Source organism: Dehalococcoides mccartyi, assembly GCF_001889305.1.
Lineage (GTDB): Bacteria > Chloroflexota > Dehalococcoidia > Dehalococcoidales > Dehalococcoidaceae > Dehalococcoides > Dehalococcoides mccartyi_A.
On the sequence record NZ_CP013074.1, the window covers coordinates 848,959 to 906,200 of the forward strand.

The window sequence follows — 57,242 nt, forward strand, 5'->3', positions numbered from 1 at the left end:
AAATGCAAAAACAATCCTGGTTAGTGATATTCTGGGCCTTATCCAGAAACTTTATACTGAAGCACTGGTAGTACCGCAGGGATTGCTGGAAACAGAAATTACCATGCCCCAGTTACGAGTACTATTACTATTGCGTTTGAATGGGCCGCTTTCTATGGGTGTCATATCCAGAAAACTTTGCATTGGTTTGGCTACCCTTACGGGTATTGTAGATCGTCTGGTCAGGCAAGGCTTTGTAGAACGCGAAACCCCACCGGATAACCGCCGTGTAGTTATCTGCCATTTGACCGAAAAGGGGATCTCTCATTATGAGAGTCTGTGGCAGTTTACTACAGACAAAATAGCTGAACTGTTGGATGGGGTAGACAACGAAGGTTTGTCTGTAATACGCAACGGTTTCTGCATACTGGAAAAATCAGCTGCCAGCAAATCAGCGGCTATCGAAAATACTAATAGGATTTAATCATATGTTCAAAATCATCGCCGGGTGGGTCATAAAGTTTAAATATTTAGTAGTCAGTTTCTGGGTGATCCTAGCTGCTGTAATGGCATTTGCCGCCCCATCCTTACAGGAAGTAAGCAAACTGGACCAGTCCGGTTTTATGCCCACAGATTCAGATTCAACAAAAGCCAGTGCTCTGCTAAAGCAATACTTCCCAGATGAAATGGCCTCGGTTTCCGGTATGTACCTGATTATGTTTAACAAATCTACTCTCAGCCAGACCGATATGGATTATGCGAATCTTATTAGTCAATGGCTGTCTTCGGAGGATGCACCTTATGGCATTGGTGAGATAGATTCGGTATTCAGTAACCCTCAACTATCCAGCCGCCTTATCAGCCCGGATAATACTACCATGCTAATCAATATCAGCTTGATGCAGTCCGCTCAAGACAAGCAATCTGAAATAATTATCAATGCTATTCACTCCCGGCTTACAGATATACCTATAGGACTTGAGATATATGTATCAGGTGAGGCGGGTATGTTAAATGACCTGTATGCAGCTTTGGCAGACAGTATAGACCTGACTACGATAGTTACTATTATACTGGTTTCGGTTTTGCTGCTTATTATCTACCGCTCACCGGTAGCTTCACTTGTACCTCTGTTAACGATAGGCATTGCCTATCTGGTAAGCCGTGGTGTGCTTGGTTATATGGCCGAATCAGGGATAAATATCTGGTCACAGCTGGATATATTTATAGTGGTGCTGATTTTTGGTGTAGGTACAGATTACTGTTTATTTTTGATATCACGTTTCCGTGAAGAACTTCATAATGATCAAAACCGCTGGGATGCGCTGAAAACAGCTTTGGGACGTATTGGAGCAGTTGTTTCTGCCAGTGCCATAGCTCTTATAGTAGGCTTAATGGGTATGGCGATTGCCCGCTATCAGATGATTCAAACTATGGGGCCTTCGCTTAGTGTAACTATTGCCATTACACTGCTGTGTGCTATTACAATTACTCCCGCACTGGCATCTATATTTGGCGGCAAAATATTCTGGCCAAGCAAATTTGATGCCAACCAGAAAGAGAAGCATGCTGCCTTATCCCCTACCAACAAATTTCGTTTCTGGAGTTGGGTGGGCACTATAACAACCAAGCACCCTTTGCCCATAGCTCTGGCGATAATCGGCTTGCTTTTTGTACCCTATACCCAGCTATCGCAACAACGGCTTTCATTTGATACTATCAGTGAACTCCCACAGGATGCGGAGTCTGTTATAGGTTTTAATAAACTTGTGGAACATTTTAATATAGGTGAGATGATGCCCACCACGCTGGTACTGGCGGACAGAAACGGAAGAAGCTTGAGTACGGCTGATATTCTTGATGAACTGTCAGATTTGACTGCAAGTCTGGAAAGCCTAAAAGGTGTAGATGGTGTACAATCAGTGCTTCAGCCGGATGGTACTGCCGTCTCAGGTGCAGCACTTTTAGCTGCAAACCAGATACTTAATTTAATACCTGACCGGTCTTCAGAAAATACAACTCCCGCTGAGCTGGTTTCCGACCAGACTTTGGCAGGTTTTTGGTTTATAAAAACCTATCTCACGGAGCTTAATCAAAGTTTCCCTTGGGTGGCAGAAGAAACCGCCTATCAAAGTTCTATGGCATCGCTTGATAAGATAACAAATATGCTTTTGGATATCCGTTATTCCGCTCAGATAGATACCCAGCTTAATGTACTTACTGAACAAATTCGCCAAACTGCAGATGCTTTACGAGTTGGGTATCCTGCCAAAATTGAAATGATTTTTGCCGTTAAAGCTTATTTGGCTGAAAGTGCCCAGTCATATGGCTTTATTGCCGGTTTATATGACTATCAACAAGCTATGCAAAAAATTGATAATATTGCGGCGCTGATTGCGCAAGCTAATAACGATGGCAGTATTGTTTCCGGACTGTATGGTCTGGCTTATTCCACCGAACATCTGGCGTTTGTAATAGGCAGTCAGGGGGTCTATCACCTATTTCCACAGTCATTGCCCGCAGATAGCTCATTATCCGGTACATCTAAAATACTGCTGGGTGAAATCGAATTATTCAGACAGAATATGCACTCTTTAAGTAGTATACTTTTTGCTCACGGCAACCCGTATTTTATATCCCAAACACTTATAAAGGCCTCACCGGAGCTAAATAGTCTGGTTAATATGTTTTATTCGGAAGATCAGTCAGGCGTACGCATATTTTTAACTCTTTCTGATTCTCCCTATAGCAACGCGGCAATGGATACTATTTCTGAGATAAAAGCATTACTTCAACCAAATAATTCGGATGGGCAACTTTCAAGTTTGGAGTATGGTGTTCAAGGTACTAGCGCCACTAGCCAAGACGTCAGAGAAATGATTGAACAAGATTACACCAATATCCAAATGATAATCCTGGGAGGGGTTTTTCTGGTCTTGCTGATTCTTTTGCGAAGCATAGTCGCCCCTGTATATCTGCTCCTTACAGTCATGCTTAGCTACGGGTCAACCATGGGCATTATAACCTGGCTTTTTCAAGATTTGCTGGGGCATGCCGGTATAAGCTTCATGCTGCCGATTATACTATTTACTTTGATTGTGGCACTTGGCTCAGATTACAATATTTTCCTGGTATCGCGTATCCGCGAGGAATCCGAGAATAAACCCATCAAAGAAGCTGTAAAAAATGCCATTTCTTCAACCGGCGGAGTCATTGTTGCCTGTGGCCTGATACTGGGAGGAACATTTGCGGCTATGCTCACCTCACCCATACTTACCATGTATCAGCTGGGGGCTGCTGTTGCTATCGGTATTATAATGGATACGGTCATTGTCCGGGGCATTTTAGTGCCATCGCTGGCAACCATAGTTGGTCGCTGGAATTGGTGGCCATTTCACAAATTGAATAAATAAAAGATGTAAACCATAGTTAACAGCAGGCGTTTTTAAAATACTTTGCATTTATAGCTTAAAAGTATTCTGCCCAAAACCTTTATCTTAGTTAAAGGCAAATGCTGACTGGTACCATTGCCATTTGAAAGTCGCAGTCCCTTTTCAGTGGAATAAAGGCTGTACCCGTAAACGCCTTGATCTATCTGGCAGGCGTATAAATTTCCATCTTCAATAGCATGTTCCGCTTGAATTACCACCATTTCACCCTGATAAATCCCAAAATGTTCAAGATGATTATCTTCGACCTGAAGGGCATAAATATTCTTTCGGTCTTCAACTATGCTGCGAGGGATAAGGAAACTCTTGTATGCCAAATCTCGTTGAGTCTTGCGTTCAGGCATGCATCCATGTACACAGATTTCCACTGTCTCAAGTCTTTTAAAAACAGTTTGGACTTCTGCCAATATATCTTCAATCTGTCTTGGGGATACCGGTTCATTTTCAGAAATAAGCTTGGCAGGTTCAATACCAAAAGCATTTGAAAGCTTATTTACAGTTGCTAGAGTAATACTCTGCCTCTCACCTTTTTCCAGCTTTCTTATATATTGTCCTGAAAGCCCTGAACGGGTGCCTAGATATTCAGGCGTCCAACCCCGGGCCTTCCGAAACTCTCGTATTTTTTCGCCTATACTCATCATTGTAATTATATAGACATTATGCACTTAAATTATGTAATTGACAATATGTATTTTTCGGTTTTTTATCCGCATAAATGCATGAATATGCCGGGATAAATGGAACAATAAAACGTATATCACCGAAATATAAACAATAATGCAGTAAATATAGAGAAAATATGCTTAGTTAGCAAAAATAGGCATTGTAGTAATATGGTGGCTGAATATTTGACGAAAAACGGTTAGCAAAACACGAGGGAGTAAGTGGTAGGCCGTACAGGTCTCGAACCTGTGACCCTCTGATTAAAAGTCAGATGCTCTACCAACTGAGCTAACGGCCCACAAACAGACGTTATTTTAGCATCGATGGGTAGGTTTTGACAAACTTTAAGCGGCTATTTTGGGGTTATTTTTGAAATATTTGTCACTATTAGCCAAATCTCACCTATTTTGTTGTGGTTTCAGCTGGGATAGATTTAATTTCGAGGTTAGATTTCCTTTTGCGGCGTTTCCAGCCTAATCCCTCCAGAAAATCACCTATAATTATTTCCTGATATGATTCATGGCGGAGAGATAAATCAGGGTTAATGCGGTATTTTATGCCACGTCCCTCTTTTTTCTTGGCTATGTAACCTTCAGTTTCAAGATCGGCAATTATTTTTCTTACAGCCCGCTCGGTAATATGTATATTTTCAGCAATTTCGCGTGCGGTAATACGTGAATGTCTGGCTAAAAAACTTAGCACCAGTGCGTGGTTTGTAAGAAAAGTCCAGCTCGCCATTCATAACTCCCCTAAAATTTATGTCCAATTTTACCATTTGACAAGTGCTTTGATTAGTGATAAATTATTCATGTTTTAGATATCATAACTAGTTATGCATGAATAACAGAACATCCTGATTGTAAACTATTTTATTCATGCATGCAATATCTAAAACTGACAACGTAAGTGTTGCCACATCGGGTACATTAGAGTGCACGAAAGGGGGTGACTACAATGGTTGACAAAAAACCCATGGCTCCTGCTGCCAAGCCCGGCGCTCCCGCTGCCAAGCCCGTTAAGAAGTAACTGGTAATTCACTGATGGTAAAGGGCAGGAGAATCTCTCTCGCATCAAGGGTGATTCTCCTGCATTATTTTTGAATATGCTCTGGTTGCCTGTGTTAATATTCGTGGCCACTATTTTGCTGGTGGTTTTTAAACCTCGGCCTTTTAACGAAGCCGGGGCTATTTGTTTGGGTGTCTTTCTTATGCTTTTTACGGGGATTATTCCCCTTTCTAATATCAGCCAGATATTTTCGGCAAACCTCAATATTCTATTATTTTTCTTTGGTCTTATGCTGGTAAGTTATTTCGCAGAGTTATCCGGTTTTTTTAGTTCGGCGGCCAATCTAGCTTTAAAACTTTCCAAGGGTAATTCTTGGCGTTTGTTGGGCTTAGTTTTTGCTCTGGGTATTATCATCACTATGTTTATGTCAAATGATGCCACTGCCCTGCTCCTTACCCCGGTAGTTTTCATGCTTGTCAGCCGGTATGGGCTAAAACCTTTACCATACGTATTTGCTTGTGCCTTCGTGGCAAATACAGCCTCAATGATTTTCCCATTTTCCAATCCGGTAAATTTATTGGCTGTAGACAAGTTTAATCTTAGTCTTAGTGAATATTTGACGTTTATGCTAATTCCTAGCCTACTTGCCATTACAATCACAATAGCTATATTTTATTTTGTTTTCCGGCGTGATCTTACACCAAGGTTTTCAATAATGGAGAACAAACCTGTTGCCTTAAATAATTATTCACGCTCGGTCCGATTTACATTAATTTTTCTGGCAGCAGGTTGTCTTTTAACTTCCTTTATGGGGTGGCCGCTTGCAATTCCGCTTATGGTGACTGCTTTTATACTGTTAGGTATAACCTTAGTTTATAAAAAAATGGATTTCAATCATCTCAGACATTCTGTTTCATGGTCCATACTGCCATTTGTTCTGGGGTTAGCTTTCATGGTAAATGGGTTGGAAAATGCCGGGTTGACTACGACGCTTGGTAACTGGCTTTCCGGAACTATGGCTAGTGGTGGCCAACTGGAAACCGGGTTGATTACGTCTTTCGGCACAGCTATCGGTTCCAATTTTATAAATAACTGGCCGATGATGATGGTTTCAGTATCCAGTTTATCCGTCATAACTGATATCAGTGGCGGCAATGCATGGCTGGTCTATCAGGCTATTTTGGGCGCAGATTTGGGGCCTAATCTGCTTATAATGGGCTCATTATCTACTATGCTTTGGCTTATTCTCTTACGTAAACGGGGGCTGACAATAAAGCCCATGGAATACACAAAACTGGGGTTGCTCATCACTCCTCCGGTGCTTCTGATATCAACTTTGGCCATATTTCAGTTGGGGAAATTGAGTAATTAGTATGAAAACAATCACTCGCAAGAGTTTGGATAATAGCATAAAAGACGGAGCGGCATATTCAGCAATGCTGGGGCTTACCCAGGACTACGTAACTCCTTTCGCTCTGGCACTAAAAGCTTCCGTACCTCAAATTGGTATACTGTCGGCTTTACCGAACTTATCAGTTGCTTTCTCACAGCTCTTTGCCCCATTTCTTTCTGAAAGGGCTCAGAGCCGCAAGAGTTTCGTGTTCAAAGCAGTATTATTGCAAGCTGTATGCTTTTTACCTGCTTTTATTATGCCTGTGCTTTTCCGTGATTTCGGAGTTTGGTGGCTAATACTCTGGTACACACTGGGTACTATGTTTGGTTCACTTGGTAATCCTGCCTGGTCAAGTCTGATGGCTGATTTGGTGCCGGGCTCTATTCGGGGGCGTTTCTTCGGTTATCGCGGCATGATAGCCGGCATAATGACTCTGGCATTTTCGCTGGCCAGCGGCTTACTTTTGCAGATAAGTACGGATACCTTGTTTTTAGGTTTCGGGCTTATATTTTTCGGTGCCAGTTTAGCTCGTTTTATTTCAAGTTTCTTTTTAAATAAAATGGAAGACCCTCAAGCCAAAGCCCCTGTGAAAGATGGCGTAAGCATGAAAGCTTTGGTAATGGATCTGAATAAAACCCCCATGGGGAAATTTATATCTTATTCAGCGCTTATAAATTTCAGTACTTATATTGCCGCCCCATTTTTTGCTGTTTATATGCTGCGTGAACTTGGCTTTGATTATCTGACTTATATAATAGTAATTTCCTCAGCTTCAGTTGCCAACTTCGTATTTATGAAGGTTTGGGGAAGGGTTTGTGATATATGTGGTAACGTAAAAATACTTAAATTATGCAGTATTTTTGTGCCTGTTGTGCCTTTGCTCTGGATATTCAGCCATAACATATATTATCTGATAGGTGTTCAGGCGCTTTCAGGAATAATATGGGCAGGTTTTCTGCTATCCGGTACCAACTACATTTTTGAAAGTTCAAACCGCCGTAACCGCATGCGGGGTTTTGCACTTTACACAGGCGGAAACAGTCTGGGGATTGCTTTAGGGGCACTTACGGGAGGTTTCTTAGTCAGTATTTTGCCCCAGCTGAACGGCTATCACATGCTAAGTCTTTTTCTTGTTTCGGTAATAGCCAGAGCAATAGTAGTGAGCCTGTTTATAAATGGTATTAAAGAAATGAAACTCAAAGAAAATCCTATACCGCAGGCATTTATTTCTGCCTATAAACTGGATTTATTGGCTCTAAAAATCAAAATTATATCTCAGTCTATATTTCAGCTGCCGCGCATTTTCCGCCAGCCGCTCCGTTCTGGAATAGTGATAAGGATATTCCAGCTGATTATCCGTTTCTAGTTTGTAAAAATTTACCTCGGCCTGTTACAAAAATACGTTTGCGTATATATATATTTATGTAAATGCCCTGCCGTACCAGTTGGATTTGCCAATCTCCGGTACTATAATAAACCGTAATATATCTTAAGTGAGGCTTGCCATGGTTGACCCGCGTACTGAAAAACTGGCCGATTTACTTGTTAACTACTCTATCGAGGTAAAACCCGGCGATAAGGTTGCCGTTAACTATTTTAGCGGTGCATTGCCTCTGGCAGCAGAAGTATACAAGAAAATACTAGCTGCCGGCGGTCATCCATTAATGCAAGTTTCTAAAAATGAGTTTCTGGAATATCTGCTGAGATATGGTTCTGATGAACAGATAAGCTATGTTCATTTCCCACAGAGATATATTACGGAACATTATGATGCCACTATCCACCTGCTGGCTGAAGAAAATACCAAGGCCATGACCAGTGTTGATCCCCGAAAAATGGTGGCCTTTGAAAAAGCCCGCACCGACCTTATGGAAACCAGTATGAGACGAACAGCAGAGGGGAATTTCCGCTGGGTTTTAGCTATTTATCCCACTAACGGATATGCTCAGGATGCAGGGATGAGTTTGGAAGAATATACTGATTTTGTTTACAATGCCTGCCTGCCGGATATGAATGACCCTGTAGCCTTTTGGAAAAATCTGAATAAGCGTCAGCAAAAAGTAGTAGATTGGCTTAAAGGTAAAAAACAGGTACATATCAAAGCCAAAGATACTGATTTGCACCTGAGCATTGAGGGACGCAAGTTCATAAGTTGTGATGGAAAGCTTAATATGCCTGATGGGGAAGTATTTACCGGCCCTGTAGAAGATAGTGCCGAAGGGCATGTATATTTCTCATATCCGGCCATAGAAGCCGGACGTGAAGTTACCGGGATACGTCTTTGGTTCAAAAAAGGCAAAGTAGTGAAAGCAACTGCCGAAACCAATGAAGAATTTCTGCTTAAAACATTGGATACTGACTCCGGCGCTAGATATTTGGGTGAATTTGCTATAGGTACAAGTGAAGGAATCCAAAAATTTACCAAGCAAATACTCTTTGATGAAAAAATAGGGGGAAGTTTTCATCTGGCCTGCGGCGCAGGTTATCCTGAAACCGGCAGTGTAAATAAATCTGCTATCCACTGGGATATGGTATGCGACCTGCGGGACGGCGGCGAGATATGGGTAGACGGTGAGCTATTGTATAAAAATGGTAAATTTATTATCGAATACTAATTTTATATAGTCAAAATAATTATGGCGGGGTGGCGGGATATGCTTAAAATCGTATCACAAGACCATTCGTCTTTTACGGACAGGTACGAAGCCGGTGCTTTTTTAGCTATTGAACTTGGTAATCTGAAGGGCAAACAGGCAGTTGTACTAGGTATACCCCGCGGCGGGGTGGTTATTGCTTCCCAAATAGCTGACCGCCTTAGAGATGCCAGACTGGATATAGTCCTTTCCCGCAAACTCCGTGCCCCATCCAACCCGGAACTAGCCATAGGTTCAATATCTGAAAATGGCCAGGCATATTTAAACCACCACCTGATCCATCAACTGGAGATTCCCCTTGAATATGTGCATAAAGAGACTGAATTTCAGCTTGACGAGCTTAAACGGCAGGCACGTGTTTACAGGGAAGTTATCCCCCGTATCCCCCTAAATAATCACCTGGTTATAATAACCGATGACGGCATAGCTACCGGTTCTACCTTTGAAGCAGCTTTAACATCAGTACGGCAGGAATGCCCTGCCTATCTTATAGCAGCCATCCCGGTAGGCCCGGAAAGTACTCTTAGGCGGCTGGAACATCTAGCGGATGAGGTTATCTGCTTAAAGTGCCCTAAGAAATTTGAATCAGTCGGACAGTATTATTACTATTTTACCCAAGTAGATGACGATAATGTGCTTAATATATTAAAGCGTTTTCGCCATATATTATAGAAACCAGAACCAAATAGATTTACTCTGCCGGAGGTTATATTTTATATACATCTGGCGGTTTTAAACTCATATTTTTTACGCCGGGATTATTTTGCGGGCCTTTGAGCTAATAAACATGTTATAAATATATAACGTGTTTATTAAATTGATTACCCTGGAAAGGATTTGCCTGTTATAATAGGTTTTGTAGCAAAACAATATTTGATATAGCTGACACAAATATCCCCCGGAGAAGGAAAGGATTTTGCCGAATGAGTGAAGAACTAAAAGAGTTGATTGAAGCGGCGATATACAAAGAAGTTGCCTCTCAGTCACTTTACCAGTTTGCCATGCAAAAAACCGACGATACATCGGTTATACAGCTTTTAGAAACACTGATACAGAACGAAGAAGGTCATCTAAAAATACTTAAAGATTTGCTGGTCAAAGGCAAATTTAAACCGAAGGCTATCACTCCCCGTTTGCAAACTCTTAAGCTGGATACCTATATTAAGGGCGGTACACAACTGGAAGGATCAGGTCTGCAGGACATACTTCTTTATGCTATTAAGGAAGAGCAATCAGCTGCAGAGTTCTATTCCCATCTTATGTCCACCTTTATAAGTCAGGAAGCCAAAGATATGTGCCGTTTTCTGGCTGCCGAAGAATTGGAACACAAACTAAAACTGGAACTGATTTATGATGACCTGTTTTTCATAGAAAATTAGGTTCGTAGACAGAATTTTGCTGTTAAAATACATGAATACCCAACAATCAGGAGGTTAAAATGTCTGAAGATATCGCTAAAATACAAAAACCCGAAAGCAATAAATATGCGGATAAAAAGAAACTTTACGTTGTGCCGCTGGTGCTCGGCTGGAAGGAAGCTCCACCAGAATATGAAGCTATGCTTAGCCGTTACTGGAAAGAAGTTGGGGTGCAGCTTGCCCATCTGGAAAGCCGCATCGGTAGTGTCAATTATGTATTTCACGAATCTGTAGACCAAAACGGGATTGAAGGGCTGGATGTATTGACCAATTTTAGCCCTGTAAGCAAAGAAATGGCTCTCCGTTTTATAGAAAAGGGCGCAACTGTAGAGCTGACTGAAGATAATGAACTGGTGAGGGAATGTCTGGACTGGGAACGATTTATGCTTATAGGTTTTACCAGCCAAAATGTATCAAAACTGGTATCCGAAAAATTCATTCAGGCGGTAAAGAGCAGATATGAGTTTATCCGCAACCGGATAAGTGAAATAATAAAAGAAAATCAGGCCGGTGTACTTTTTATCCGCGAAGGCAATTTAATGCAATTTCCCACGGATATTGAAGTCTTCAGCGTAGCTCCACCGGTTCTGGATGAAATTCACCGCTGGCTTAGAGAACGCCGTGATAAAATACCGGCTCAGTCAGAAGGTGATGATATTGATTCATGTATTGCCGAAGATCCGGGAAACACACCTCAGGCTAATGGCACTAAATAATTAAATTAACAGTTATCAAAAAGGCGGCTTATCTGGTCACTCAGCTGGTTACGGACAACGCTATCCAGACTAAGCCCGCCTTCCAACATACTTAATCCGTTTTCCACCTGCGCATTGGTTTGCCTTAGATTTTGTATCTGGTCAGATTGATATTGCGCCCTCTGACTTATCTCGTCCAAATCTATCTCCAGTTCAAATCTATCACGCAGAAATTCAAGAAGAAGTAACTCAGCTGCAGCATCACCGCTTGTTTGCAGATAGAATGGTAAAACCTGCCACAGGCTCATGGCATTTATTCCGCATTTACCGGCCTGCCAAATCACAAATGAGTTTATATCTACCTTTTGGTTGGGCGGGGTGTCAAAATTCATATTGCACTCAACCCCGGTATTTTCTAAACTGTATTTATGGATATCTGAATTTACTACCGCCATAAGGCGATGAGGTGCTGTGTGTGAAATCATGGCACCTACACTGCCCAAACAGATAATTTCATTTGCCTGATAGTCCGCGGCGGCTTTTATAAGTTTACTTATGTAATCATACTGGTTAAATTCCGGAATACTCCCCTTGAATATAAGCAACTGCCTGCCGGACAGGTATTTCAGTGTACCTGCAGGGAAGTTTGCCAGATCTTCTCTTACAGCTATGCCGCTGAGTGAGAAATATTTCTCTATCTCCAGTTCAAATACAACAGAGGCGGTATCCTGTTTTTCCATCTCCGCCAGTACTCTTTCGCTCAGTAAACCGAATTCACCTTGCCAGGCAATAATCAGACATTTTGCCTGCAATTTCTTAACTTCCATGTTCATTCTGGTTATGGTCTTTCTTGAAAAATTCATTTATATTTTCTTTGAGCCACTTTTCATCATCATCGGAAATCCCTTGGTTTTCGCTTTGATGATAACGGTTATCCAGCTTCTGACGCACCAATTCCGGAAAACGGGAGTACATATCTGCAATCATCTCATCAATTTCTCTAACCGATTCATCCATCCGGAATAAATCTACGCTGATACGTATCACATATCTTAAGGCTTCAAGAGAAGAACGGGAAGCATGCGGATAAACCAACGGTAAGTGGGAAAGGTAATCAGGTATTTCGCCCATGAGACACGCAGCAGATATCTTTCGTTTTTGGGCTACGCCCAGTAAAAGCCCGTTGAGGCCGGAAATATTGGTTACAAAATTCTTGCCTGCCAGATTACTCTTGAGTTCCTCAGGCAAACGTTCCTGTATCATACCGAGAAAGTTTTTATTGTTGGCAACAGTCCAAACCTTGGGTTTGATTTTATGGTGAGTCATGGTGACTGCTGCGCCAAAGGTGATAATACGCTGACAGCCCAATTCTTCGGCTACGTCCAATACACGGTTTGCCATGCGGTGTGCCCGGCTTCCCTGCGCATAAGTGTTCTGCCCATCAGCAGGCTGTTCGTCTCCCATGAATATTATGACATCCTGACCACACCACTGCTGATAATAAAAACGGCTTAAAGGAAAACGCAGTTCCTGTTGAACACCATTTTTAATACTTACTCCGGCAGGGTAAAAAAACTCTTCAGGTTCTATATCTGCCAGAACTCCTGCCCCAAGATGATCACGCAAAGTGGCCAGGGTCACGATACCCACGTTGCCAATACCCGGCCAAGCCGCCAGCATTATTGGGGATTTCATTTCCGGCTTATTATGGTAAATTATTCCCATACCTTTGCTTATACCCCTTACAATAATATATTAAAATTAATTTAAACGGCAATTCAGCCCGCCGTTATTTAGTATGCTAAATAGTACATGTTTGAGGGTTTCATAATAAACAGCTACACCCTTTTCAAGACATAATACTGCTTAAAGAATCTGCTGGATTTTTACTGATGTAAAAGAAACATGACAATATTGTATATTGGTATGTTTAAAGGGTTAATTTCAGTTTTCGAATAACCCCAGCAATTTTCCGAATAAAAAGAATCCACTGATACTTATTAACAAAATAAGAACAAAGGTCAAAATAACCCGCGGAGAAAAGAAAGCTTTTATTATGGCACCGCGTACTAACTTGGCATGCTGCTGTTTTACCAGATTTTCCGCTGCTCTCCCAGCTAAATATTCATCTTGCAAGTCAGGCATGGCAAAAACCCTCTTAGACCAGCCAATCAGCCCAGATATATCTCAAGCGCATCTTCGGCTACAGTTATCAAACGTCGGGTGGTATCCAGTTTTATAGAGTACATATAGCTGGTTATGGGTGGTTTTTCATTTTTGGGATCCATATAACGTACAAAATAATCTTCGATAATTATGCCGGTTTCAGAAACATATTTATCAATTTCAGGGTATTTGGAGGTCATGTTGGCTAAACGGACTGAAAGTATTTTTACTCTTTGGCCTTTTAGAAAACGTGGTGCCATCCCCATTCCTCCATTGATGTTATTTTACTTTATCCAGCTTTATCAACCGGGTATTATTTTGAAAGATAGGAGAAGACACTCGTGCAATAATACGCTGCCCCCATCCAAGTATATACCGACATACTTTACCATATCTTTAGTTATTAGGATACTTCCCCATCGCCATTAGGCTTAAAAGGGCAAAGTTTTATATCACCCCAAATCCCTATTTTGTCATCTTTGATAAGTACCAGACCGTGTACTCCCTCTATTTTCTGCCCATATTCCAATGCTGACGGAATATCCTCACAGGTTTTCACCAGATTGGCTACCGCAGTGGCAGCAGCATCTGCCAAAATGGCCGAGGTTGATACAACCATGGCCGCATCAGCCTTGCCGAAACTAAAACTATGCCCTACCGTACCGGATGATGTGCAAATCCCTAAGGGCCTATTTTCGGGACTTATTTCCAATGCCAATGTACCGCTTAAAGGAGATTTGCCGGCAAATATGCCAATCCGTCTGGCGGAAAGAGTATGTACAAATATATCTCCGCCGTTTTCAACCAGAATCTCCGGACTATATGCTAAAAGCTCTTTGCCAACATATTGGGCTACTGCCCCGGCAACAGCTGCCATAGGCCCTACATCTGCTTTAGCTGCAGCTTCAGCCATATCGCGTATAATGGGGCTGGAATCAGGATGAATTTTGACAGGTTTGAGACTGGAAGCAAAGACAGGATGACGCTTGATATAATCCGTGATTTCCTTACGGTACTTCCTGACAAAAAAATATGCTACTTCTTTAAGTTCTGTTGCAGCCAGTATTAATAAATCCGATTCCTCTTCAACCACTTGAAAGGAGTGCAGGCGTCCGGCATTTACCCAGTTTCGGTATGTACGGGGTTCATACATATTATCCCGCTAAAAGTGCAATTCCATAGCCCGCGGAGGGCATGATTGAATACATATGCCGCAAACTATGCATTTTTTGGCATCAAACTTAATCTCTCTGCTCTCACTATCTATGCTGAAAGCATCTACCGGACACATAGTCACACACGCTCCGCAGTGCGTACAACGATTTTCGTTGCGGGTTACTTCACGGCTTAAAGAATCTATCTTGACGCCGGCTTCATTCAGATAGGCAATACCCTTGTCATACGCCTCACGTTCACCGGTAATCTCCAGCACCATCAGGCCCTCTTTATCTGGGGTTATTGATGCTTTGAGAATATTAAAAGCCAAATCAAAATCCCGTATAAGGTGGTAAACAATAGGCCGGTCTACCAGTCTTTGAGGAAAGCGTAAAACTATTCTTTTAGATGTCTTCATGTTACCACCTACAGGAGATGATGATTATCGTCACTCAGCGGGCGTTCTTTAAACGGCCGTATTTTAAGACCGGAGTCTATTCCCGGCAGAGGTGCAACCGGACTGGTAATTTCAAATCTGCCCTGCTCAATCCAGTCTTTTAGTTTACCGGCAATTTCCCTGGCACGCGAATAGCTGCAAAGTGAAGCAGTAGGTATATTTTTACCGTTTATACTTACACTGCCACTGCGCAGCTGGGCATAAGTAACTTCGGCAACCGCACCGGAACGCAGATTCGGATAAGCAGACGAATAATCGATAACTGTACCGATAATATCATTATCTGTAACAAGCGTAGACTCAAGTATCTCTTCGGAGAGTATAGGTATAGGTACACCGATACCTACAGATAAAGTTACTCCATATCCCAACATACTGGTACCAACAAGATACCGGGAGTCCATTTGTTTCAGGTCACCTATAACGGTCAGCGTACCTGCCCCGCCTTTGGGTACACCGCTATCGGTTCGGGGAACACCGGGGTTATGCTGGGTACCTTGCCATGCGATATAACCGACACCTCCGCCTAAAAATATGCGGCTGCCAATGCCTATCGTACGGTAATAAGGGTCATTAAGGAGAGGCGACAGCATACCGGCAGTGCAATAATTTATGTTGCCCATATTAGGTTTTAAAACACCCATATAGGTATAGATGGTTTTGTCAGAAAGATTAACAGCTACATTATAGTTCTGGTAGGCATTACGCATATTAAACAGCACAGCTTCGTTAAGGTCTTTTATATTTATATAGCTGGAAAGTCTCCGGCGGGGATAGCAGTCTGTTCCATAAGCGCTGGCTTCAAGACGTATATCTTTGCCGGCCACCAATTCTTCTATCACGTGCCCGCCGCCGTAATTGAACTCACCCGGGTGAATGCGGTTTCGGGGATCATCATCCGGTAAAGCGTTAGCACCGATAAACAAATCTGCCGCCGCAAAAGCTGCATAGGCTGGCACATCATTTAAATACGCCCGGCCTCCGCCTAGTTTCATACGGGGATTGGTATGGCCTATATTAAAATAAACCCCAGAGGAGCACATAGGACCAAAAGTGCCGGTGGTAACCACATCAACCTCTTTGAAGGTAGTTTTCAGCCCTTTTTCTTTGGCATAACCTACAATTTCTTCGGCCGTAAGGACAACAGCTTTGCCTTCTTTAACTCTCTGGTTTATTTCCTCCAGCGTTTTTTGCATCTCAGCCCTCGCCTGAAACAAAGCCTGAAACAGGTACGTCTTCAAGCTAAAATTTAGATAACTATATCACTTACAATAGTAGTCTTCAAACAAATATATCTGCTGCAGTGGTAATATAGTTATAATATAATAAAACGAAGTAGTACTTTTGGGGGATTTAACTTACTAAAACTAACTTATACTATAGTATGATATCATACCTGTTTAAAAGGAAGACAAATGCGCGCTGACGAATTATTGAAAATAGCGGTAGACAAAAAAGCCTCGGATTTGCATCTCCGGGTGCCAAACCCTCCCGTACTCAGGATAGATGGTGCACTTAAGCCTCAGACAGACTGGCCGGTTTTATACAACAAGGCGATTGAGCAGATACTAGAAGAGATAACCACGCCCGAACAGCGTGAAATATTTTATGCGGAAAAAGAGCTGGACTTTGCCTATAGCGTAGCCGGAGTGGCCCGTTTCAGGGTAAATGTGATGAGACAACGCGGTTCTATCAGCATTGCCTTCCGCCAAGTACCTTTTCAGATACGAAGCATAGATGAACTGGGCGTACCAAAAATCTGCAAAGAGCTTATTCTGAAACCGCGCGGGCTTATACTGGTAACCGGCCCTACCGGAAGCGGTAAATCCACCACCATGGCCGCAATGGTTGACCACCTGAACAATACAGATTCACGCAACGTTATTACTATCGAAGACCCTATTGAATACCTGTACACAAATAACCGCTGCATTATTGCCCAGAGAGATTTGGGTGACGATACCAAGTCTTTTTCCACTGCTTTGAAACATGCCCTTCGTCATGACCCTGATGTGATTTTGGTGGGTGAAATGCGTGACCTGGAGACTATTTCTACCGCCATCAGTGCCGCTGAAACAGGCCACCTAGTAGTGGGTACTCTTCATACCACAGATGCCCCTCAGACTATAGACCGTCTGATAGATATATTCCCTCCTGACCAGCAGCAGATACGCATGCAGCTGTCTCTGGTTATTGAGGCAGTGCTGGTGCAAACCCTGTTACCCAAACTGGAAGGTAAAGGGCGGGTAGCTGCTTTTGAAATAATGGTGGCAAATACTGCCGTACGCAACCTGATACGTGATAAAAAAGCCCATGAACTTCACAATGTAATGCAGTTAAGCTCCAAAGACGGTATGCAGACACTTGACCAATCTTTGGCAAACCTGGTACGCCAAAATATGGTTTCGCTTGAAGAAGCCATGCTAAAAAGCAGCAATCCGGAAAGATTGCAAAAACTGCTTGCATACCAACAAACCAAGCAAAATCAGTTCTGAATACATCACTAGAAACCTACATCGTTTTATATAGATTTTTAGTATGGGCGGGTGATACGGATGTACAACCCGCCCATACTTTTTTTACATATTATCCCGGTATCGGCTAGATAAGTTCTAATACTTTAGTATTAGACTTTATTATTAATTTTAGTCTTTTATAGAACTTTTAACACTTATATATACTATTTTGCAATACCATTACTTCATAATTAAACTTTACTCGGAAAGGGGACTAATGCTATAGTAGTAAAAAGTATTTCAGGGGAGGAATTATGCTGATTGATTACGGCTATATTGCACTATTCCTTGTAGCTGCAATACTTTTCACAGCGGTAGTATTAGGACTGCCGGTTCTCCTGCAAAAAATAGGCATTATACCTAACAAGCCTGATAAAGTTAAAAATGCCGCTTACGAGTGCGGCGTGGAGACTCACGGCCGTACCTGGGTTCAGTTCAATTTCCGTTATTACTACTATGCACTCTTGCTTATAGCTTTTGATGTATTGCTAGTCTTTCTTTTCCCCTGGGCAACTCAAATTGGTTCTTTGGGATTTTACGCTTTTGGAATAGTATTTATCTTTTTGCTTATAGTCTTGGCGGGCTACCTGTATGCATGGAAGAAGGGAGCTTTGGAATGGAATTAAACTCTGATAAACCGCTAAGCCTGCTTACTCTGGATGAAATTGACCAGCAGGAAGGCGGGGTAATTCAAAGCTTTCGCACAGGACATACATCGCCTTATCCTGACCCGGCTGACTGGTTGAGCGGCGACGAACCGCCTCCGGGGGTTTTTATTACTAGTGTGGAAAAGGTGCTTAATTGGTCACGCCATTATTCGCTTTGGCCGGTTATGTTTGGGTTGGCCTGTTGTGCTATTGAGATGATGTGCATGGCTGCTTCCCGCTGGGATTTAGCCCGTTTCGGTATGGATATTTTCCGTGCCTCTCCCCGTCAGGCAGACCTGATGATAGTTGCAGGTACACTTACCTGGAAAATGGCTCCGTGGCTGCGAAGGATTTATGACCAGATGCCTGAGCCAAAGTGGGTGCTGGCCATGGGTGCCTGTGGCACCAGCGGCGGTTTATTCCGGGATTCATATTCGGTAGTACCGGGTTTCAATCTGGTAGTTCCGGTTGATGTATATGTACCCGGGTGTCCTCCCCGTCCGGAAGCCCTGATGAGAGCTATCATGGATATACACGAAAAAATAGACAAAACCCGTATCATAAAGAGATAAATTCATGACCGCTGCACTTGATTATCAACAACTGAAGACTGATTTATCTGAGAAATTGTCTGGCATTGAAATTCAGGCAGAGGCTTCTTTTTTGCTGGTTCCCTCAGAGAATATACACAAAGTATGTGAATGTTTGACCTCTCTGCCGTCTATCCATATGGATTATCTGACAAATCTTACAGCGGCAGATTATCCGGAATACATCGAAGTTATTTTTCACCTGAACTCAATTGAGCATAATACCTCTGTTACTCTCAAAACCCGCCTGACTGACAAGGCTAATCCCAAAATGTCTTCGGTAATGGATATCTGGCGCGGAGCAGAGTTGCAGGAACGTGAAATTTATGACCTGTTCGGGGTGATTTTTGAAAACCACATAGGCCTGAAACGCATTTTCCTGTGGGAAGGCTTTGAAGGTTATCCTTTGCGCAAGGACTTTGCAAATGGCCATTAAAACTGAAAACTTTATCTTGAATATAGGTCCTCAGCATCCGAGCACCCATGGTGTGTTCCGCCTGCGTATTGTTCTGGATGGTGAGGTAATTACCGACCTTGAGCCGGTTTTCGGCTATCTACACCGGGGTATTGAAAAACTGGCTGAGGGACGTACCTACCTGCAGGACATACCTTTTACAGACCGTCTGGATTATCTGGGCTCTATAACCAACAACCACGCTTATGTTATGGCAGTGGAAAAGCTGGCCGGCATAGCAGTGCCGGAACGGGCTGAATATATAAGGGTGATACTGGATGAACTTCAGCGGCTGGCCAGTCATCTGGCGGGATTGGGCTTTTTCCTGAATGACTTGGGTGCCCTTCAAACCCCTTTGCTGTATATGTTCCGCGAGCGTGAAAAGATTGTGGAACTGTTTGATATGTGCAGCGGCCAGCGCTTAAATTACAATTATTACCGTTTCGGCGGCTTTGTTCAGGATTTGCCGGAAGAATTCCTTCCTGCCCTAAAAAAACTGCTGGATACCTTGCCCGGTTTCATAGACGAATACGAACAGCTTATTTCCACCAATGAAATTGTGCTTATCCGCACCAAAGGTGTCGGCGTGCTAAAGCGTGAGCTGGCAATAAACTCCAGTGCTGCCGGGCCGGTTCTTAGGGCAAGCGGGGTAAATTGGGACATCCGCCGGAATGACCCGTATTCCATATATGACCGCTTTGAGTTTGACATACCCACCGCCCAAAACGGTGATACCTATGACCGCTATCTAGTGCGTATTCAAGAAATGCGCCAAAGCGTGCGGATACTCCGCCAGGCAACCAAAGACCTGCCCGAAGGTGAAATAATGGGTAAAGCCCCCAAACTCCTTAAGCCACCTGCGGGTGAAGTTTACAGCCGCATAGAAGGACCTAAAGGCGAACTGGGCTTTTACCTGGTTTCAGACGGCACGGATAAGCCTTACCGCTGGCGGGTGCGTCCGCCCTGCCTGTTAAATTTATCAGCTTTGAAGGATATGGTGGTAGGTTGGAAAGTGGCTGACCTTATGGCTATATTTGGCAGTATAGACATTGTAATGGGTGAGGTGGACAGATAATGTCTGACTTTTGGGTTCACCTGCTCGTTTATCTGGTGATACTTTTTGGTTTTGTGATTGTGAGTGTACTCATATTCATCTGGCTGGAGCGCCGTCTCATCGGCCGTTTCCAGCTTCGTCCCGGTCCTAACAGAGCCGGCCCTTTCGGCTTGCTGCAGCCTATTGCAGATGCTATAAAAGTACTTATTAAAGAAGATATTATTCCTTCAGAGGCAGATAAGGGAGTATTCTGGTTAGCCCCGCTGGTGGCTTTTGTACCGGTAATGCTGATGTTTGCCGCTATCCCCTTTGCAGATGGGGCTATGCTGGTTGACCTTAATATAGGCATACTTTATATCTTGGCTGTCAGTTCGGTAACTGTAATAGGTATATTTATGGCCGGCTGGAGCAGCAACAGCAAGTATTCCCTGCTGGGTGCCATGCGTACCATAGCTCAGGAAGTAAGCTATGAAATACCGCTGGTACTTTCCATACTCGGTGTTGTTATGTTAACCGGTTCGCTTTCTATGAATGAGATAGTTAAAGCTCAGAGTGTCCCGTTTATTCTTTTGCAGCCTCTGGGTTTCTTTGTATACCTGTCCGCCGCCATGGCAGAAATTAACCGCACCCCGTTTGATTTGCTGGAAGCGGAGTCGGAGATTATTGCCGGTTTCCATACCGAATATTCCGGCATGAAATTCGGTCTTTTTTACCTTATGGAATATGCCGAAGTGCTGGCAGTTTCAGCCATAGCCACCACCCTGTTTCTGGGTGGCTGGCAAGGGCCACTGCTGCACCCTGTTATATGGTTTATCACTAAAGTCCTTATAGTCTTTATGTTTATAATCTGGGTGCGCGCCACCATACCCCGTCTTCGCATAGACCAGGTAATGGCTTTTGGCTGGAAATTCCTTTTACCCTTGTCCCTTGCCAATCTGGTCATTACTGCTTTTGAAATACTGATTGCACCGGATATTAATACAGCTGTGCTTGTGGGTGTAAATATAGCGGTAATGTTCGGGCTTATCCTCCTGTTCAGTAAATTTTACAAGCTGGGAGGCGGACATGTCAGTATTAAATAATACCGGAGGCGGTATCATTAAAGGAATGCGCCTTACCTTTAAACACCTTTTTCGCCCATGGATAACTGCACAGTATCCGGAAGAAAAGCTGACTATGTCAAAAAGGATACGGGGAACTCAGGTTATCTGGGTGAAGGAGACTTGTATTGCTTGCCTTGCCTGTGCCAGAGCCTGTCCAGTGAAGGCTATTAATATGGAGGTTTCCCGCGGCGAAGACCGCAAGCTTAAGGTAGACCATATGTCTATAGATTTCGGGCTGTGCGTCTTTTGCGGTCTGTGTGTTGAATCCTGCCCTACTAAAAATGCTATATATATGGGTTACGGCTATGAAACTACCACCTACCGCTGCACTAATATTGCAAAAGCGGAAGGGCAAAGCCGTTCCGAGTGCCGCTGCCATGAACTGATACTTACCGGGGATGAACTTGCCCCCTCGGCAACCCGGGTACTCAGCGGGTATGACCGCCCGGATGCCGCAGAAAAACTGGCTGAACAAACCCTGCTTATAAATAAGAAAGGCTATTTTGAAAGGTAAACCGGGGTGGAAATAGCGTTCTGGATTATAGCCATAACCTGTATAGTCTCCGCCTTGCTGGTGGTGGGAGTGAAAAATATTTTCCACTCATCCCTCTGGCTGATACTCTGTTTCCTTTCGGTTGCCGGCGTGTTTTTGCTGCTTTCGGCAGACTTTCTGGCAGCGGTGCAGATACTTATTTATATCGGTGCTATATCGGTACTGATAATACTGGCAATCATGCTTACCCGTGAGGTTCAGCGGGGCAACCTTACCAACAAGCTGAAAATACCGGCTCTGGTTGTTGTTACCGCTTTGGGCGGTGTTATGACCTATATGCTTATCAGCTCAAACTGGACCTCAAGTGACGCACCAGCCCCCTCTACCACCACCGCCGGCCTGGCCGAAATGCTTTTCGGTTCAGACGGGTTCGGGCTGGGGGTACTGATTACGGGTGTAATATTACTGGTGGCCATTATCGGGGCTATAGTACTGGTGAGGGACAAATAATATGGGACTGACTCACTTTTTGGTACTGGCGGTAATACTGTTCTGTATCGGTCTTTACGGGGCGCTGGTTAAAAAGAGCGCCGTAGTGATACTGATGTGCATAGAAATAATGCTGAACGCAGTTACCATTGCGGCGGTGGCCTTTAACCGTTTTTCTGCCGCCGAATTTTTTACCGGGCAGATATTTACTCTGTTTATTATCGCGGTGGCGGCCTCCGAGGCAACTATTGGTCTGGCCATAATAATATCCATTTACAAAAACCGGGATACTATTGATGCCACCAAGATAGATTTGATGAAGTGGTAAAGAGGAAGAATAAGCGATGACCCAAACCGGACTCTGGCTCATAATGCTGCTCCCCCTTATCTGCGGAGCTTTGATAGCCATGGGATATGCCTTTTTCTGCAAAAAACCGGCTTTAAGCGGATACCTAGGCATAGCCGGCGTAGGCGGTTCGCTGCTACTTTCTATCTGGGGGCTGACAAGCCTGCTGGGTAAGGAAGGGGTTTCTCACTATGCTTCAGGATTCAGCTGGTTTTCCATTGGGAATTCGGTTGATATCAGCCTTAACCTAAACTTTGACCCGCTGGCCGGCATAATGTGCTTTGTAATCCTTTTTGTCAGCCTGATGGTACACATATATTCACAAGGCTATATGCACGGTGATAAAGGGTATCCCCGTTATTACGCCTTTTTGTCTTTCTTTACCGCCTCTATGCTGGGGCTGGTGCTCTCTGACAACCTGCTTTTTACCTTCTTCTTTTGGGAGTTGGTGGGTCTGGCATCATATCTTCTTATCGGCTTCTGGTTTACCCGCCCGGCCGCCGCCAATGCCGCTAAAAAGGCTTTTATTGTAACCCGCATAGGTGATGTGGGCTTTTTAGCCGCTATACTCATTTTGTTTGCGAATACCGGTACGCTGGATATAAATAGCCTGAACGGCATGGCCGAAATGGGGCTTATAGGTGCCGGCGCAGTAACTGTGGCCGCTCTGGGCATATTTGCCGGTGCGGTGGGTAAATCAGCCCAGTTCCCCCTGCATGTATGGCTGCCGGATGCTATGGAAGGCCCTACCCCCGTTTCCGCCCTTATCCATGCCGCCACCATGGTTGCTGCCGGTGTATTTCTGGTTGCCCGCACCTACCCTATATTTGAAAGCTCGGCAACAGCCATGCTTTGGGTATCTATAATCGGCGCGGTTACCGCTATATTTGCCGCTACCATGGCGCTGGTTATGAACGATATGAAGCGTATACTGGCCTATTCCACAGTCAGCCAGCTGGGTTATATGATGCTGGGGCTGGGTACAGGCGGCATTGCTATCGGTATATTCCACCTGTTTAACCATGCTTTTTTCAAGAGTTTGCTCTTTTTAGGTTCGGGCAGCGTAAATCACGCTACCGGCACATTTGATATCCGCGAAATGGGCGGCCTATCCAAACCCATGCCGGTTACCAGCAAGACCTTCCTGATTGCCTCACTCAGTCTGGCAGGCATCTGGCCGCTTTCAGGTTTTTTCAGCAAGGACGAGATACTTGCCAGGGCTATGGACGGGCAATTTATCCTGTTCATTCTGGCACTCATAACCGTATTCCTGACCGCCTTTTATATGTTCCGTCTGTACTTCGTGGCTTTCGGCGGCACTTACCGCGGCAAGGGGCATCCCCACGAATCCCCCAAGGTCATGTCTTGGCCGCTTCTGATACTGGTTGTGCCTTCGGTAATCAGTGGTTTGCTGAATGCCGGTGGCAGTTTCAGCAGCTTTTTGGGCGAAGAAGTGCATACCGGCTTTTTTGAGGGATTATTCGGCATTTTGCTGCACCCGCTGGCCCTGGTTTCACTGGCCGTAGCCGGCGGCGGTATATATCTGGCCTTCCTGATGTATAAAAAGAAGAGCCTTTCACCCGCTGTATTCTCAGAGCGTTTTAAATGGCTTTATATGATATTTTCCAAGAAATACTGGATGGATGAGCTGTACGAAGGGGTTATATCCCGCACGCTGCTTATGAAGGGACTGTTCGCTTTTGCGGCCTTCTTTGACAAAAAAGTAGTAGACGGGGGCTTAAACGGCTTCTTCATTCAAAAAGTATTATTTTCCCGTCTTTTCAGCCGCTTCCGCACCGCTGATGAACGCATAGTGGACGGGGCGGTAAACGGGGTTGCCGCTATAACCGTAGAGGGCGGCAAGGTGGGACGCAAAGCCCAGACCGGTCAGCTCCAATCATACGGAATTTATCTTGCCGCCGGGGTGGTTGTACTGGTGATGGCGGCTCTTATTATCTGGTAAGGGGGGAGTATGAGCATACCATACTTAACACTAATAACTTTCCTGCCCGCAGCGGGAGCTATCTTGATGGCTCTGTGGCCGCGTTTGTCCGGGCGGGCAATAAAAATCAGCTCACTGCTGCTCACTCTTGTGCCGCTGGTGCTCTCACTAGTGGTCTTTGCCGGATTTGACCGGAGTAGTTCCATGGCCGGGGTTATACAGTTTGAAGAAAATCTCCCCTGGATATCCCTTTTAAACGCTAACTACCACCTTGGCGTTGACGGTTTAAGTTTGCCTTTCCTGGTTCTGACTACTTTACTGGGTGTTCTGGCGGTACTCATCAGCTGGAAAGTAGACCTCAGGGTAAAAGAGTTTTTTGTCTGGCTGCTTATACTCCAAACCAGCATTACAGGCGTATTTGTCTCTCTTGATTTGCTGCTCTTCTTTATCTTCTGGGAGCTGGAACTGATACCCATGTATTTCCTGATTTCAATCTGGGGTGCCGGGCGTAAAGAGTATTCAGCTCTTAAATACGTCCTTTACACCCTGTTTGGCGGTGCGTTTATACTGGCCGGTATCCTGATACTTTTCTTTGCCACCGGCAGTCTGGATATAGCGTCTCTGGCATCTACGGACCTTAATAATTTCCTGCGTCCGGCCATGATGGTGCTTACTTTCTTTATGTTCTTTATCGGTTTTGCCATCAAGCTTCCGGCTTTCCCCTTCCACACCTGGCTGCCGGATGCCCATACAGACGCACCTACCGCCGCCAGTGTTATTCTGGCAGGCACTTTGCTTAAAATGGGCGGCTATGCCATGCTCAGGTTAAACGTGGCCATGTTCCCTGATGTCTGCCGTGACTGGGCGCCTTTGATACTGACTATTGCGGTCATAAACGTAATTTACGGTGCCGCTATCACCCTTAAACAAACAGATATCAAAAGGCTTATTGCCTACAGTTCGGTAAGCCACATGGGTTTTGTACTGCTGGGTATATTTACCCTAGGTGAAATCTCCATGAATGGTGCGGTTCTGCAAATGTTCAGCCACGGCATAATCACCGGCCTGCTCTTTGCCATAACCGGTGTGGTCATGCACAATACCCACGAACGGGATATTAACAAACTTGGCGGTCTGGCAAAACAAATGCCCCGCACAGCTATCATATTTATACTGGCCGGTCTGGGGGCAATGGCAGTGCCTGCCACCAGCGGATTTATCGCCGAAGTCAGCGTATTTTTGGGTTCATTCCAGAGTTCGGTAGTCCCCGGCGGGCAGGTCTTTACCATGCTCTGCCTTTTGGGTTTGGTACTGGCGGCTGCCTATATACTCTGGACAGTCCAGAGGGTATTTTTAGGCCCCGGACTGGAAAAATTCCAGATGGTAAAAGATGCCGATAAAACCGAAATAGTTTTTTCACTGGTATTTTTAGTGGTAATGTTCGGGGTTGGTCTTTATCCCCAAATTGTTGTAGATGTAATTCAAACCGGAGTGGCCCCGCTGGCGGCCCTTTTCGGCGGATAGAGGCAGATGGATTTGTTTATGCCTGAAATAATAATACTGATAACAGCCGTTCTGGTAATAATAGCTGACCTCTTTTTAATCAAGAACAAGAGGTATCTGGCTTATCTGTCTTTGCTGGGTTTAGCTGCAGCGGCTGTTGCTGCTGTGCTTAACTGGAATAACCCTCCCGAAATGGCTTTTGGCGGTATGCTGGCACTAGATGGCTACTCCAGTTTCTTCCGGATTCTTTTTATCTGCCTTTCAGGTTTGGTTATAATGGCTTCAATAGATTATGTAAATAAGTTCAGACGTTTTCAAGGCGAGTATTATGCACTGGTTCTGCTTGCCCTGCTGGGCATGATAATGATGGCTTCCACAGCCAACCTGATTACTATGTATCTTTCTCTCGAACTGGCCGGACTGGCTTTTTATGTGCTGGTAGGATTCTTGAAAGACCAGCACTCCACCGAATCTGCTCTTAAATACCTGCTTCTGGGCGGGGTGGCTTCGGCTATGCTGGTATTCGGTATGGTACTTATTTACGGTTTTAGCGGTGAAACCAATTTGGGAGGTATTCTTAACTATATACAGACACTACCATCTGGTATGGATATAACTGCCCATGCGGGATTTATGCTTGGCATTATTCTTACTATTACCGGGCTGGGTTTTAAAGTAGCGGCAGTCCCGTTCCAATTTTGGGCACCTGATGTTTATCAGGGTTCACCCACCCCTATCACCTTGTATCTTTCAATAGCCAGCAAAGCGGCCGGGTTTGCCCTTTTCCTTCGTCTTTTCTACACCGTTTTTACAGATCCGATGGCGCTCAGCCATGAATGGGCTTTAATAATTGCAGTACTGGCAACCGCTGGTATGACACTGGGCAACGTACTGGCTATACCTCAAAAGAATATCAAGAGAATGCTGGGTTATTCCAGTATAGCCCACGCCGGTTACATACTGGTAGCTTTGGCGGCAATAGGCAATGCACCAGAACTTGCAGACGGGCGGATAAGCCTGCTCTTTTATTTGGTAGCTTTTGCCGTATCAGACATGGTCGCCTTTATTTCAATTATCGCTATCAGCCGTTCTACCGGCAATGATGAAATTTCATCTTATGAAGGACTGGCTAAAACAAACCCGGTGTATGCTTCTGCTCTGACACTGGCACTGCTGTCTCTCACCGGCTTTCCGCCTCTGGCAGGTTTTCTTGCCAAGTACTACATATTTAGTGCGTCCGTCCAGGCAGATTTACTGTGGCTGATGATTGTGGCTGCGGTAAACACTGTAATTTCAGCTGTTTTCTACTTTAACGTGATACGGGTAATGTGGCTTAGACAACCCCGCCAGGATGTACGGGTACTGGCTTCATGGCCACTTAAACTGGCACTTGGTATTTCGGGGCTGGCTGTGTTAATATTCGGCATTATACCTGAAACGCTCCTGAACCTTATAGAAAAGGCTACCGAGCTAATAATTCACTAGGACATTTGCCTTGCCGATTTTAGAATATATTGACACTCATGCCCATCTGGATATGCCTGAATTTGATACTGACCGTCAGGAAATATTTAGACGGGCTTTTGAAAATGGCGTAAAGACTATAATAACTACCGGCATAGATATACTTTCCAGCCAAAAAGCTATTGATATGGCCGCCGCAAATGCTTCCATATATGCTGCCGTTGGTATCCACCCTCAGGAATGTAACGGGGCAACTGAAGCAGATTTTGCACGTCTGGATATACTAGCCGATGCTGATAAAGTTGTGGCTATCGGCGAATGCGGGCTGGATTATTACTGTGATTACTCACCCCGCCATACCCAGTTGGAAACCTTTTATAATCACCTTGATTTAGCTGATAAAAGCGGCCTTCCCTTGATTATTCATTGCCGCCAAGCCGAAGAGGATATGCTGAATATACTTTCAAATTGGTCTGCCCAGAGTCCCGCTTCTGAAGGAAAAGGTGTAATTCACTGCTTCAGCGGTTCCGCTGAAACTGCACTTAAATATATTAATATGGGTTTTTATATCGGGCTGGGCGCTTATATAGGTTATCCGTCCTCCAAAAAGTACCGGGTAGATTTTGCCGCTATACCGCTTGAATGTATTGTACTGGAAACAGACTGTCCGTTTTTGCCTCCTCAATCACACCGCGGGGAGAGAAATGAACCGGCCTATATACCGCTGATAGCTGCTATTCTGGCAGAGATAAAAAATCTTGAACCTGCTGAAATAGCATCTGTCACCACTGCTAATGCCCGCCGGTTATTTCACCTTGATAAATAAATAAGCCGAAGGGCAGATATCTTTCAAAACACATTCCTCACAGCGCGGTTTTTTGGCATCACAGACTGCCCGGCCATGGTCTATCAGGTAATACGAAAAATTCCCCCATTCATTACGGGGAATAAATTCCATCAAATCCTGCTCTATTTTTACCGGATCAGTATTATTGGTAAGACCCAACCGTTCACTAAGGCGTTTCACATGGGTATCTACCGCTATTCCTTCAACCAACCCGAAAGCATTATGCAGTACTACATTTGCCGTTTTACGTCCAACACCGGGCAGAGTAAGCATATCCGCCATATTAGATGGTACAACCCCGCCAAAACGGCTTACAACCCCTCTGGCAGCACCCATAATATTCAGTGCCTTGTTGTGAAAAAAACCGGAAGACTTTATATCCTGCTCAAGTTTATCTAAAGAAGCCTCGGCAAAAGCTTTGGCATCTGGATACTTTTTAAACAAAGCAGGGGTAATTTTATTTATCATCTTGTCAGTGGACTGTGCCGATAAAATAGTAGCTACCAGCATTTCAAACGGAGTAGTAAAGTTGAGCGCCGTTTTGGCATCTGGATATATTATCGAAAGGCGTTTAATTATTTCAGATGCCTGTTTTTCAGGGTTCTCAACCAGCATTTTTATCCTCCAGATTTTCATTTCTGATATTATACCCCAGAATTTTTCGAGTTGGCATATCAAATAATCAAAGCTAGTTGTTATTTCTCTATTAGGCTTAATAAAAAACTGCTATAATAAACGCCATGGCGAAAACAATAATGATTCAGGGTACTTCCTCAAACGTAGGCAAGAGTATACTCGTAACTGCTCTTTGCCGGATATTCAAACAGGACGGCTACAAAGTAGCCCCATTCAAATCCCAGAACATGGCACTGAATGCCTTCGTTACCAAAGAGGGCGGCGAAATCGGACGGGCACAGGCTGTTCAGGCAGAAGCCTGCGGAATTGATCCCAGCGTAGATATGAACCCTATTCTTATGAAGCCTGAAGCAGATTCCCGAAGCCAGATTGTGGTTAACGGCAAAGTAGATCGTACCATTTCCGCCCGTGAGTATTATGAATATGCACCGCTCCTGCTAAATACCGCACTGGCGGCACTTAACCGCCTGCGTGAGAAAAATGACATCGTAGTTATAGAGGGTGCCGGCAGCCCTGCCGAAATAAACCTTAAACAGCGGGAAATTGTGAATATGAGGATTGCCAAGGCGGCAGGTGCACCCGTACTCCTAGCTGGAGATATAGACCGGGGCGGGGTTTTTGCTTCTCTTATCGGTACAATAGACCTTTTAGAGCCTGATGAACGTTATTATATCAAAGGTTATCTGATAAACAAGTTCCGGGGGGATGCCAGTTTACTGAAGCCGGCTATAGATGTAATAGAAGAACGCACTTCCATACCGGTGTTGGGCATTATTCCCTACCTGCGGAATATGGCTATTGCTCAGGAAGATTCGGTTTACCTTGACGAATGTAAAGGCAGTCTGGGCGAAACTGACCTGGATATTGCGGTAATCCGTTTGCCGCGCATATCAAATTACGATGATTTTGATGCTTTAGCTACAGACGGGGCTTCAGTCAGGTTTGTAGCTAAGACTGCCGAAATCGGCAACCCTGATTTGATAATAATCCCAGGTACGAAATCTACCATACCTGACATGGAGTACCTGTGGCAGAATGGTCTCGCTGAAACTATTATTAAAAAGGCCCGAAAGGGAACTCACGTATTAGGTGTTTGCGGCGGTTATCAGATTTTAGGGAAAATGATATATGACCCCCATAAGACCGAGTCCGAAAATACAGAAATGAAAGGACTAGGTTTGTTAGATACCGAAACAACCTTTGAAAAAGAAAAATCCACCACTCAGGTAAACGGTCAGGTCAGGTTTAATAACGGGTTGCTTTCAGATATGGCAGGTTATGAAGTGGGAGGTTATGAAATCCACATGGGGCGCACCCGGTTATTTTCTGCCCAAGCTGCATTCCACATCACAAATACTCCAAAAGGTTCGGCAGATTATCTGGATGGGGCATCCAATGCGGAGGGTACAGTACTGGGTACTTACATACATGGCATATTTGAAAGTGCAGCTTTTCGCCGCGGTTTCTTAAACGCAATCCGCCGCTACAAGGGTATTCCTGAACGCCAGACTGACTATTTTGACCGTGACAAAGAGTACGATAAGCTGGCGGAAATAGTTAGAGCAAGTATAGATATGGAAAAGATTTATGACATTTTGAACGAGGGTATAAAATGACTCATGCTGAAGCTGAAGATAATATAAAACTGCTTTTGGAAAAAAGCAAGACCGAACCTGCACTTAATTTTCTGGGCATAAAAATACTGGAACTGAAACCTGGTTATTCCAAACTTAGTATCAAACTTAAACCCGAATTTATAAATGCTTACGGAATAATTTTCGGCGGAATTACCATGTCTTTAGCAGATGAAGCATTCGGCTATGCTGTAAACAGTCTGAAACTCCCTACAGTGGCAGCCCAGTTCAATATCCACTTTTTGCTTGCCCCAGACAACTACGATGAACTTATAGCGGAAGCCAAAGTAATCAAATCCGGCCGTCGCCTTGCCGTTGCTGAAGTAGAAGTGACCAGCACCAAAGGTAAACTGATAGCCAAAGTCAGTGCCAGCGGTGTTCCGCTGTAATTTTAGCTAAGCTGGGGCAGGGGTCTCATCATCACCCAGATAAGCAGCTATCACATGGCTATCGTTCTTGATTTCTTCAGGCTTACCCTCGGCAATTTTACGCCCGAAATCCAGTACCGCAATACGGTCAGCCAAGTCCATAACCACACCCATATCATGCTCAATAAGCACAATACACTTTACCCCGTCACGCAGTATGGGTGTATCAGGATAAGTCTCGCCCTGACCTTCAAATATATCTACAATAAAACGGGCAATATCTTCTTTTTCTTCAAGGTTCATGCCCGCCATAGGTTCATCCAGTAAAAGCACTTGGGGTTCCAAAGCCAATGCCCTGCCCAGTTCCACTCGTTTTCTCATACCGTACGGCAGCATACTGACTACTTTTTTACGTACAGGCTCTATTTCCAGAAAATCTATAATATCTTCAACTATCTTGCGGTGTTTTATTTCTTCCTTATGAGCCGGCCCGAAATACGCCCCGCCAGTCAGAAAATTCTGTTTCATAAATATATGCCGGGCAGCCATCAGATTTTCAAGGGTGGTTAAACCTGAATAAAGTTCAATATTTTGAAAAGTACGGGCAATACCCATTTTAGCCACCCGGTCAGGGCGGATACGGGCAATATTCTGCCCGTTATAAATAATACTGCCGGACTGTGGCTTGTAAAATCCGTTAATACAGTTTAAGAGACTGGTCTTGCCGGCTCCATTCGGACCGATTATAGCTGTAATCTGGTTATCGTAAATATCAAGACTAACTTCTTTGAGTGCCTTGATACCGCCGAATGAAAGGGAGAGGTTATCTACTTTTATCTTGGTATCAGGCTGATTCATTGTGCTGCCTCTCCTCGTTCATAATCTTATCCCGATAGTTGATAACCCTGTGGCACAAAGGCCCTTCGCATTTTAAGCTGTGCCCGCATTTCTTGGCCTTTTTAACCATCTCTTTCTGGGTATCACGGGAGGGCGAGCCGTACGTGTCAAAAGCGGTACAACGTACAAAACCATCGTTTTTTACTATTATGGTTACCTCGTCACACACTGCTTCGCAGAGTATGGTACAGGCGGTAATCTGCCAATCAACCATATATTTCCCCTAATCCCACTTGCGTTCATCCAGCATAAGTTTGGTTTCCTCTGCCAGAGCACTCGCGGGTACAAATTCTATGCGGTCAGCCTTTAAGAGACACCTGTCTTGAAACTTCTTATTCAGTTCTTCAGACAGTTTTTTAGCATCAAATTCCTTTTCATTATGGACACAAATAAAAGTCATCTCATCACGGTTGGCAGGACGGTTTATTCGTATCTGGTAACGGACTATCTCGGGGAAAAGCTTGAAAACATCTTCGGCTTGTTTGCCGACTACAAACATCCCACGTACTTTGACAGCATCGCCTACCCGCCCTATTATGCCACTGAGTTTATAGGCAGTACGCCCGCAGCTGCACTTCTCTTTTTTAAGGCAGGATAAATCACCTGTCCCAAAACGCATAAGTCCCCATGTTTTATTATTTACCGGGGTAACTACTATTTCACCGACTTCCCCTTCGGGCAGCTGTTTGCCGGTCTTTGGGTCTACTATCTCCACTGCATATTCGTCAGACATAAGGTGCAGGCCATTTTTCTCTTCGCACTCGTAAGCCAGACAGCCGCCTGTTTCAGTCACGCCGTATGCCTGAAAAGTTTCTATGCCATAATCTTTTTCAAGTGTCTTGCGAATAGATAATGTCAGCATTTCGCCGGTAAACCATGCGCGTTTCAGGTTTAAATCTTTTTTAATATCCAAACCCATCTCTTCTGCCTTACTCAGAAGGCTCAGAAGATAGCTTGGTGTACCCACAAAAGCGGTTACTTTCAGCTCCTGAATTGTTTTAATCTGCATTTCGGTATGGCCGGTACCGGAAGCAATAGGTGTAGCCCCGCAGTCACGCAGACCTTCGTGAAAAAGTATGCCGGCTGGGGAAAGGTGATATGTAAAGGTATTTATAACTACATCAGCCTTACGGAAACCAGCCGCCCAAAAAGAACGCCCAAACCAGCGAATAGTACTGGTGTGCAGGGGTTCATAAACCGGACCGGGCGAAATAAATATTCGTTCTATATTATCTTCGGGTATCATCAAAAAACCGCCCCAAGGCAAGTCTTGTTTTTGCATTTCAATAAGGTCTGCTTTACGAATGATAGGTAGCCTCTCCAGATCTTCCATTTTGCGTATCAGTTCCGGTTTCAGTCCGGCTTTTTGGAAAATGGTTCGGGTTGCCGCCGAATGTTCGTAAGCATAAGCAGCGGTTTCCTTAAGCCTGTTATTTAGAAATTCAACCCTCTCATCAAGCCCCATAGCTTCCAGCTTGTCAAAGTGGTTGTTTTTGCCGTTCTCTAAAGCCATCTTTTACGCCTCTTGTAATGTTTGACCTCACGATAGCTTTTCTTAGAGCCCACCGTGGAAAGCCCCATATAAAATTCTTTAACATCTTCATTATTGGTTAGAAATGAAGTGTCTCCATCAAGTACTATCCGTCCGTTCTCCAGTACATAACCGTAATGAGCAATCGATAACGCTACCTTAACATTTTGTTCAACCAGCAGTACTGATGTACCCTGTTCTTCATTAAATCTTTTGATAATGCCGAATATTTCTTTGACCATCATCGGTGCCAAGCCAAGTGAAGGCTCATCCAGCATCATCAGCTTTGGGCGTGCCATCATGGCACGCCCTATTACCAGCATTTGTTGTTCCCCGCCTGAAAGATATCCGGCAGTATTGTGCTGAACATGCCTCAGGCGGGGGAAATATTCATATACCATAGATAAATCAGATTTGATATTCTGACGGTCTTTACGGTTAAAAGCCCCTACAATCAGGTTTTCTTCAGTGGTAAGATGCTCAAAGACATGGCGGCCTTCCAAAGCCTGAACTATGCCCAGCTTGCCGATAGCTTCCGGATTTTTCTTGTCAATGCGGTCGCCGTTCCACTCAATATTGCCGTCTGTTACCAGCCCTTCCTCAATATGCAGCAAGCCTGAAATAGCTTTGAGAGTAGTGGTTTTACCAGCGCCATTGCCACCCAGCAATGCCACTATAGACCTCTCCGGTACTTCCAGTGATACACCGTGAAGCACCTTTATAACGTTCAGGTAGGTAACCTCTATGTTATTTACTTTGAGCATAGATAAAATATTACCTTTCGCTATTTGCCAAACCAATCAAAATTTTCATAAGCAATGCTGGGCGTTTCTATCCAGCCGCTTATAACCTTAAGCTGTCCATCTTCAATCCTGAAAACTCTGACAGATTTTACCAGACGGTTATCGCCGATTGAGTATGAAACCGGGCCATGCAAACCGCCCACATCGTACCCATTCAGCCGTTTTATGCCGAATTCTTCAATAATCTGAGGGGTTAACGAATCCACACCACCGGGTGAGTTTTCAATAGCCAGCCGCAATATTTCAGCTATAATCAAACCCTCTGCCCATGAGACGATATAATCCATATTGCCGTAATTTTCAGGGTGATATTTCAGACAGTATTCTTTCATCTTTGCCATGGCGGGGACATTTTCATCCCAGCTTACAGTAGGATACACACCCAATATCCCTTCGGCCTTGTCTGCACCGACAAGCTCCACCAGTGACTGGGTAAACCCACCGTGGCCGCAGCCTATCTGGACACCGGGGTATATACCCAGCTCAATCATTTGCTTCACAATAACAGATGTAGGCTGAGGAGTACTGGATATGTAAACTACATCCGGATTTTGGTTTTTCATATTTAAAAGGTTTGCAGTGTCATCATTGATAGTAGTGGAATGTTCGTAAATACCCACTATTTCCACGCCCAATTCCGCAGCCATAGCTGTTGCGGCATCACGCGCACCATAACCGGTAGGATTTTGAAGTATCATCAGGGCAACTTTGGGTTTACCCTCACCCTGCCATATATTCTCCATGTAATACTGCATGAAGGCTACCCAGTCATCACCATAATCCGGCAACTGGGAATATATATGCTGAGGCGGATGAGTCAGTGAAGGTGAACTAAAAGTGGTAAACCCCGGGAAACTTACTCTATTGGCTATTTCCATAGATGCCTGCATATCTTTTGAGGAATTTGTGGTAAAGAAAAGGCATTCTGAAGAAATAAACTCATTTATCACGGTAACTGCTATTGCAGTGTCATATTTGGTATCCCGGAATATAGGTTCAATCTTATATCCGTTTACTCCGCCCAGTTCATCATTTATGTACTTGATTGCATCCAATTTGGCATTACCCTGAGGAGTTCCTTTTTCGGCGGCTGGTCCGGTATAACATACGCTAAGACCAACTTTCAGAGTTTTATTGGTCACCAGCGGATTATTATTGTTATTACCGGTGATATTATCCAGATTGCATCCGCTTAAGGCAATGGGTACAAGGGTCAGCACCAGAGCCATAAAGATTCTAAAGCCAATTTCAGATTTTCCTAGTCTCATCAGATCCCTCCTTTGAGGCTATATTATCTATTATTAAGCTTCTCAACACAACTCTCCGCAGATCCCCTTGTACCCATTTACAGCCTATTTAGCTGCCAAACCAGCTAAAATCCTCGTACCTGATAAGCGGTGCTTCTACCCAATCACTCAAGACCTGCATTACACCACCGGATATTTGGAACACTCTGACCGCTTTGGCCAGACGGTTATCGCCGCTGATATATGAAACCGGCCCTTGCAAACTACCCACAGTATAACCATTGAGCTTCTTTATTCCGTATTCCTCAATAGCTTGCGGAGTCAGATTATCTATACCCCCAGGGGTATTTATCAACGCAAGGCGAAGTATCTCCGCGACAATCAAACCCTCTGACCATGAAGCAATATAATCCATATTGCCGTAGTTTTCAGGGTGATATTTCAGGCAGTATTCTTTCATTTTTGCCATTCCCGGTACATCTTCGTCCCAGTTTACGGTAGGATATACGCCATATATACCTTCGGTATTAGTCACACCAGCTAAATCTATAAGAGCTTTGGTAAATCCGGCATGGCCGCAACCGACAGTTACTCCGGGATAGATATCCATCTGATTCATCTGCTTGATGATGACAGACGTAGGCTGGGGAGTGCTGGAGATAAAGACCACATCCGGGTTTTGACTTTTAAGGTTTATAAGATTCGCCGTGTCATCTGTGATAGTGGCAGAGTGTTCGTAAATACCCACTATCTCTATACCCAAATCAGCCGCCAAGGCATTAGCCGCATCACGCGCACCATAACCGGTGGGATTCTGGAGTATCATGAGGGCCATTTTAGGAGTACCCTCACCCTGCCAGATATTTTCCATGTAATATTTTGCAAATGATGCCCAGCTGTCACCGTAATCCGGAAGCTGTGCATATATATGCTTTGCCGGGTGGGTGCAGACCGGTGAACTGAATACGGTAAATCCGGGGAAATTTGCCCGGTTGGCAATTTCCATAGAAGCTTGCATTTCCTTAGAGGCACAGGTAGTGAATAACAGACAATCTTTATCCATCATCTCCTGTACAATAGTTGCCGCTAGTGCGGAATCATACTTGGTGTCACGCCAGATGACTTCTATCTGGTATCCGTTTACGCCGCCCAATTCCTCATTTATGTACTTGATTGCATCCAGTTTGGCATTCCCCATTACAGAGCCTTTTTCAGCTGCCGGGCCGGTATATGGTATTGAAAAACCAACCTTCAAAGTAGGCTTTTCCGTTCCGTCAGGATTATTGGCATCAGTATCACTTGAACCGCATCCCCCCGCCGCCACTGAAAAAAGCAAAAGGAGCATGCTAAAAAAGGACAAAGCTCCCCTCTTTATCAATTGTTTACGGTTTTGCCCTAACATGACTTGTGCTCCTCCTTTTTTCAGAATTCCCTATTTTTTCGCCTAATACGAGAAAGGCCAATACCGGTAAGAGGACTTGAACAGTTGCCAGCGGTGGGCGAGGCCTCTTGGTTCAAGCACTAAAAACAAGACAATTGCCAGGCCGAATACCATCGGCCCAAGCCCGGCTGCAAAGCCTGACGGCAACTGCGGGAAAGCAGAGCCCATAAGAGGGGATACATACTGGACACCCTGCTGCAGCAGACGGATAAAGAGCGCCCCGAATATAGGGCCAACCCCTGTACCCAAACCGCCTATAATCACAATACCAACGTATAAAATTGAATCAGACAAGGTGAAATTTTCAGCCGTCAAATAACCTATCCAGTGAGCCATAAGCGAACCGGCCACACCGGCCAGAAAACAGCCGATGAAAAAAGCCAGCAGCTTATACTTGAAGACGTTTATACCCATGACCTCAGCCGCCAAATCATTATCCCGTATGGCCACAAATGCCCGCCCTATGCGGGTGCGGGCTATATTTTTCATGAAGAAAATAGCCAAAACAGCCACCAGCATAATAATGAAGTACTGGCTGCCCTGAGTGGTAAAGTCAAAATTAAAAAGATTAATCGGGGGTATCACAATCCCGTTAAAACCGCCGGTAAGGCTGGACCAGTGGTTTATCACCCAGATTATGATAAACTGGGCGGCAATAGTGGAAATAGCCAGATAAAACCCCTTTACCCGAAGGGAGGGCAACCCGAACAGCACACCCACCAGACCGGCCATAATGCCGGACGCTATCATGTCAAAGGGGAAAGGCACTCCCAGTTTGCTGGCCAAAATAGCGGTAGTATATGCACCCACAGCAATAAAGCCGGCATGGCCTACCGAAAGCTGGCCGCAGTAACCCATAAGTATGTTTAAACCGGCCGCAGCCACAACCGTAATACCTATAAGGTTCATAATACCCAGCCAGTAACTGCTGATATTGAACGGCAGGCTGAATAAAAGAATCAGAAAACCAATCAGCATAGCCCAATGGGTTTTGGTACGGAAGATAGCCATATCCGTCTTGTAGCTGAAATTACGCGTTCCGCAAGGTAGATCCATAGCTATATCCTCTCGATGCGTTCCTGCCCAAACAGGCCGTAAGGCTTGATGAACATTACGATGATAATAATGATAAAGGGTATTACCTCTTTAACGCCCGGCCAGGTGAGGGAGGTAAGGTACCCGCCTCCCAGATTTTCCGCCAGACCGATAATAGGCCCGGCTATCATAGCCCCTAAAAACGAATCCAGCCCGCCCAGTATCACCACTGAAAAGGCTTTGATACCGGTTTCCACCAAGCCCAGAGTGATACCGCCTATGCTGGACATCAATACCCCGCCCACAGCCGCCAGGACTATGGCCAGCATCCAGGACAGTGAAAATATACGGGTTACGGGTATACCGCAAGCCTGAACAGCCTGCTGGTCATCAGCGGTAGCCCGCATGGCCACCCCCATTTTGTGATATTTAAAAAAGAGGGTCAGCATGGCAAACAGAAGCAAAGATATGCCGGCCGCCCAAACATATTCCTGTGAAATAACCGCCGAACCTATGTGGATAGGTGTTTCAGGGAAAATCTTGGGCAGGGCGGCCACACTTTGCGGCCAGATAAAGCTGACCACACCCTCAAGGAAAAACCCCACCCCCAGCGTCACCGTAACCAGCGAAAGGATAGGCTGGCCGATAAGCGGCCTCAGGATAATCCTTTCCATCAGCCAGCCCAGAGCCAGAGCAAATAAAACCACGCAGATAAACCCCAGCCAGAAGGGCATGCCAACCTGTGCCAGCATACTGTAGGTAAACCACGAACAGATGAGCACCATCTGCCCCAAAGCTAGATTAGCCACCGAAGAAGATTTCCAGATGAGGGTAAAACCAAGTGCAATAAGAGAGTACACCAGACCAACCGTAATACCGGTTATTACATATTGCAATAAATCTGCCATAATCTCCGCCTACAAAGACCTTACTTTTATACTGGTAGTCACCACGCCCTTGCGCCCGTCCCGATAGGTTACCGCCGCTTCCACCTTTACTTCCTTATCCAGATGGTACATGGCATCTATCAGGTCTTTATACCGTTCAGATACAAAACCCCGCCGAAGTTTACGGGTACGGGTAAGTTCAGCTTCGTCAGGGTCAAACTCTTTATGCAGCAAAACAAACTTTTTTACCCGTGAGCCTTCCGGCAGATAGCTGTTTACCCTTATAAGGTCTTTGGCAACTAAATCCGCAACCTCTTTTTTCTGGGAAAGGTCTACAAAAGTAGTGAAATTCAAGCGGTTTTTCTGTGCCCATTTGCTTACCATAGTAAAATCAATATTTATAATGGCGGTTACATATTCCTTGTCTTCACCGCCAACCACCATGGCATCTTTTATATACGGGCTGAAACGGAGGCGCCCTTCAATATACTGAGGGGCATACTTTATCCCGCTTGCCAGCACGCCCAAATCTTTCAGGCGGTCAAGGAATATCAGGTGACCCTTTTCGTTTATATTTACGGCATCACCGGTAGCAAACCAGCCATTTTTAAAGCTCTGGGCAGTCTTTTCAGGGTCTTTGTAATAACCGCTGAACATACAGTCACTGCGGATAAGAAGCTCACCTTCATTAGTCAGGCGCACTTCCGTGCCTAGTGCCGGCCGCCCCACACTTTCAAAGCTGATATCCCCCTTGCCGTGAGAGGAAATAAACCCGGCTTCAGTTGAAGCATAATTCTGCCTTAGCTCAATACCCAGGGAATGTATCATCTTGAATGTATCCAGCGAAAGCACAGAACTCCCGGTAACCCCAAACCTGACTTTGCTGACCCCGAGTTTGTCTTTGAGAGGGTGAAACAATAGCCCGTCAGCTATCTTATGGCTTATCTTCAAGGGGAGACCGGGCTTGCTCCCGGCCAGAGTTTTTTCGGCCATTTTATACCCCAAAGGTGAAAGTGCCTTATAGGCCAAACGCTTCAAGGGATGAGCATCTATTATTTTTACCTGTATCTCACTTACCAGGCTTTCCCATTGGCGCGGGCCGTAGATAACAAAATTAGGCCCTATTTCACGAGTATCTTCAGCAACCGTTTCCGGCTCTTCAGAAAAGTTCAGGCGTGCGCCGGAAAGAATATGGGGTATGGTAGCGAAAAAACTGTCACCTACCCACGAGGCAGGGAAATTTGAAATAAGGTCGTCTTTATAGTTCAGCGGGTAACGAGCAACAAAACCCTTGGCGGTAGTGATAAGGGAACGGTGGCTGAGCATAGCTCCCTTCTGAAGTCCGGTAGTACCGGAGGTGTAGTAAATGAAGGCAATATCATCAGGCTTGGTATCACTTAGCAGTTGTTCAAATAATCCGGGATGGCTTCTTTCGTATTCCTGCCCCAGCTTCATCACATCTTTAAAACTTACAAGCATGGGGTCATCGTAGTTTTTAAGCCCTTTGGGGTCCCAGTAAATAATCTTTGACAGGTTTGGCAGTTCGGGCAGCAGTTCCAAAAATTTGTCAGCCTGTTCCTGGTCATTTACTACTGCTATTCTCACTTCGGCATGACGGGCAATATACTTAACCTCGTCAGGGATAGAGTCCACATATATACCGGTGGGGATTGCACCTATGGCCTGGGCGGCAAATTCCGCCCAGAACCATTCGGGTTCGTTATCACCGATAATAGCCACCCGGTCAGCGGGTTTAGTCCCCAAACTGAGCAGCCCCAAACCGAAATACTTAACCGTACCGTAGTAATCACTCCAGGTATATTTCTGCCATATACCCAGATTTTTCATACACATGGCAGGCTTATCGCCCCATTGTTCGGCATTATGTTTTACCAGTTTGGGTATTGTGTCTACTTCAGCCATAACAAACCCTCTTTTTTTATCTGCCTAAAAAACTTCACCTCCCGTTTGGGGGAGGTGAGTCTGTAAAACACTGTTACTTATAAATCGGTTTACCTATTTTTACTCATCAGCTGCCCCCGAAAGCGCACACAGGGTGCGCCCGGTAAACATGAAGTAAAAATAAGTGTAGCCTGCGTATTTCATTGGCGTAGTGTAACACAGGCATAAATATGTGTCAAACAGTATTATTTTTTGTGTGTGAAAATACCTGCCTTGGGCGCATAAATCCTGCCTAATTGACAAGCCGAAAGCTATTCATTATTCTAGAACTATTACCCAACGGGAGAACAAGGTCTTGAAAAAGCTATTATCCGGCAATGAAGCTTTAGCCTTAGGTGCGTATCACGCAGGTCTTAAACTGGCCGCTGCCTATCCAGGCACTCCCAGTACCGAAATAATGGAAAATCTGGCCAAACTGCCCGATATACATACCCAATGGTCATCCAATGAAGCTGTAGCCGTAGAAGTAGCCACCGGTGCATGCTATACGGGTGTGCGGGCTTTGGCCGCCATGAAACATGTGGGGTTAAATGTAGCCGCTGATGCATTTATGGCTGTTGCAACTACCGGAGTAAAAGGCGGCCTTGTTATAGTAGTGGCAGATGACCCCGGTATACACTCCTCCCAGAACGAACAGGATACCCGGCACTATGCCCGTCTTTCAAAAATGCCGGTACTAGAGCCGTCAAACAGTCAGGAAGCCTACGATTTCATGGCTTTGGCATTTGAATTGAGCGAAAGTTTTGACACACCAGTAATTCTGCGCAGCACCACCCGTGTTTCCCATTCCAGCTCTCTGGTGGAAACTTCTGCTGAAAAACAGCCTGCAGCCCAGGCTGCGTTTAAACATGATACTGCCAAACTGGTTATGGTACCCACCGCTGCCCGGGTACGCTGGCCAAAGGTACTTAAAAGAGAAGACCTGATAGGCGAATATGCGGAAAACTGCTTTTTTAATAAATACATACCTGGAAATGCCAAACTGGGTATCATAAGCAGCGGCATTGCCTTTCAATATGCTAAAGAGGTTTTCCCGGAAGCTTCATTCTTAAAGCTGGGCATGACCTACCCTTTACCTAAAAACCTTATCAAAGAATTCAGCCAGAGTGTTGAAACCATACTTGTAGTAGAAGAGCTGGATTCAGTTCTTGAAGATTCGCTCTGCCGCATGGGCATATCCGTAATAGGCAAAAAATATATACCCCGCAACGGTGAACTCAATCCTGATATTCTGCGTGAGTCTGCCATCAAAGCAGGCATACTGCCTGAGATTAAAGACACTCTGCCAAAAATAAATACCCCGGACTTTCCCAAGCGGCCGCCGCTTTTGTGTGCGGGCTGTCCGCATACTGGCATATTTTTTACCCTCAGTACTCTAGGGCAGCGTTCGGCTCTGCCCGGAAAACCCAAACGTGAACCCAAGCTGGTACTTTCGGGTGACATAGGCTGTTACACTTTGGGAGCTTACCCGCCGCTTTCGGCTATGGACACCTGCGGCTGTATGGGCGGAAGCATCAGTCAGGCAGTGGGTATGGAAAAAGCCGGTCTTACCGAACCTGTTATAGCCATTATCGGTGATTCTACCTTTATGCATTCCGGTATAAACGGCCTTATTAATGCAGTTTACAACCAGTCAAAGATAACCATACTTATACTGGATAACCGCACTACCGCCATGACAGGGCATCAGGGAAACCCCGGCTGCGGTATTGCCGCAAGCGGCCAAACTGTTACCGAGGTAAATCTGGAAGAGCTGATAAAGGGTACGGGAGTGAAAAACCTTCAGGTACTGCCTGCGTTTGACCTTAAAGCCCTGAGAGCCGGGCTGAAGAATGCAATATCCAGCGGCGAGCTGAACGTGATAATTGTACGCGGAGAGTGTAATGTCATCTGCCGGAAACGCTCCCTGCCAAACACTATTGATACCAGCCTGTGCAACCGCTGTGATGCCTGTCTTCTTTTAGGCTGTCCGGCTATCCAACGTGACGGTGACAAACTCTTGATAGACCCAAGCCTTTGCACCGGCAACAATTGTAATCTTTGTTCTCAGGTCTGTCCTCAAAAAGCTATTAAAACCAACGAGGCGGCGTAAGCTTATGAAAAAGTTCGATATACTGATAGTGGGTGTGGGGGGGCAAGGAGTCATACTGGCCAGCAACGTGCTTTGTGATGCGGCTATGGCTGCCGGCTATGATGTTAAAAAGACCGATACCCTTGGCATGGCTCAACGCGGCGGGAGTGTAGTAAGTCACCTTCGTTTTGATAAAGAAGTTTGTTCTCCCCTTATCCCCAAAGGGCAGACCGATTTGATAATCGCCTTTGAAAAACTGGAATCTGCCCGATATATGGATTATCTGGGTTCGCAGACCAAGGCTGTAATAAACGATATGGCTATGCCGCCGGCTTCGATAAGTCTCGGCCTTTCAAAATACCCTGCGGATTCCGAAATACTAAATGGTTATACAAAGCTGGGCATTGAGGCAGATTTCATAGCCGCAAATGATGCTGTTAAAGAGTTGGGTAATACCAAGATGCTGAACATTTACCTTCTGGGATATGCTGCCCGTTATCTGCCGTTTGGTTTCGACATATTGGCCGATGCCATCAAAAAACGCCTGCCGTCTAAATTACTTGAGGGGAACTTAAAGGCACTTGAAGCCGGATATGCAGCCTCAGTAAGTCAAGCTTAGCTGAGCGAACAGGTATTATCTGATTCGGTGGATGCTATATCCCCAAGCAGTTTGGAAAGCAAGTCCGAAATCCTCAGTTCACCTGCCAGTTTGCCAGCCTCATCAATTACCGGCATTTCCACCATTTCTTTGTCTGCCATCAGGTTTATGGCATGGGCAATAGTGTCCGTTTGCTTTACGCTTACAACTCCGGAAGTTATTTCTTTAATAGTACATGACTGGCTGAGCCGCAGTACTTCAAAAGCATCTGAACGGGTAACCATATGTTTTTCAGAAACTATATTCAGCTTTACCTTTACCCACTCAAGCAGCTGCTTGAGTTTGACAATACCTGTTAAAACACCTTCTTTGTTTACAACAAACAGAACATGTGTATGTGAGTGAAAAGCAAAAGCCTTTATGGCATGCTCAATACCCATATCGTCTCTGACCATTCGTTTTTCAGATATTTTTTCACATAGTTCACTGACAATAATATTTTCCAAAATCTCTCACCCGTCTACTTTTCTTTTTGTCCGCATATCTCGGCCTGGCAATGGGGACAGCAAGGTTCTCCCCGCCCGACTAATCCCCCGCAAGCAGGGCAATAAAACAGTGACAATTTGCAAGCCTTGCAAAAAGGCATGCGCACATCAGCCTCGGTATTAATATTACAATATGGGCAAGCTGTCGGGTGTTTACCGGAATTTGAGTTTGTCATATTAACCTCTGGACTGAACTTTACTTTTATAATCGGCGATAGCACTGTGCAAGGCCTGCGGCCCCATTTGGGAACAGTGGTTACGGTTTTGTGGTAATCCTTTTATTTCAGCCTCTACCGCCTTGTTATCAATCTTCAGGGCTTCTTCAATTGTCTTATCAGTAGCCATCAGGCTTACCAGACTGGATATAGCCACGGCCGCACCGCAGCCATAAGTCTTGAACTTCACTTCTACCAAATGGTTATCTTTGACTCTTATGTAAAATTCGGTAACATCACCGCAAATATCGTTGCCGGCTCTGCCTATACCGTCAGGATTTTCCATTTCACCGGAATTAAGAGGATTAACAAAGTATTCCATAACCTTTTCAAAGTACAAAGTCATATTACATCCCCTTTTCCCCAGATACTATTAGGATAACAATTGAAAAGATAAAAATCAAAGGCCAACCATTTATATAATTTTAACACATACTTTTTAAGCTTAACAGTCAAACCGTAAACCATATCTTGTGTGTTATAATATTTGTAAATATGCCGAGGAGGCCAAAACTATGATGTTTGATTGGTCAAGTGCTGGCTGGGGCTGGATGATTTTTGGCGGTATTTTCATGCTGATTTTCTGGTGTGCTATCATCGGCGTTATTATCTGGGGGATTATACACCTTACCAAAAAAGGACAAAATCCATCTTCAGGTTCAACGGCAACCGAAAAAACTCATTATATGGATGTATTGAAAGAGCGCTACGCAAAAGGTGAAATAACCAAAGCGGAATTTGATCAGATGAAAAAGGATCTCCTGTCCTAGACCGAAGTAATGTCTGAAAATAAGCGGCCGGATGCTCTGCCCAAGATAATTATAGGTATAAGCGGCATGTCATGTACCAGATGTGCCGCCAGCATCGAAGCGCGTTTATCAAAAACGGCTGGTGTAATAAACCCTAAACTTAATTTTGCCTCCGGTAAGCTCATTTTTAGTTATGATCCGTCTGTTATCAATCTGTCAGATATAAAGGCCATTATTACCGATTTAGGTTACGGTATTATCAGTAATAAATCTATTTTCCCCATAAAAGGCCTTCATTGTACGTCCTGTGCAGCCAGAGCCGAAAAGGCTCTGATAAATACAAGCGGTGTAATTAATGCAGGTGTTAATCTGGCCAACCAGACTGCCAGCATAGAATATCTGGATTATATTTCTTTCCGCGAACTCAGCCAGTCCATAAGCAATATCGGCTATGAACTATTGCCCGAAGAAACACCTCGGGATGAAATTTCTCACTCAGAAGCTACTGAAACCCGGCAATTAAAACGGGAACTTTCAGTAGCTTTGGTGCTGGGAATAAGCCTTATGATTATAGGATTCTTGCCAGCTTTTGGCGGCAAGGAATTTATTATGTTTTTGCTGGCTACGCCAGTGCAATTCTGGGCGGGACTGCGTTTTTACCGCGGGGCATTTGCCGCCTTGAAAAACCGCACCACAGATATGAATACCCTTATAGCGCTGGGTACTTCCGCTGCCTACTTGTATAGTATGATAGCTTTGGTGTTCCCGCCTTTATTTGATTCACCTTTGCTGGAAAAACACTTGTATTTTGATACATCCGCTATGATTATCGCCCTTATCCTGACCGGACGTTTTCTGGAATCCCGTGCTAGAGGCCGTACTTCTGATGCCATTCGCCGTTTGATTGGTCTTCAGCCAAGTACAGCCTCAATTATAAAAGACGGCAAAGAAATTTTGGTAAGTATAAACGAAGTAATGGCAGGCGACAAAATTATTATTCGCCCGGGTGAAAGACTACCCGTGGACGGGCTGATACTGGAAGGTTATTCCAGCCTGGACGAATCTATGGTAACCGGCGAAAGTATTCCGGCTGAAAAAAAAGCGGGGGATAATGTTATCGGCGGTACGTTTAACCAAACAGGTGCGTTCACTTACGAAGCTCAAAAGGTGGGAGCGGATACCGCACTTGCCCGTATAATACGGCTGGTTGAGGAAGCTCAGGGAAGCAAAGCTCCCATTCAGCGTTTGGCGGATAAAATAGCCTCGGTATTTGTGCCTGTAGTTATAGGAATCTCCGTTTTAACTTTTATTTTCTGGCTTTTTTTCGGGCCGGAACCTGCCTTCACTTATGCTTTTTTAAACCTTATTACAGTATTGATTATAGCCTGCCCGTGCGCATTAGGTTTGGCCACACCTACAGCCCTTATTGTCGGTATGGGCAAAGGAGCTGAGAACGGCATACTTATCCGCAGCGCAGTAGCTCTGGAGAAAATACACAAACTGGATACTATAGTACTGGATAAAACAGGCACACTGACACGCGGCAAACCGGTGTTGAGCAATCTGGTAAGCCACCGTTTTGATAAAGATGCCTTTTTAACTCTGGTTGCCTCTGCCGAACAGTTTTCCGAACACCCTTTAGCCAAAGCTGTTTTAAAAGAGGCCGGGCGTAAAAAACTTGCACTTACAAATCCTGCGGAATTTTCAGCTTTGCCCGGTGCAGGGTTAAAAGCTACAGTTAACAGCGAGCAGATACTCATAGGAAACACAACCCTGATGCAGTCTCATAATATATCTCTGGCCGAATACCAATCTGAAGCTGACAAACTTTGGGAAGCGGGTGAAAGCCTGATTTTTGTGGCGGCAAACGGGAAACTCGAGGGTATTGTAGCCGTAAGGGATATATTGAAACGGGAATCAGCTGCCGTTATTTCCGAACTAAAAGCACATAAACTTAATACAATCATGCTAACAGGTGATAATCACCGGGCAGCCAAGCGCATTGCAGATGAACTGGGTATAGACCAATACGTAGCTGAAATAAAACCCGAAGACAAATCCAAACTTATACAAGATCTGCAAAACAAAGGCCGTTTAGTAGCTATGGTGGGAGACGGCATAAATGATGCTCCGGCACTTGCCAAGGCTGATGTGGGTATCGCCATTGGCACAGGCACCGATATAGCCATGGAAACCGGTGATATTACCCTTATTTCCGGTGACCTTTTTGGCATCACCAAAGCCATCCTGCTCAGCAAGGCGACTTTTAATACCATACGCCAAAACCTCTTCTGGGCATTTTTCTACAATATTATCCTTATACCCGTAGCTGCAGGTGTACTTTATCTGTTTTTCAGCCAGAACGGTGTTCCTCAATCACTGCATTTCTTTCTGGGTGAATACGGTTTTCTAAACCCTATACTGGCAGCTCTAGCTATGGCTATAAGTTCTCTGACTGTAGTTGGCAATTCCCTCCGTCTGCGCGGTATAAAACTAAGTACCTATCTAAAGCATTAACACAACCGTTATAAGTATTGATACGTATTGAGACAGTTTTACCCGCGTGGCATACTTTTTATATGAGGAGAGAGCGGGCACAAAAGGAGGTAGGATTATGACTCTGGAAAGATGGCAACCCGGTTGGTCACTCCGTCCCTGGCGTCCTTTCCGAGAAGTACTCAGTCCAGGCCTCTGGAATATGCTGACCAATGAGCGTGACTGGCTGCCGGCCACTGAAATGTTAGAGCTTAAAGACAAATATCTAATAAAAGCCGAGATGCCCGGAATAAATGAAGAAGATATTGAAGTCTCTGTATCTGACAATGTCCTCACTATAAAAGGTGAAAAAAAATGCACCAGCGAAATATCAGAGGAAAACTATTACTTCAGTGAGAGAAGCTATGGCAGTTTCTCACGCTCCATGACTTTACCCAACAACACCAGCCTCCAGAATATTGCCGCCACTCTGGATAACGGCATTCTGGAAATCAGCATCCCCAAAATATCCGAGGCCAAAGCCAAAAAGGTTTCGGTAACCAAAACTGCCAAATCCAAAAAAGCGGATATAAATACCAAGCCCGCAAAACCTAAAACAAAATCCTGAACATATCGCTTTAAACTGCCCGCTCTAAATATCACAAATATAGAAAGGACTCCAAATGGAAAAACCCCGAATAATAGAGCTGTTAAAAAGAGACATGGAGGATGAACACGGAGCCATTATCCAGTATTTAGGTCACGCATATGCTATAGGCGAAGGCGAAGTAGCGTGCGAAATAGAAGCCATTGCCCGTGAGGAAATGCGTCATCTGGACTGGCTTGCAGAAGCCATCACAGACTTGGGGGGAGAATTAAGTTTCAAACGCGGCATGATGGATATGACAGGCAAAACTGTATCCGAGTGGATGCAGGCTAATGTGGGGCTTGAAAACGGTGCTATTGCCCAATACCGCGAACATATAAAGCTTATTGATAACCTCAAGATTAAACGTTTGCTTGAGCGTATACTTTCGGACGAAGAGTCTCATCAGGGTGACTTCAAGCATTTTGTTGAGAAGACTCTGCGCGAAAAAATGACAGATAAGCGCGGAAACACCACCGATACTAACACTGAAAATTTGAGCTGGGGCATAAAACACGAATATACGGTTATTATCCAATACCTTCTTCAGTCATATGCGGCTAAAAACGAAAAAACCCGAAAAGAGTTGCAAGATCAAGCTGTAAATGAAATGCAGCATATGGGCTGGCTGTCCGAAAAGATGATAGATAAAAAAGGCCGTCCTCACCTGGAGCATGATAAATTTGAAAAGACTCTTGAACACAATACAATGCTCAAGGCAGATATAGAGTTGGAACACAAGGTGGCTGATAAATATGAACAATCTGCTGCCCAGTCAACAGAGGGGGATGTTAAAGAACTTTTCCGAAAACTGGCTGCCCACGAACGCTACCATGCAGAAATATTTAAGGACCTTTTAGAATAAAATATATTGCTATTTTGGAGGAACTGGTTATGTATACAGCCCGTGATTATTCGTCCCTGATAGGTCTCGAAGGATTTTCTGATACACTCCTTAGAAATCACTTTACCTTATATCAGGGTTATGTAAACAACACTAATAAACTTTCAGATACCTTAAAAACTATGCTCACCGAGGGTAAAACAGCTACTCCAGAATATGCCGAACTCAAACGCCGATTTGGGTTTGAGTATAACGGTATGCGTCTGCACGAGTATTACTTTTCTAATCTGGGTACTTCTGCACCCCTATCCGAATCAAACAAACTTTACCAGGCAATATCAGCAGAGTTTGGCAGCTACCAGCTCTGGGAAGCAGACTTTAAGGCTACTGCCGCAATGCGGGGAATAGGCTGGGTAGTACTCTATAAAGATTCCCAGACAGGGCGGCTTTTTAACCAATGGATAAACGAACATGAGACCGGGCATCTGGCAGGTTTGTCTCCGATATTGGTCATAGACGTATTTGAACATGCCTTTATTACAGATTACGGTTTGAAACGGGCGGATTATATTTCCGCCTTCATTAAGAACACAAACTGGGCTGAAGCGGAAAAACGCTTTAAGGCATAAAATCCCGCGTATAAAGATGAGGGGCAGTTTTTAACTGCCCCTCATCTTTATTTTTATATAATTATTATTAGTAAAATTTAATCAACCGGTATATCTGCCATATATATTTTTACTATGCCATCCTGAGGGAACCAATAATAAACAGTTGTACCCACCATGGCTTCACAAATCACATAAGAGTACCCTGTTGCATGTCCCCAAGATATACAGGCAGAGACCAGATACCCGTCTTCCATTGCCGCCTGTTGAATTGCCAAAGCAGTAGCATATTGGTCATCAGCATAATTATAATCAGTCTGCTTATGGCTGCTGGCCCAAAGCTGAAGCTTGTTAAGTGACTCAAAGTTTCTCAGCGGGTATTTTGCCTGAATAGCGGCTAGATCTTCTTCGGCAGTTGCCAGTTGTGATTGGGTTGAGCTAAGCTGCCCATTCACGTCTTGAATAGTGGATTGAGCGGCAGATAAATCTGACTGCAAACTTGATTTGTCTGCATTTAGCCCTGAAATTGTCTCCTGCTGGGTATTAATGGTATTGCTGTCATCTATATATTTATAGCCCAAAAATCCGGCAGCAATTACCGCCACTGCCAAAAATACAGAAAGTATGGTAACCGGCATATTGGGATTTTTTTTCGGGGACATCCGGGGCTCTGGGGCACTGACTGATGAAAAAGTAACGGGAGTTACATCAGGAAGTTTTTCAATGGTCTGCTCATTTGTTGCTGGCGTGACATAAATTTCACTATTCTTAGCTGTAGTTGAAATATCCTGCTTTGCACCGCAAGCCTTACAAAATAAGTCATCACCGGATATTTCATTTCCACACTTAGTACAATACGACATACGCTACCTCTCAATATTTTTAAGTACAATGAGCATTATAGTCTTACGTTAGCTATAGCTGTCAACACTTTTACAACAAATATTATCCATATAACAAAAAAGCCCCAGGCTTCTTACTGCCAGGGGCATATATTTAGCTTCAAATATGGCGCGCCTAGAGGGATTCGAACCCACGACCCTCGGTTCCGAAGACCGATGCTCTATCCACTGAGCTATAGGCGCAGGCCGTTTTAAAAATGGGGTGAGTGATGGGACTTGAACCCACGATCTCCAGGGCCACAACCTGGTGCCTTAACCGCTAGGCCACACTCACCAAAACCACCCGTATTATAGCCAATACCTGCCTATCATTTCAATTTATTATTAAAACTGGTTATTCCAGCTTTAACGCCGCTCCAGATAAGCAATTGTCACACCCGAACCACCCTCGCCGTATTCTCCCAAGCGATAAGACTGTACAAGAGAATGCCCTTTCAGCTCTTCCCAGACCAGCCCGCGTATCACTCCGCCGCTTTTGCCGTGTATAATTTTTATAACCATATGCCCAGCCATAAACGCATCATTCAAGTATTGTTTAAACGCCGGCAGAGCTTCATCAACAGTCAGATGACGAAGGCTTATTTCATTGGGCACGTTGTCCGGGCGGCTTCGCTTCAAGTTGTACGGCACAAGATATCTTAGCATCATGCCCATATGCGGGCAATATTGCGGTAACATTGCCGTATACTGTTTACCTTACAGACTTTACTTCTAACCTCCAAATAGAATACTATTCCCTTGCAGGTTAAAATATCTGACTGTAATTAAACAATATCGGCGGTGCGGTGAAACCCGTAAAGATTATTCCTTGTTTAGACGTTAAAGATAACCGCATAGTTAAGGAAATAAAATTTGCCGATATGGCAGACGCTTATGACCCGGCTGAAGCGGCTTTTATTTATTCCACTCAATGGGCAGATGAGCTGGCGTTTCTGGATTTGACGGCCACGCTTGAAAATAGGCCTATTCATACGGACTGGATAAAAAATATACTATCTAAAAGCGGCTTGCCCTTGATTGCAGGCGGCGGTATCAGTAAATTAAGTGATATTGAAAGTTTACTGGCAATAGGTGTAAGTAAAATAGCTCTAAATACTGTTACTCCTCAAACCAAATCATTTGTCAGTGATGCTGCAGCCAGATTTGGTAATGAACAGATAATAGTAGCTATAGACGGCATTAAAAACCCGCCAGGGTATGGACGCCCAAGACTTGAAACTGTTATGCCAAATGGAGATGTCAAACCTAAACTGGAATTGGTAAGTTGGGCAAAGCAAATGGAAGCGCAAGGGGCAGGTGCCATCTTGCTTACCAGCAAGGATGCTGACGGCACTAAAGACGGCTATGATTTAGAAATGACCAGAGCTGTTGCCCAGTCTGTCAAAATACCGGTAATTGCCTCCGGTGGTGCAGGCAAACTTGAGGATATGTATACTGCGGTGACCGAAGGCGAAGCTCAGGCGGTGCTGGCAGCTTCAGTTTTTCATTCCGGTATCATAAAAATACCTGAACTAAAAAAATATTTGCATTCAAAGGGTATTCCAGTAAATATGCCGCATTAAATATATTTCCCTCAGAACCGCCACCCCTTTTTCTCTAACAGCTTCGTAGATTTCTCGTCAGATATACGGCAAACTATTGCCTTATATGCAAAGGCACTGTTACAATGAATAAAAACCTTACACAGAGGATGAACTTGATAAAACAAGACGGGCGCGAAGTAGAACGTGAGAAATTAGCCATTTTACGGGTTTTGGCCAGCTGCCAGACACCAGTTGGCAGTAAAATCATTGCCCGCCGCCTGAAAAATGAATACGGGGTTGACCTTTCGGAACGGGCAGTCCGTTATCATCTGATACTGCTTGACGAAAGGAAGATGACCTGCAAGATTAGCCGCCGTGATGGCAGAAGCATTACCCAACTGGGTCTTGAAGAGCTGGAAAATGCCATGGTCACCGACAAAGTGGGCTTTGTCATTGACAAAATTGAACGGCTGGCCTACATGACCGATTTTGATCTGGATACCCTAAGCGGCATGGTGCCGGTAAATATTTCTTTTTTTGCCAAAGACCAGTTTAAACCCGCTCTCAGGTCCATGGCACAGGCCTACAAAGCCAATTTATGCGTAAGTGATTTAGTGTGTATTGTTCATGAGGGAGACAAGATTTCGGATATCACCGTTCCTGCCGGTCAGGTAGCTTTCGCTACTGTCTGCTCTATCGTGATAAACGGCACTCTTCTCAAGGCCGGTATCCCCATGGATTCCCGCTTTGGAGGTACTCTGCAGTTTCACCAGCATAAACCGTGGCGATTTACAGACATGATTTACTATACAGGATCTTCACTTGACCCGTCTGAAATATTTATTGCCAGCCGAATGACCAGTGTTTCAGAGGTAGCCCGAAGGGGTGAGGGGAAAGTTCTCTGCAATTTCCGTGAAATACCTGCTGTAAGCCTGCCGCTGGCTGAAAAAATAATAGCAAAGCTGAAGAATGCCGGAATAAACGGAGTACTTATGATGGGAGAAGCCGGCAAATCAGTTTGTGAAATGCCGGTAGGTTTGAACAAAGTCGGCATGATAATGATGGGCGGGCTTAATCCAGTAGCCGCAGCGGTTGAGAGCAACATACCGGCTGCCAGCCATGCTATGAGCGGTTTAGTACCTTACAGCAGTTTTACAAGCTACTGGGAAGCAGCAGGGATTAAGAAACCTGTTTAACCAGGCACTATCCGTCCTTATATATGCCTTTGGCATAAAGTTAAGCCTGCGGGTATATTTCGGTTGCCAATATCCCATCCGTATGTATCTTTCCCAGTTTCACTCTTGAGATGGTATTAACCGGTTTTTGGTTGAATTTGCCGTATACCCTTATATAATCAGGGGTATATCCAAACCAAAGTCCGCCTCGCGTCTTATTCTCCCAGAGTACATCTCTTTCCATGCCAATTTTTTGTCTGCGATGCTGCAGACTCGCATTTTTTGCCACAAACATCATCTGTAAAAGACGTGTTTTTATAACCGCAGGGTCTAATTTTCCACTCATAGTTGATGCAAGAGTACCAGGACGCTCGGAATATGGGAAAGGATGCACCCTTGCAAAACCTGCTTTCTCCACATATCTCAAGCTTAGTAAAAAATCTTCATCAGTTTCACCCGGAAACCCAATTATTACATCTGTAGTAACAGCCGTATCCGGAAGACAAGCACGTATACTCTCTAGTGTGCGGGTATAATCAGTCAAAACGTATGGGCGTTGCATAAAACTTAATATGCGGTCACTGCCGCTTTGCAAAGCTATGTGAAAATGGTTACACAACCGCGGATTTTGCCATAGGGCTAAAAGCTGTGGTGTGATTTCATTCGGTTGTAATGACGATAACCGCAAACGGGGTATGTAAGTACATTCCAGTATAGATTTAATCAAGCCTGCCAGATTAAACCCACTAGATGCGTACTCGCCTATCTCCGTACCTGTAAGCACAATCTCCTGATACCCTTCAGCTTGCCTTAGGTTTATTTCGCTGATTATTTCGTCAATCCCACGGCAGCTCTTATTCCGCCTGACAAACGGTACAATGCAATATGAACAAAAGTTATCACATCCGTCCTGTATTTTTATAAAACTGCGTGTCCGCCCATGCTCATATAAAGCCTTAGCAGAAACTTCCAGCGGGAAAAGGCGAACAATTTCAGCAACAATATCTGCTTTCCGCTCGTTATCCAGTATCAGGTTGGCATCCGGGCAAGTTATTCCATCTCCCCCGTTTTCGGCATAACACCCGGTCAGGCAAATGAACCCGTTTGGATTGTGACGGCGGGCAATACGTACCTGATAACGGGCTTTGCGGTCTGCCACATGGGTAACTGTGCAGGTATTCAGAATATAAATATCCCAGTTATCCTGCGGGCTGACCAGGCGGTAGCCTGCCTCCGCAAATTCACGCCCAATAGCCTCTGTCTCAGCCTGATTCAGCTTGCACCCCAGTGTATCTAAAGCTATATTAAACATTAAGTCAGATTATACCAAAGCCTCCCCAAACTTGCAGTTAAAATATGCCTGTGTTATAAATAGCCAATTTAACAACTGAGGTGAACAGATGACTGATAACCAGCCCCAAAACAGGGTTGTCATAACCGGTATCGGTATTGTCAGCCCTCTTGGACTTGATACCCAGACCACCTGGGAAGGCCTGATAAACGGCCGTTCAGGTATAGACCATATCAGCCTCTTTGACGCATCAAATCTGGCAGTCCGCTTCGGCGGAGAAGTTAAAGATTTTGACCCTGCAAATTATATATCCCGCAAGGATATCCGCCGTATGGATCGTTTTGCCCAGCTGGCAGTAGCTGCCGGCAAACAGGCACTTGAAAATTCAGGTCTAAGTATAAATGAATGCACCAGTCAGGATATCGGGGTAATTGTAGGCAGCGGTATAGGCGGACTTTCGGTTCTTTTTGAACAAATCAAAGTTTTCCTGGAACAGGGGCCGGACAGAGTCAGTCCCTTTTTAGTACCCATGATGATTGCAGACATGGCCGGGGCCCAGGTATCTATCCAACTGGATCTTAAAGGGCCTAATTTCTGTACTACTTCGGCCTGTTCTTCGGGGTCAGACGCCATAGGCACAGCTTTTGAAAAAATACGTTTCGGTTCTGCTAAAATCATATTGGCGGGCGGTGCCGAATCCATTATGAACCCGGTAGGTTTTGCCGGTTTTTCAGCCCTAAAAGCCCTGTCTACCCGCAATGAAGACCCCCAGACAGCTTCACGCCCGTTTGACGCCAACCGGGACGGCTTTGTTATTGCAGAGGGTGCGGCGATTATGGTACTCGAAGAACTGCAAGCCGCCAAGGCCCGCGGGGCGAATATTATTGCCGAGATAATTGGTTACGGCGGTTCTTCAGACGCTTTCCATATCACCCAGCCGGTGGAATCCGGAGTTGAGGCCGCACGTGCCATAAACATAGCCCTTAATAGCGCCGGCATCAAACCGGAAGCAGTAGATTATATAAATGCCCATGGCACTTCTACTCCGCTCAATGACAAAATGGAAACCAACGCTATAAAAGTTGCATTCGGAGAACATGCCCGAAAACTGGCTATCAGTTCCACCAAATCTATGCTGGGGCATCTCATAGGCGGGGCTGGGGCTATTGAAGCATCTATATGCGCGCTGACTATTAAAAACGGAATTATACCTCCAACCATAAACTACACAACGCCTGATCCAGATTGTGATCTGGATTACACACCCAACACAGCCCGCAAAGCCAAAGTAAAGGTGGCACTCAATAATTCGTTTGGGTTCGGCGGGCATAATTCGGTGCTTATCCTCAGGGAAATGGGCAGTGAAAATATTGGCTAATTGCCTCTGGAAACTAAAACCGGCACCTCCGGAAAAGACTAGCCAGAATTTTCCTTATCCGCCCTTGATTAGCCGTTTGCTTCATAACAGGGGTATTGAAACCGTTGAAGAAGCTGAGTTATTCCTGTCATCAGACAGGCGTCTAAATCATAACCCATTCTTATTTCCTGATATGGAAAAAGCGGTCAGCCGTATCTACAAAGCCTTGCTGACAGGTGAAAAAATAGTAGTATACGGGGATTTTGATGCTGACGGGCTGACGGCTACAGCAGTTTTAACCACCGGCATTGCCCGTTTGGGAGGGAATGTAATCCCTTACATTCCTCACCGCGTTACTGAAGGGTATGGTTTAAAAATATCCGCCCTTGAAAAACACCGAACAGAGGGTGTTTCACTTATCATCAGCACAGACTGTGGCATCACCGCTATACCTGAAATAAAGCGGGCAAATAAAATCGGGCTGGATGTGATAGTCACAGACCACCATACCCCGCTAGATGAACTGCCGCCTGCATATGCCATTATAAACCCCAAAGTACCCGGCGAAACCTACCCTTTTAAGGAACTGGCAGGAGTTGGGGTAGCGTACAAACTTATACAGGCTTTATACCGCAACTTGGGGCGGGAAGATGAAACCAGAGATTTACTGGACTTGGTAGCTATAGGCACAATTGCTGATATAGTACCCATTCTGAATGAAAACCGTTATCTGGTAAAAGAGGGCATCAAATTCCTCAATGCCGAACCTCGTCCCGGCATTATTGAAATGGCACAGCTTAGCCGTCTGCATCTAGGGGAAATAGAACCGGAGAGCATTTCGTGGATAATGGCACCCCGCCTGAACGCAGCCGGAAGGCTGGAACATGCTCTGGCAGGATATAAACTGCTTACCGCCACCACCATAAGTGATTCTCAAGAACTGGCACTCTGGCTTGAAAACAAAAACACCGAACGCCAGCAGCTGACCGTTCATTTTGTAGAAAAAGCCAGAGCTAGGCTGGATACACAGTTTCTGCCTGCATTACTTATATTCATTGATGCCGAATGTCCGCAAGGTATCAGCGGGCTTGTGGCAGGCAGACTGTCCGATGAATATTACCGTCCGTCTATTGTTATAAAGACCAACGCAGATTCGGCTACAGGCAGTTGCCGCAGCATACCGGATTTCAATATCATTCAGGCCCTCAGCCGCTTTGCACATCTGTTCAGCCACTTCGGCGGGCATGCCCAGGCAGCCGGTTTCACCCTGCCCATAGAAAATTTGGATGCATTTGTCCAAGGCATATCCGCTTATGCCGA

The 57,242-nt window shown here is 44.8% G+C and carries 57 protein-coding genes and 3 tRNA genes (2 of these 60 only partly in view); 34 read left to right on the forward strand and 26 right to left on the reverse strand.

Going from position 1 to position 57,242, the window contains the following annotated elements; translation table 11 throughout:
• Nucleotides 1-463 carry the 3' portion of a MarR family winged helix-turn-helix transcriptional regulator gene (locus ASJ33_RS04590; protein WP_023652331.1) on the forward strand. Its footprint begins 23 nt before the window's first position, so 463 of the gene's 486 nt are visible here — the last part of the coding sequence; its start codon lies beyond the left edge, outside the window; its stop codon occupies nucleotides 461-463.
• A 4-nt stretch (nucleotides 464-467) separates the two neighbouring features.
• Nucleotides 468-3,392 carry an MMPL family transporter gene (locus tag ASJ33_RS04595; RefSeq protein ID WP_041330908.1) on the forward strand — a complete coding sequence of 975 codons (2,925 nt, stop codon included), beginning with the start codon at nucleotides 468-470 and terminating at the stop codon, nucleotides 3,390-3,392.
• Between the two features lie 32 nt (nucleotides 3,393-3,424).
• Here ASJ33_RS04595 and ASJ33_RS04600 read toward each other — a convergent pair whose 3' ends face one another.
• From ASJ33_RS04600 to ASJ33_RS04610, 3 genes are all read right to left on the reverse strand, one after another.
• On the reverse strand, nucleotides 3,425-4,069 hold the full coding sequence (locus ASJ33_RS04600; RefSeq protein WP_041330909.1) for a LexA family transcriptional regulator: 645 nt from the start codon (nucleotides 4,067-4,069) through the stop codon (nucleotides 3,425-3,427).
• 244 nt (nucleotides 4,070-4,313) lie between these two features.
• Nucleotides 4,314-4,389 (reverse strand) — tRNA-Lys (locus ASJ33_RS04605).
• Nucleotides 4,390-4,493: 104 nt separating this feature from the next.
• Complete coding sequence (locus ASJ33_RS04610) at nucleotides 4,494-4,829, reverse strand: helix-turn-helix transcriptional regulator (RefSeq protein WP_023652334.1); 336 nt, start codon at nucleotides 4,827-4,829, stop codon at nucleotides 4,494-4,496.
• 364 nt (nucleotides 4,830-5,193) lie between these two features.
• Between ASJ33_RS04610 and ASJ33_RS04615 the strand changes: the two genes are divergently transcribed.
• From ASJ33_RS04615 to ASJ33_RS04640, 6 genes are all read left to right on the forward strand, one after another.
• Nucleotides 5,194-6,468: an ArsB/NhaD family transporter gene (locus ASJ33_RS04615; RefSeq protein WP_023652335.1), complete on the forward strand. Its 1,275-nt coding sequence runs from the start codon at nucleotides 5,194-5,196 to the stop codon at nucleotides 6,466-6,468.
• A 1-nt stretch (nucleotide 6,469) separates the two neighbouring features.
• Complete coding sequence (locus ASJ33_RS04620) at nucleotides 6,470-7,855, forward strand: MFS transporter (RefSeq protein ID WP_023652336.1); 1,386 nt, start codon at nucleotides 6,470-6,472, stop codon at nucleotides 7,853-7,855.
• Nucleotides 7,856-7,994: 139 nt separating this feature from the next.
• Nucleotides 7,995-9,104, forward strand: a complete 1,110-nt coding sequence (locus tag ASJ33_RS04625) for an aminopeptidase (RefSeq protein ID WP_023652337.1) — start codon at nucleotides 7,995-7,997, stop codon at nucleotides 9,102-9,104.
• 39 nt (nucleotides 9,105-9,143) lie between these two features.
• A complete protein-coding gene (locus ASJ33_RS04630; RefSeq protein ID WP_041330911.1) occupies nucleotides 9,144-9,815 on the forward strand; it encodes a phosphoribosyltransferase in 672 nt (223 codons plus the stop codon).
• A gap of 251 nt (nucleotides 9,816-10,066) precedes the next feature.
• On the forward strand, nucleotides 10,067-10,522 hold the full coding sequence (locus ASJ33_RS04635; protein WP_052465193.1) for a rubrerythrin: 456 nt from the start codon (nucleotides 10,067-10,069) through the stop codon (nucleotides 10,520-10,522).
• 59 nt (nucleotides 10,523-10,581) lie between these two features.
• Nucleotides 10,582-11,277: a hypothetical protein gene (locus ASJ33_RS04640; protein ID WP_041330914.1), complete on the forward strand. Its 696-nt coding sequence runs from the start codon at nucleotides 10,582-10,584 to the stop codon at nucleotides 11,275-11,277.
• A gap of 5 nt (nucleotides 11,278-11,282) precedes the next feature.
• Here the strand turns inward: ASJ33_RS04640 and ASJ33_RS04645 are convergent, their stop codons facing one another.
• From ASJ33_RS04645 to ASJ33_RS04675, 6 genes are all read right to left on the reverse strand, one after another.
• Nucleotides 11,283-12,083, reverse strand: a complete 801-nt coding sequence (locus ASJ33_RS04645) for a PAC2 family protein (RefSeq protein ID WP_236886574.1) — start codon at nucleotides 12,081-12,083, stop codon at nucleotides 11,283-11,285.
• Nucleotides 12,073-12,951, reverse strand: coding sequence for a PAC2 family protein (locus tag ASJ33_RS04650; RefSeq protein ID WP_236886575.1), 879 nt, complete (start codon nucleotides 12,949-12,951; stop codon nucleotides 12,073-12,075). The genes ASJ33_RS04645 and ASJ33_RS04650 overlap by 11 nt, the downstream gene beginning before the upstream one ends.
• Before the next feature lie 476 nt (nucleotides 12,952-13,427).
• Nucleotides 13,428-13,682, reverse strand: a complete 255-nt coding sequence (locus ASJ33_RS04660) for a hypothetical protein (protein ID WP_010936622.1) — start codon at nucleotides 13,680-13,682, stop codon at nucleotides 13,428-13,430.
• A gap of 143 nt (nucleotides 13,683-13,825) precedes the next feature.
• On the reverse strand, nucleotides 13,826-14,575 hold the full coding sequence (locus ASJ33_RS04665; protein ID WP_023652344.1) for a UPF0280 family protein: 750 nt from the start codon (nucleotides 14,573-14,575) through the stop codon (nucleotides 13,826-13,828).
• A gap of 9 nt (nucleotides 14,576-14,584) precedes the next feature.
• On the reverse strand, nucleotides 14,585-14,995 hold the full coding sequence (locus ASJ33_RS04670) for an NIL domain-containing protein (RefSeq protein WP_012882077.1): 411 nt from the start codon (nucleotides 14,993-14,995) through the stop codon (nucleotides 14,585-14,587).
• 8 nt (nucleotides 14,996-15,003) lie between these two features.
• The gene (locus tag ASJ33_RS04675) at nucleotides 15,004-16,230 is read right to left on the reverse strand and encodes a homocysteine biosynthesis protein (RefSeq protein ID WP_023652345.1); all 1,227 of its coding nucleotides are present in this window, start codon (nucleotides 16,228-16,230) and stop codon (nucleotides 15,004-15,006) included.
• Between the two features lie 219 nt (nucleotides 16,231-16,449).
• On the opposite strand from ASJ33_RS04675, the gene ASJ33_RS04680 reads away from it, so the two are divergent.
• The 13 genes from ASJ33_RS04680 (at nucleotide 16,450) to ASJ33_RS04740 (ending at nucleotide 28,461) form a co-directional block, all read left to right on the forward strand.
• A complete protein-coding gene (locus ASJ33_RS04680; protein WP_072555672.1) occupies nucleotides 16,450-17,529 on the forward strand; it encodes a type IV pilus twitching motility protein PilT in 1,080 nt (359 codons plus the stop codon).
• Nucleotides 17,530-17,804: 275 nt separating this feature from the next.
• Entirely contained in the window at nucleotides 17,805-18,176 is a 372-nt protein-coding gene (locus ASJ33_RS04685; protein ID WP_023652347.1) for an NADH-quinone oxidoreductase subunit A, read from the forward strand.
• A complete protein-coding gene (locus ASJ33_RS04690; protein ID WP_052465194.1) occupies nucleotides 18,167-18,769 on the forward strand; it encodes an NADH-quinone oxidoreductase subunit B in 603 nt (200 codons plus the stop codon). The genes ASJ33_RS04685 and ASJ33_RS04690 overlap by 10 nt, the downstream gene beginning before the upstream one ends.
• Before the next feature lie 4 nt (nucleotides 18,770-18,773).
• Nucleotides 18,774-19,223, forward strand: coding sequence for an NADH-quinone oxidoreductase subunit C (locus ASJ33_RS04695; protein WP_041330918.1), 450 nt, complete (start codon nucleotides 18,774-18,776; stop codon nucleotides 19,221-19,223).
• A complete protein-coding gene (locus ASJ33_RS04700) occupies nucleotides 19,213-20,316 on the forward strand; it encodes an NADH-quinone oxidoreductase subunit D (RefSeq protein WP_072555674.1) in 1,104 nt (367 codons plus the stop codon). The genes ASJ33_RS04695 and ASJ33_RS04700 overlap by 11 nt, the downstream gene beginning before the upstream one ends.
• Nucleotides 20,316-21,377, forward strand: a complete 1,062-nt coding sequence (gene nuoH, locus ASJ33_RS04705; RefSeq protein WP_041330919.1) for an NADH-quinone oxidoreductase subunit NuoH — start codon at nucleotides 20,316-20,318, stop codon at nucleotides 21,375-21,377. The genes ASJ33_RS04700 and nuoH overlap by 1 nt, the downstream gene beginning before the upstream one ends.
• On the forward strand, nucleotides 21,361-21,912 hold the full coding sequence (locus ASJ33_RS04710) for a NuoI/complex I 23 kDa subunit family protein (protein ID WP_041330920.1): 552 nt from the start codon (nucleotides 21,361-21,363) through the stop codon (nucleotides 21,910-21,912). The genes nuoH and ASJ33_RS04710 overlap by 17 nt, the downstream gene beginning before the upstream one ends.
• A 6-nt stretch (nucleotides 21,913-21,918) precedes the next feature.
• On the forward strand, nucleotides 21,919-22,401 hold the full coding sequence (locus ASJ33_RS04715) for an NADH-quinone oxidoreductase subunit J (protein ID WP_041330921.1): 483 nt from the start codon (nucleotides 21,919-21,921) through the stop codon (nucleotides 22,399-22,401).
• A gap of 1 nt (nucleotide 22,402) precedes the next feature.
• On the forward strand, nucleotides 22,403-22,708 hold the full coding sequence (nuoK, locus tag ASJ33_RS04720) for an NADH-quinone oxidoreductase subunit NuoK (RefSeq protein WP_041330924.1): 306 nt from the start codon (nucleotides 22,403-22,405) through the stop codon (nucleotides 22,706-22,708).
• Nucleotides 22,709-22,724: 16 nt separating this feature from the next.
• Complete coding sequence (gene nuoL / locus ASJ33_RS04725; RefSeq protein WP_041330926.1) at nucleotides 22,725-24,689, forward strand: NADH-quinone oxidoreductase subunit L; 1,965 nt, start codon at nucleotides 22,725-22,727, stop codon at nucleotides 24,687-24,689.
• Nucleotides 24,690-24,698: 9 nt separating this feature from the next.
• Nucleotides 24,699-26,192 (forward strand): complex I subunit 4 family protein, encoded by a 1,494-nt coding sequence (locus ASJ33_RS04730; RefSeq protein WP_012882088.1) that lies wholly within the window; start codon nucleotides 24,699-24,701, stop codon nucleotides 26,190-26,192.
• A gap of 6 nt (nucleotides 26,193-26,198) precedes the next feature.
• Nucleotides 26,199-27,656, forward strand: coding sequence for an NADH-quinone oxidoreductase subunit N (locus ASJ33_RS04735; protein ID WP_041330927.1), 1,458 nt, complete (start codon nucleotides 26,199-26,201; stop codon nucleotides 27,654-27,656).
• 10 nt (nucleotides 27,657-27,666) lie between these two features.
• The gene (locus tag ASJ33_RS04740) at nucleotides 27,667-28,461 is read left to right on the forward strand and encodes a TatD family hydrolase (RefSeq protein WP_041330929.1); all 795 of its coding nucleotides are present in this window, start codon (nucleotides 27,667-27,669) and stop codon (nucleotides 28,459-28,461) included.
• Here the strand turns inward: ASJ33_RS04740 and nth are convergent.
• On the reverse strand, nucleotides 28,441-29,097 hold the full coding sequence (gene nth / locus ASJ33_RS04745; RefSeq protein WP_041330931.1) for an endonuclease III: 657 nt from the start codon (nucleotides 29,095-29,097) through the stop codon (nucleotides 28,441-28,443). The genes ASJ33_RS04740 and nth overlap by 21 nt on opposite strands.
• Before the next feature lie 125 nt (nucleotides 29,098-29,222).
• Between nth and ASJ33_RS04750 the strand changes: the two genes are divergently transcribed.
• Nucleotides 29,223-30,734, forward strand: coding sequence for a cobyric acid synthase (locus ASJ33_RS04750; RefSeq protein WP_041330934.1), 1,512 nt, complete (start codon nucleotides 29,223-29,225; stop codon nucleotides 30,732-30,734).
• Nucleotides 30,731-31,141 carry a PaaI family thioesterase gene (locus tag ASJ33_RS04755; protein WP_041330937.1) on the forward strand — a complete coding sequence of 137 codons (411 nt, stop codon included), beginning with the start codon at nucleotides 30,731-30,733 and terminating at the stop codon, nucleotides 31,139-31,141. The genes ASJ33_RS04750 and ASJ33_RS04755 overlap by 4 nt, the downstream gene beginning before the upstream one ends.
• A gap of 6 nt (nucleotides 31,142-31,147) precedes the next feature.
• Here ASJ33_RS04755 and ASJ33_RS04760 read toward each other — a convergent pair whose 3' ends face one another.
• The 9 genes from ASJ33_RS04760 to ASJ33_RS04800 form a co-directional block, all read right to left on the reverse strand.
• Nucleotides 31,148-31,978, reverse strand: coding sequence for an ABC transporter ATP-binding protein (locus ASJ33_RS04760; RefSeq protein ID WP_041330938.1), 831 nt, complete (start codon nucleotides 31,976-31,978; stop codon nucleotides 31,148-31,150).
• On the reverse strand, nucleotides 31,965-32,231 hold the full coding sequence (locus ASJ33_RS04765) for a hypothetical protein (protein WP_012882095.1): 267 nt from the start codon (nucleotides 32,229-32,231) through the stop codon (nucleotides 31,965-31,967). The genes ASJ33_RS04760 and ASJ33_RS04765 overlap by 14 nt, the downstream gene beginning before the upstream one ends.
• 9 nt (nucleotides 32,232-32,240) lie before the next feature.
• Nucleotides 32,241-33,530, reverse strand: a complete 1,290-nt coding sequence (locus ASJ33_RS04770) for a phenylacetate--CoA ligase family protein (RefSeq protein WP_041330939.1) — start codon at nucleotides 33,528-33,530, stop codon at nucleotides 32,241-32,243.
• Nucleotides 33,521-34,312 (reverse strand): ABC transporter ATP-binding protein, encoded by a 792-nt coding sequence (locus ASJ33_RS04775; RefSeq protein ID WP_041330941.1) that lies wholly within the window; start codon nucleotides 34,310-34,312, stop codon nucleotides 33,521-33,523. Before ASJ33_RS04775 ends, ASJ33_RS04770 begins: the two co-directional genes overlap by 10 nt.
• A gap of 20 nt (nucleotides 34,313-34,332) precedes the next feature.
• Entirely contained in the window at nucleotides 34,333-35,619 is a 1,287-nt protein-coding gene (locus ASJ33_RS04780) for an ABC transporter substrate-binding protein (RefSeq protein WP_012882098.1), read from the reverse strand.
• A gap of 88 nt (nucleotides 35,620-35,707) precedes the next feature.
• On the reverse strand, nucleotides 35,708-37,000 hold the full coding sequence (locus tag ASJ33_RS04785; protein WP_023652363.1) for an ABC transporter substrate-binding protein: 1,293 nt from the start codon (nucleotides 36,998-37,000) through the stop codon (nucleotides 35,708-35,710).
• A 42-nt stretch (nucleotides 37,001-37,042) separates the two neighbouring features.
• Nucleotides 37,043-38,095, reverse strand: a complete 1,053-nt coding sequence (locus ASJ33_RS04790; protein WP_010936648.1) for a branched-chain amino acid ABC transporter permease — start codon at nucleotides 38,093-38,095, stop codon at nucleotides 37,043-37,045.
• Nucleotides 38,096-38,097: 2 nt separating this feature from the next.
• Nucleotides 38,098-38,982: a branched-chain amino acid ABC transporter permease gene (locus ASJ33_RS04795; protein WP_010936649.1), complete on the reverse strand. Its 885-nt coding sequence runs from the start codon at nucleotides 38,980-38,982 to the stop codon at nucleotides 38,098-38,100.
• Nucleotides 38,983-38,991: 9 nt separating this feature from the next.
• Entirely contained in the window at nucleotides 38,992-40,884 is a 1,893-nt protein-coding gene (locus ASJ33_RS04800; protein WP_041330943.1) for an AMP-dependent synthetase/ligase, read from the reverse strand.
• 334 nt (nucleotides 40,885-41,218) lie between these two features.
• On the opposite strand from ASJ33_RS04800, the gene iorA reads away from it, so the two are divergent.
• Entirely contained in the window at nucleotides 41,219-43,015 is a 1,797-nt protein-coding gene (gene iorA, locus ASJ33_RS04805) for an indolepyruvate ferredoxin oxidoreductase subunit alpha (RefSeq protein WP_041330945.1), read from the forward strand.
• Between the two features lie 4 nt (nucleotides 43,016-43,019).
• The gene (locus ASJ33_RS04810) at nucleotides 43,020-43,613 is read left to right on the forward strand and encodes an indolepyruvate oxidoreductase subunit beta (protein ID WP_023652366.1); all 594 of its coding nucleotides are present in this window, start codon (nucleotides 43,020-43,022) and stop codon (nucleotides 43,611-43,613) included.
• On the opposite strand, the gene ASJ33_RS04815 is transcribed toward ASJ33_RS04810, so the two are convergent.
• Nucleotides 43,610-44,098 (reverse strand): CBS domain-containing protein, encoded by a 489-nt coding sequence (locus tag ASJ33_RS04815; RefSeq protein WP_023652367.1) that lies wholly within the window; start codon nucleotides 44,096-44,098, stop codon nucleotides 43,610-43,612. The two genes, ASJ33_RS04810 and ASJ33_RS04815, sit on opposite strands and share 4 nt — an antisense overlap.
• Nucleotides 44,099-44,314: 216 nt before the next feature.
• Nucleotides 44,315-44,698: an iron-sulfur cluster assembly scaffold protein gene (locus tag ASJ33_RS04825; RefSeq protein WP_012882107.1), complete on the reverse strand. Its 384-nt coding sequence runs from the start codon at nucleotides 44,696-44,698 to the stop codon at nucleotides 44,315-44,317.
• A gap of 169 nt (nucleotides 44,699-44,867) precedes the next feature.
• On the opposite strand from ASJ33_RS04825, the gene ASJ33_RS04830 reads away from it, so the two are divergent.
• The 5 genes from ASJ33_RS04830 (at nucleotide 44,868) to ASJ33_RS04850 (ending at nucleotide 49,695) form a co-directional block, all read left to right on the forward strand.
• Nucleotides 44,868-45,122 (forward strand): SHOCT domain-containing protein, encoded by a 255-nt coding sequence (locus tag ASJ33_RS04830; protein ID WP_012882108.1) that lies wholly within the window; start codon nucleotides 44,868-44,870, stop codon nucleotides 45,120-45,122.
• 9 nt (nucleotides 45,123-45,131) lie between these two features.
• Entirely contained in the window at nucleotides 45,132-47,618 is a 2,487-nt protein-coding gene (locus ASJ33_RS04835; RefSeq protein WP_041330947.1) for a heavy metal translocating P-type ATPase, read from the forward strand.
• Nucleotides 47,619-47,715: 97 nt separating this feature from the next.
• Nucleotides 47,716-48,204 (forward strand): Hsp20/alpha crystallin family protein, encoded by a 489-nt coding sequence (locus ASJ33_RS04840; protein ID WP_012882110.1) that lies wholly within the window; start codon nucleotides 47,716-47,718, stop codon nucleotides 48,202-48,204.
• A gap of 55 nt (nucleotides 48,205-48,259) precedes the next feature.
• A complete protein-coding gene (locus ASJ33_RS04845; RefSeq protein WP_041330948.1) occupies nucleotides 48,260-49,087 on the forward strand; it encodes a ferritin-like domain-containing protein in 828 nt (275 codons plus the stop codon).
• Nucleotides 49,088-49,116: 29 nt separating this feature from the next.
• Nucleotides 49,117-49,695 carry a superoxide dismutase gene (locus ASJ33_RS04850; protein WP_041330951.1) on the forward strand — a complete coding sequence of 193 codons (579 nt, stop codon included), beginning with the start codon at nucleotides 49,117-49,119 and terminating at the stop codon, nucleotides 49,693-49,695.
• A 77-nt stretch (nucleotides 49,696-49,772) separates the two neighbouring features.
• Here ASJ33_RS04850 and ASJ33_RS04855 read toward each other — a convergent pair whose 3' ends face one another.
• From ASJ33_RS04855 to ASJ33_RS04870, 4 genes are all read right to left on the reverse strand, one after another.
• The gene (locus tag ASJ33_RS04855) at nucleotides 49,773-50,336 is read right to left on the reverse strand and encodes a zinc ribbon domain-containing protein (protein ID WP_236886651.1); all 564 of its coding nucleotides are present in this window, start codon (nucleotides 50,334-50,336) and stop codon (nucleotides 49,773-49,775) included.
• A 347-nt stretch (nucleotides 50,337-50,683) separates the two neighbouring features.
• Nucleotides 50,684-50,759 (reverse strand) — tRNA-Arg (locus ASJ33_RS04860).
• Between the two features lie 15 nt (nucleotides 50,760-50,774).
• Nucleotides 50,775-50,850, reverse strand: a tRNA-His gene (locus tag ASJ33_RS04865).
• A gap of 71 nt (nucleotides 50,851-50,921) precedes the next feature.
• Nucleotides 50,922-51,254: a Smr/MutS family protein gene (locus ASJ33_RS04870; protein WP_236886577.1), complete on the reverse strand. Its 333-nt coding sequence runs from the start codon at nucleotides 51,252-51,254 to the stop codon at nucleotides 50,922-50,924.
• Nucleotides 51,255-51,361: 107 nt separating this feature from the next.
• Here ASJ33_RS04870 and hisF point away from each other — a divergent pair, with 107 nt between their 5' ends.
• Nucleotides 51,362-52,138, forward strand: coding sequence for an imidazole glycerol phosphate synthase subunit HisF (hisF, locus tag ASJ33_RS04875; RefSeq protein WP_041330956.1), 777 nt, complete (start codon nucleotides 51,362-51,364; stop codon nucleotides 52,136-52,138).
• A gap of 104 nt (nucleotides 52,139-52,242) precedes the next feature.
• Nucleotides 52,243-53,295 (forward strand): DUF128 domain-containing protein, encoded by a 1,053-nt coding sequence (locus ASJ33_RS04880; RefSeq protein ID WP_012882117.1) that lies wholly within the window; start codon nucleotides 52,243-52,245, stop codon nucleotides 53,293-53,295.
• Between the two features lie 40 nt (nucleotides 53,296-53,335).
• Here the strand turns inward: ASJ33_RS04880 and mtaB are convergent, their stop codons facing one another.
• Entirely contained in the window at nucleotides 53,336-54,586 is a 1,251-nt protein-coding gene (gene mtaB, locus ASJ33_RS04885; protein ID WP_023652379.1) for a tRNA (N(6)-L-threonylcarbamoyladenosine(37)-C(2))-methylthiotransferase MtaB, read from the reverse strand.
• A gap of 88 nt (nucleotides 54,587-54,674) precedes the next feature.
• Between mtaB and fabF the strand changes: the two genes are divergently transcribed.
• Both fabF and recJ read left to right on the forward strand, forming a co-directional pair.
• A complete protein-coding gene (gene fabF / locus ASJ33_RS04890; RefSeq protein WP_041330958.1) occupies nucleotides 54,675-55,943 on the forward strand; it encodes a beta-ketoacyl-ACP synthase II in 1,269 nt (422 codons plus the stop codon).
• Nucleotides 55,927-57,242 carry the 5' portion of a single-stranded-DNA-specific exonuclease RecJ gene (gene recJ / locus ASJ33_RS04895; RefSeq protein WP_041330959.1) on the forward strand. Its footprint extends 385 nt past the window's final position, so 1,316 of the gene's 1,701 nt are visible here — the first part of the coding sequence; the start codon lies at nucleotides 55,927-55,929; its stop codon lies off the right edge, out of view. Before fabF ends, recJ begins: the two co-directional genes overlap by 17 nt.

What these genes read in the sequence shown, in the direction of transcription:
- ASJ33_RS04775 (WP_041330941.1), bottom strand. Translation starts at nt 34,312, where the DNA reads ATGCTCAAAGTAAATAACATAGAGGTTACCTACCTGAACGTTATAAAG.
- ASJ33_RS04790 (WP_010936648.1), bottom strand. Translation starts at nt 38,095, where the DNA reads ATGGATCTACCTTGCGGAACGCGTAATTTCAGCTACAAGACGGATATG.
- nuoK (WP_041330924.1), top strand. Translation starts at nt 22,403, where the DNA reads ATGGGACTGACTCACTTTTTGGTACTGGCGGTAATACTGTTCTGTATC.
- nuoL (WP_041330926.1), top strand. Translation starts at nt 22,725, where the DNA reads ATGACCCAAACCGGACTCTGGCTCATAATGCTGCTCCCCCTTATCTGC.
- ASJ33_RS04630 (WP_041330911.1), top strand. Translation starts at nt 9,144, where the DNA reads ATGCTTAAAATCGTATCACAAGACCATTCGTCTTTTACGGACAGGTAC.
- ASJ33_RS04785 (WP_023652363.1), bottom strand. Translation starts at nt 37,000, where the DNA reads ATGTTAGGGCAAAACCGTAAACAATTGATAAAGAGGGGAGCTTTGTCC.
- ASJ33_RS04730 (WP_012882088.1), top strand. Translation starts at nt 24,699, where the DNA reads ATGAGCATACCATACTTAACACTAATAACTTTCCTGCCCGCAGCGGGA.
- ASJ33_RS04840 (WP_012882110.1), top strand. Translation starts at nt 47,716, where the DNA reads ATGACTCTGGAAAGATGGCAACCCGGTTGGTCACTCCGTCCCTGGCGT.
- ASJ33_RS04665 (WP_023652344.1), bottom strand. Translation starts at nt 14,575, where the DNA reads ATGTATGAACCCCGTACATACCGAAACTGGGTAAATGCCGGACGCCTG.
- ASJ33_RS04755 (WP_041330937.1), top strand. Translation starts at nt 30,731, where the DNA reads ATGACTCATGCTGAAGCTGAAGATAATATAAAACTGCTTTTGGAAAAA.
- ASJ33_RS04685 (WP_023652347.1), top strand. Translation starts at nt 17,805, where the DNA reads ATGCTGATTGATTACGGCTATATTGCACTATTCCTTGTAGCTGCAATA.
- ASJ33_RS04640 (WP_041330914.1), top strand. Translation starts at nt 10,582, where the DNA reads ATGTCTGAAGATATCGCTAAAATACAAAAACCCGAAAGCAATAAATAT.
- ASJ33_RS04880 (WP_012882117.1), top strand. Translation starts at nt 52,243, where the DNA reads ATGAATAAAAACCTTACACAGAGGATGAACTTGATAAAACAAGACGGG.
- ASJ33_RS04735 (WP_041330927.1), top strand. Translation starts at nt 26,199, where the DNA reads ATGGATTTGTTTATGCCTGAAATAATAATACTGATAACAGCCGTTCTG.
- ASJ33_RS04825 (WP_012882107.1), bottom strand. Translation starts at nt 44,698, where the DNA reads ATGACTTTGTACTTTGAAAAGGTTATGGAATACTTTGTTAATCCTCTT.
- ASJ33_RS04680 (WP_072555672.1), top strand. Translation starts at nt 16,450, where the DNA reads ATGCGCGCTGACGAATTATTGAAAATAGCGGTAGACAAAAAAGCCTCG.
- ASJ33_RS04650 (WP_236886575.1), bottom strand. Translation starts at nt 12,951, where the DNA reads ATGAAATCCCCAATAATGCTGGCGGCTTGGCCGGGTATTGGCAACGTG.
- ASJ33_RS04800 (WP_041330943.1), bottom strand. Translation starts at nt 40,884, where the DNA reads ATGGCTGAAGTAGACACAATACCCAAACTGGTAAAACATAATGCCGAA.
- ASJ33_RS04765 (WP_012882095.1), bottom strand. Translation starts at nt 32,231, where the DNA reads ATGGTTGATTGGCAGATTACCGCCTGTACCATACTCTGCGAAGCAGTG.
- ASJ33_RS04830 (WP_012882108.1), top strand. Translation starts at nt 44,868, where the DNA reads ATGATGTTTGATTGGTCAAGTGCTGGCTGGGGCTGGATGATTTTTGGC.
- ASJ33_RS04625 (WP_023652337.1), top strand. Translation starts at nt 7,995, where the DNA reads ATGGTTGACCCGCGTACTGAAAAACTGGCCGATTTACTTGTTAACTAC.
- ASJ33_RS04635 (WP_052465193.1), top strand. Translation starts at nt 10,067, where the DNA reads ATGAGTGAAGAACTAAAAGAGTTGATTGAAGCGGCGATATACAAAGAA.
- ASJ33_RS04770 (WP_041330939.1), bottom strand. Translation starts at nt 33,530, where the DNA reads ATGGCTTTAGAGAACGGCAAAAACAACCACTTTGACAAGCTGGAAGCT.
- ASJ33_RS04645 (WP_236886574.1), bottom strand. Translation starts at nt 12,083, where the DNA reads ATGGAAGTTAAGAAATTGCAGGCAAAATGTCTGATTATTGCCTGGCAA.
- ASJ33_RS04695 (WP_041330918.1), top strand. Translation starts at nt 18,774, where the DNA reads ATGACCGCTGCACTTGATTATCAACAACTGAAGACTGATTTATCTGAG.
- nth (WP_041330931.1), bottom strand. Translation starts at nt 29,097, where the DNA reads ATGCTGGTTGAGAACCCTGAAAAACAGGCATCTGAAATAATTAAACGC.
- ASJ33_RS04700 (WP_072555674.1), top strand. Translation starts at nt 19,213, where the DNA reads ATGGCCATTAAAACTGAAAACTTTATCTTGAATATAGGTCCTCAGCAT.
- ASJ33_RS04850 (WP_041330951.1), top strand. Translation starts at nt 49,117, where the DNA reads ATGTATACAGCCCGTGATTATTCGTCCCTGATAGGTCTCGAAGGATTT.
- mtaB (WP_023652379.1), bottom strand. Translation starts at nt 54,586, where the DNA reads ATGTTTAATATAGCTTTAGATACACTGGGGTGCAAGCTGAATCAGGCT.
- ASJ33_RS04855 (WP_236886651.1), bottom strand. Translation starts at nt 50,336, where the DNA reads ATGTCCCCGAAAAAAAATCCCAATATGCCGGTTACCATACTTTCTGTA.
- ASJ33_RS04690 (WP_052465194.1), top strand. Translation starts at nt 18,167, where the DNA reads ATGGAATTAAACTCTGATAAACCGCTAAGCCTGCTTACTCTGGATGAA.
- ASJ33_RS04610 (WP_023652334.1), bottom strand. Translation starts at nt 4,829, where the DNA reads ATGGCGAGCTGGACTTTTCTTACAAACCACGCACTGGTGCTAAGTTTT.
- ASJ33_RS04780 (WP_012882098.1), bottom strand. Translation starts at nt 35,619, where the DNA reads ATGAGACTAGGAAAATCTGAAATTGGCTTTAGAATCTTTATGGCTCTG.
- ASJ33_RS04870 (WP_236886577.1), bottom strand. Translation starts at nt 51,254, where the DNA reads ATGTTACCGCAATATTGCCCGCATATGGGCATGATGCTAAGATATCTT.
- ASJ33_RS04675 (WP_023652345.1), bottom strand. Translation starts at nt 16,230, where the DNA reads ATGCAAAAAACGCTGGAGGAAATAAACCAGAGAGTTAAAGAAGGCAAA.
- ASJ33_RS04670 (WP_012882077.1), bottom strand. Translation starts at nt 14,995, where the DNA reads ATGAAGACATCTAAAAGAATAGTTTTACGCTTTCCTCAAAGACTGGTA.
- ASJ33_RS04600 (WP_041330909.1), bottom strand. Translation starts at nt 4,069, where the DNA reads ATGATGAGTATAGGCGAAAAAATACGAGAGTTTCGGAAGGCCCGGGGT.
- nuoH (WP_041330919.1), top strand. Translation starts at nt 20,316, where the DNA reads ATGTCTGACTTTTGGGTTCACCTGCTCGTTTATCTGGTGATACTTTTT.
- ASJ33_RS04795 (WP_010936649.1), bottom strand. Translation starts at nt 38,982, where the DNA reads ATGGCAGATTTATTGCAATATGTAATAACCGGTATTACGGTTGGTCTG.
- fabF (WP_041330958.1), top strand. Translation starts at nt 54,675, where the DNA reads ATGACTGATAACCAGCCCCAAAACAGGGTTGTCATAACCGGTATCGGT.
- ASJ33_RS04810 (WP_023652366.1), top strand. Translation starts at nt 43,020, where the DNA reads ATGAAAAAGTTCGATATACTGATAGTGGGTGTGGGGGGGCAAGGAGTC.
- ASJ33_RS04595 (WP_041330908.1), top strand. Translation starts at nt 468, where the DNA reads ATGTTCAAAATCATCGCCGGGTGGGTCATAAAGTTTAAATATTTAGTA.
- ASJ33_RS04760 (WP_041330938.1), bottom strand. Translation starts at nt 31,978, where the DNA reads ATGAATCAGCCTGATACCAAGATAAAAGTAGATAACCTCTCCCTTTCA.
- ASJ33_RS04710 (WP_041330920.1), top strand. Translation starts at nt 21,361, where the DNA reads ATGTCAGTATTAAATAATACCGGAGGCGGTATCATTAAAGGAATGCGC.
- ASJ33_RS04845 (WP_041330948.1), top strand. Translation starts at nt 48,260, where the DNA reads ATGGAAAAACCCCGAATAATAGAGCTGTTAAAAAGAGACATGGAGGAT.
- ASJ33_RS04750 (WP_041330934.1), top strand. Translation starts at nt 29,223, where the DNA reads ATGGCGAAAACAATAATGATTCAGGGTACTTCCTCAAACGTAGGCAAG.
- ASJ33_RS04615 (WP_023652335.1), top strand. Translation starts at nt 5,194, where the DNA reads ATGCTCTGGTTGCCTGTGTTAATATTCGTGGCCACTATTTTGCTGGTG.
- ASJ33_RS04835 (WP_041330947.1), top strand. Translation starts at nt 45,132, where the DNA reads ATGTCTGAAAATAAGCGGCCGGATGCTCTGCCCAAGATAATTATAGGT.
- ASJ33_RS04660 (WP_010936622.1), bottom strand. Translation starts at nt 13,682, where the DNA reads ATGGCACCACGTTTTCTAAAAGGCCAAAGAGTAAAAATACTTTCAGTC.
- ASJ33_RS04620 (WP_023652336.1), top strand. Translation starts at nt 6,470, where the DNA reads ATGAAAACAATCACTCGCAAGAGTTTGGATAATAGCATAAAAGACGGA.